General features: G+C 54.5%; 49 protein-coding genes and 1 other annotated feature. Of the genes, 39 read left to right on the top strand and 10 right to left on the bottom strand.

Features of this window, described 5'->3' with window-relative positions:
- Positions 1 to 36 precede the first annotated feature (36 nt).
- Positions 37 to 1530: an anthranilate synthase component I gene (trpE, locus tag JW953_19125; GenBank protein MBN1994818.1), complete on the bottom strand. Its 1494-nt coding sequence runs from the start codon at positions 1528 to 1530 to the stop codon at positions 37 to 39.
- A 71-nt stretch (positions 1531 to 1601) separates the two neighbouring features.
- Positions 1602 to 1937 (bottom strand) — a binding site (T-box leader).
- Between the two features lie 222 nt (positions 1938 to 2159).
- Between trpE and JW953_19120 the strand changes: the two genes are divergently transcribed.
- The 9 genes from JW953_19120 to add all read left to right on the top strand — a co-directional run bounded on the left by JW953_19120 (position 2160) and on the right by add (position 13211).
- Complete coding sequence (locus tag JW953_19120; protein ID MBN1994817.1) at positions 2160 to 3272, top strand: glycosyltransferase family 4 protein; 1113 nt, start codon at positions 2160 to 2162, stop codon at positions 3270 to 3272.
- Positions 3273 to 3358: 86 nt separating this feature from the next.
- A complete protein-coding gene (locus JW953_19115) occupies positions 3359 to 4588 on the top strand; it encodes a glycosyltransferase (GenBank protein ID MBN1994816.1) in 1230 nt (409 codons plus the stop codon).
- 125 nt (positions 4589 to 4713) lie between these two features.
- The gene (locus tag JW953_19110) at positions 4714 to 7821 is read left to right on the top strand and encodes an SEC-C domain-containing protein (GenBank protein MBN1994815.1); all 3108 of its coding nucleotides are present in this window, start codon (positions 4714 to 4716) and stop codon (positions 7819 to 7821) included.
- Between the two features lie 249 nt (positions 7822 to 8070).
- Complete coding sequence (locus tag JW953_19105; GenBank protein MBN1994814.1) at positions 8071 to 8448, top strand: hypothetical protein; 378 nt, start codon at positions 8071 to 8073, stop codon at positions 8446 to 8448.
- A gap of 53 nt (positions 8449 to 8501) precedes the next feature.
- The gene (locus tag JW953_19100) at positions 8502 to 9260 is read left to right on the top strand and encodes an ATPase (protein MBN1994813.1); all 759 of its coding nucleotides are present in this window, start codon (positions 8502 to 8504) and stop codon (positions 9258 to 9260) included.
- Positions 9261 to 9279: 19 nt separating this feature from the next.
- Positions 9280 to 9594: a hypothetical protein gene (locus JW953_19095; GenBank protein ID MBN1994812.1), complete on the top strand. Its 315-nt coding sequence runs from the start codon at positions 9280 to 9282 to the stop codon at positions 9592 to 9594.
- Between the two features lie 6 nt (positions 9595 to 9600).
- Complete coding sequence (locus JW953_19090) at positions 9601 to 9924, top strand: hypothetical protein (protein MBN1994811.1); 324 nt, start codon at positions 9601 to 9603, stop codon at positions 9922 to 9924.
- 3 nt (positions 9925 to 9927) lie between these two features.
- Positions 9928 to 12093: a GAF domain-containing sensor histidine kinase gene (locus tag JW953_19085; protein ID MBN1994810.1), complete on the top strand. Its 2166-nt coding sequence runs from the start codon at positions 9928 to 9930 to the stop codon at positions 12091 to 12093.
- Positions 12094 to 12119: 26 nt separating this feature from the next.
- A complete protein-coding gene (gene add / locus JW953_19080) occupies positions 12120 to 13211 on the top strand; it encodes an adenosine deaminase (protein MBN1994809.1) in 1092 nt (363 codons plus the stop codon).
- 2 nt (positions 13212 to 13213) lie between these two features.
- Here the strand turns inward: add and JW953_19075 are convergent, their stop codons facing one another.
- The gene (locus JW953_19075) at positions 13214 to 14836 is read right to left on the bottom strand and encodes a hypothetical protein (GenBank protein ID MBN1994808.1); all 1623 of its coding nucleotides are present in this window, start codon (positions 14834 to 14836) and stop codon (positions 13214 to 13216) included.
- A gap of 130 nt (positions 14837 to 14966) precedes the next feature.
- Between JW953_19075 and rsfS the strand changes: the two genes are divergently transcribed.
- From rsfS to JW953_19000, 15 genes are all read left to right on the top strand, one after another.
- The gene (gene rsfS, locus JW953_19070) at positions 14967 to 15350 is read left to right on the top strand and encodes a ribosome silencing factor (protein MBN1994807.1); all 384 of its coding nucleotides are present in this window, start codon (positions 14967 to 14969) and stop codon (positions 15348 to 15350) included.
- A gap of 13 nt (positions 15351 to 15363) precedes the next feature.
- Positions 15364 to 15933, top strand: a complete 570-nt coding sequence (locus JW953_19065; protein MBN1994806.1) for a hypothetical protein — start codon at positions 15364 to 15366, stop codon at positions 15931 to 15933.
- The gene (locus JW953_19060) at positions 15930 to 16439 is read left to right on the top strand and encodes a hypothetical protein (GenBank protein MBN1994805.1); all 510 of its coding nucleotides are present in this window, start codon (positions 15930 to 15932) and stop codon (positions 16437 to 16439) included. Before JW953_19065 ends, JW953_19060 begins: the two co-directional genes overlap by 4 nt.
- Positions 16440 to 16684: 245 nt before the next feature.
- A complete protein-coding gene (locus JW953_19055; protein MBN1994804.1) occupies positions 16685 to 17962 on the top strand; it encodes a DUF362 domain-containing protein in 1278 nt (425 codons plus the stop codon).
- Between the two features lie 315 nt (positions 17963 to 18277).
- Positions 18278 to 19855, top strand: coding sequence for a LysM peptidoglycan-binding domain-containing protein (locus JW953_19050; GenBank protein ID MBN1994803.1), 1578 nt, complete (start codon positions 18278 to 18280; stop codon positions 19853 to 19855).
- Between the two features lie 10 nt (positions 19856 to 19865).
- Positions 19866 to 21035 (top strand): endolytic transglycosylase MltG, encoded by a 1170-nt coding sequence (gene mltG, locus JW953_19045; protein MBN1994802.1) that lies wholly within the window; start codon positions 19866 to 19868, stop codon positions 21033 to 21035.
- 93 nt (positions 21036 to 21128) lie between these two features.
- Entirely contained in the window at positions 21129 to 21911 is a 783-nt protein-coding gene (locus JW953_19040; protein MBN1994801.1) for an MBL fold metallo-hydrolase, read from the top strand.
- A gap of 32 nt (positions 21912 to 21943) precedes the next feature.
- Complete coding sequence (locus JW953_19035; protein MBN1994800.1) at positions 21944 to 23032, top strand: zinc ribbon domain-containing protein; 1089 nt, start codon at positions 21944 to 21946, stop codon at positions 23030 to 23032.
- 12 nt (positions 23033 to 23044) lie between these two features.
- Positions 23045 to 23815, top strand: a complete 771-nt coding sequence (locus tag JW953_19030; protein MBN1994799.1) for a Mut7-C ubiquitin/RNAse domain-containing protein — start codon at positions 23045 to 23047, stop codon at positions 23813 to 23815.
- Positions 23816 to 23892: 77 nt separating this feature from the next.
- The gene (locus JW953_19025) at positions 23893 to 24888 is read left to right on the top strand and encodes a hypothetical protein (protein ID MBN1994798.1); all 996 of its coding nucleotides are present in this window, start codon (positions 23893 to 23895) and stop codon (positions 24886 to 24888) included.
- A 178-nt stretch (positions 24889 to 25066) separates the two neighbouring features.
- Complete coding sequence (locus tag JW953_19020; GenBank protein MBN1994797.1) at positions 25067 to 25729, top strand: deoxynucleoside kinase; 663 nt, start codon at positions 25067 to 25069, stop codon at positions 25727 to 25729.
- Positions 25726 to 26562: a D-amino-acid transaminase gene (gene dat / locus JW953_19015; GenBank protein MBN1994796.1), complete on the top strand. Its 837-nt coding sequence runs from the start codon at positions 25726 to 25728 to the stop codon at positions 26560 to 26562. The genes JW953_19020 and dat overlap by 4 nt, the downstream gene beginning before the upstream one ends.
- Positions 26563 to 26663: 101 nt before the next feature.
- On the top strand, positions 26664 to 28430 hold the full coding sequence (locus JW953_19010) for an extracellular solute-binding protein (GenBank protein ID MBN1994795.1): 1767 nt from the start codon (positions 26664 to 26666) through the stop codon (positions 28428 to 28430).
- A gap of 294 nt (positions 28431 to 28724) precedes the next feature.
- Positions 28725 to 29540 (top strand): undecaprenyl-diphosphatase UppP, encoded by an 816-nt coding sequence (uppP, locus tag JW953_19005; protein ID MBN1994794.1) that lies wholly within the window; start codon positions 28725 to 28727, stop codon positions 29538 to 29540.
- Positions 29541 to 29727: 187 nt separating this feature from the next.
- Positions 29728 to 30414 carry a phosphate ABC transporter substrate-binding protein gene (locus tag JW953_19000; GenBank protein MBN1994793.1) on the top strand — a complete coding sequence of 229 codons (687 nt, stop codon included), beginning with the start codon at positions 29728 to 29730 and terminating at the stop codon, positions 30412 to 30414.
- Between the two features lie 20 nt (positions 30415 to 30434).
- Here the strand turns inward: JW953_19000 and JW953_18995 are convergent, their stop codons facing one another.
- Positions 30435 to 31055, bottom strand: a complete 621-nt coding sequence (locus JW953_18995; protein ID MBN1994792.1) for an MBL fold metallo-hydrolase — start codon at positions 31053 to 31055, stop codon at positions 30435 to 30437.
- A gap of 595 nt (positions 31056 to 31650) precedes the next feature.
- Here JW953_18995 and JW953_18990 point away from each other — a divergent pair.
- Complete coding sequence (locus JW953_18990; GenBank protein MBN1994791.1) at positions 31651 to 32319, top strand: pyrimidine 5'-nucleotidase; 669 nt, start codon at positions 31651 to 31653, stop codon at positions 32317 to 32319.
- A gap of 6 nt (positions 32320 to 32325) precedes the next feature.
- Complete coding sequence (locus JW953_18985; protein MBN1994790.1) at positions 32326 to 32757, top strand: acyl-CoA thioesterase; 432 nt, start codon at positions 32326 to 32328, stop codon at positions 32755 to 32757.
- Positions 32758 to 32810: 53 nt separating this feature from the next.
- Here JW953_18985 and ftsH read toward each other — a convergent pair whose 3' ends face one another.
- The 4 genes from ftsH to JW953_18965 all read right to left on the bottom strand — a co-directional run bounded on the left by ftsH (position 32811) and on the right by JW953_18965 (position 38196).
- Positions 32811 to 34748 (bottom strand): ATP-dependent zinc metalloprotease FtsH, encoded by a 1938-nt coding sequence (gene ftsH, locus JW953_18980; protein MBN1994789.1) that lies wholly within the window; start codon positions 34746 to 34748, stop codon positions 32811 to 32813.
- 104 nt (positions 34749 to 34852) lie between these two features.
- A complete protein-coding gene (locus JW953_18975) occupies positions 34853 to 36811 on the bottom strand; it encodes a protein kinase (protein MBN1994788.1) in 1959 nt (652 codons plus the stop codon).
- Between the two features lie 233 nt (positions 36812 to 37044).
- Entirely contained in the window at positions 37045 to 37752 is a 708-nt protein-coding gene (locus JW953_18970; protein ID MBN1994787.1) for a PIG-L family deacetylase, read from the bottom strand.
- A gap of 129 nt (positions 37753 to 37881) precedes the next feature.
- Entirely contained in the window at positions 37882 to 38196 is a 315-nt protein-coding gene (locus JW953_18965) for a ferredoxin family protein (GenBank protein MBN1994786.1), read from the bottom strand.
- 222 nt (positions 38197 to 38418) lie between these two features.
- Between JW953_18965 and JW953_18960 the strand changes: the two genes are divergently transcribed.
- From JW953_18960 to JW953_18950, 3 genes are all read left to right on the top strand, one after another.
- Positions 38419 to 38838, top strand: a complete 420-nt coding sequence (locus JW953_18960; GenBank protein ID MBN1994785.1) for a YccF domain-containing protein — start codon at positions 38419 to 38421, stop codon at positions 38836 to 38838.
- A gap of 33 nt (positions 38839 to 38871) precedes the next feature.
- Positions 38872 to 39396 carry a hypothetical protein gene (locus tag JW953_18955; protein MBN1994784.1) on the top strand — a complete coding sequence of 175 codons (525 nt, stop codon included), beginning with the start codon at positions 38872 to 38874 and terminating at the stop codon, positions 39394 to 39396.
- Positions 39397 to 39460: 64 nt separating this feature from the next.
- Complete coding sequence (locus JW953_18950) at positions 39461 to 40522, top strand: SPFH domain-containing protein (GenBank protein ID MBN1994783.1); 1062 nt, start codon at positions 39461 to 39463, stop codon at positions 40520 to 40522.
- 250 nt (positions 40523 to 40772) lie between these two features.
- On the opposite strand, the gene JW953_18945 is transcribed toward JW953_18950, so the two are convergent.
- Complete coding sequence (locus tag JW953_18945; protein MBN1994782.1) at positions 40773 to 41162, bottom strand: STAS domain-containing protein; 390 nt, start codon at positions 41160 to 41162, stop codon at positions 40773 to 40775.
- Between the two features lie 113 nt (positions 41163 to 41275).
- Here JW953_18945 and rph point away from each other — a divergent pair, with 113 nt between their 5' ends.
- Together rph and hpt are read left to right on the top strand one after the other, a co-directional pair.
- Positions 41276 to 41992: a ribonuclease PH gene (gene rph, locus JW953_18940; GenBank protein ID MBN1994781.1), complete on the top strand. Its 717-nt coding sequence runs from the start codon at positions 41276 to 41278 to the stop codon at positions 41990 to 41992.
- A 235-nt stretch (positions 41993 to 42227) separates the two neighbouring features.
- Positions 42228 to 42782: a hypoxanthine phosphoribosyltransferase gene (gene hpt / locus JW953_18935; GenBank protein MBN1994780.1), complete on the top strand. Its 555-nt coding sequence runs from the start codon at positions 42228 to 42230 to the stop codon at positions 42780 to 42782.
- A 34-nt stretch (positions 42783 to 42816) separates the two neighbouring features.
- Here hpt and JW953_18930 read toward each other — a convergent pair whose 3' ends face one another.
- Complete coding sequence (locus JW953_18930; protein ID MBN1994779.1) at positions 42817 to 44790, bottom strand: TIGR03960 family B12-binding radical SAM protein; 1974 nt, start codon at positions 44788 to 44790, stop codon at positions 42817 to 42819.
- A gap of 137 nt (positions 44791 to 44927) precedes the next feature.
- Here JW953_18930 and JW953_18925 point away from each other — a divergent pair, with 137 nt between their 5' ends.
- The 8 genes from JW953_18925 (at position 44928) to JW953_18890 (ending at position 55126) form a co-directional block, all read left to right on the top strand.
- Positions 44928 to 46115, top strand: coding sequence for a HAMP domain-containing protein (locus JW953_18925; GenBank protein ID MBN1994778.1), 1188 nt, complete (start codon positions 44928 to 44930; stop codon positions 46113 to 46115).
- A 349-nt stretch (positions 46116 to 46464) separates the two neighbouring features.
- Positions 46465 to 46740: a 30S ribosomal protein S20 gene (locus tag JW953_18920; protein MBN1994777.1), complete on the top strand. Its 276-nt coding sequence runs from the start codon at positions 46465 to 46467 to the stop codon at positions 46738 to 46740.
- A gap of 230 nt (positions 46741 to 46970) precedes the next feature.
- Complete coding sequence (locus tag JW953_18915) at positions 46971 to 48161, top strand: DNA translocase FtsK (protein ID MBN1994776.1); 1191 nt, start codon at positions 46971 to 46973, stop codon at positions 48159 to 48161.
- Between the two features lie 45 nt (positions 48162 to 48206).
- On the top strand, positions 48207 to 48545 hold the full coding sequence (locus JW953_18910) for a hypothetical protein (GenBank protein MBN1994775.1): 339 nt from the start codon (positions 48207 to 48209) through the stop codon (positions 48543 to 48545).
- A gap of 125 nt (positions 48546 to 48670) precedes the next feature.
- Positions 48671 to 50323 (top strand): 5'-nucleotidase C-terminal domain-containing protein, encoded by a 1653-nt coding sequence (locus JW953_18905; protein ID MBN1994774.1) that lies wholly within the window; start codon positions 48671 to 48673, stop codon positions 50321 to 50323.
- A 181-nt stretch (positions 50324 to 50504) separates the two neighbouring features.
- Positions 50505 to 52523 (top strand): beta-galactosidase, encoded by a 2019-nt coding sequence (locus JW953_18900; protein MBN1994773.1) that lies wholly within the window; start codon positions 50505 to 50507, stop codon positions 52521 to 52523.
- Between the two features lie 71 nt (positions 52524 to 52594).
- Positions 52595 to 53812 carry an MFS transporter gene (locus tag JW953_18895; protein MBN1994772.1) on the top strand — a complete coding sequence of 406 codons (1218 nt, stop codon included), beginning with the start codon at positions 52595 to 52597 and terminating at the stop codon, positions 53810 to 53812.
- Positions 53813 to 53821: 9 nt separating this feature from the next.
- Positions 53822 to 55126 carry a M20/M25/M40 family metallo-hydrolase gene (locus JW953_18890; protein MBN1994771.1) on the top strand — a complete coding sequence of 435 codons (1305 nt, stop codon included), beginning with the start codon at positions 53822 to 53824 and terminating at the stop codon, positions 55124 to 55126.
- A gap of 367 nt (positions 55127 to 55493) precedes the next feature.
- Here the strand turns inward: JW953_18890 and JW953_18885 are convergent, their stop codons facing one another.
- Positions 55494 to 57389 (bottom strand): hypothetical protein, encoded by a 1896-nt coding sequence (locus JW953_18885; GenBank protein MBN1994770.1) that lies wholly within the window; start codon positions 57387 to 57389, stop codon positions 55494 to 55496.
- Positions 57390 to 57671: the final 282 nt, after the last annotated feature.

Genomic DNA, 57671 nt, shown 5'->3' with positions numbered 1-57671 from the left:
TTAGAGAGTTTCCTCTTCTCTCCCTTCTCTCCTCTGTTACCCGTTTTCCGCGTAATCAACCGCCTCGGCCAGAGCTTTGGCCTTGTTCCAACTTTCCTCATATTCCCGCTGCGGATCGCTATCGGCCACTATGCCGCCGCCGGCCTGGATGTGCACGGTATCGCCCTGCATCACCACAGTGCGGATGGCAATGCAGGAATCCATCCGGCCGTCGTAGCCAATATAGCCAATCACCCCGGCGTAAAGTCCCCGGCGGGTATTTTCCAGTTCGTCAATTATTTCCATGGCCCGCACTTTGGGCGCGCCGCTAACCGTACCGGCCGGGAACGTGGCCCGCAACAAATCAAACGCATCCCGACCGGGTTTGATCTGGCCCCGCACGTCGGAAACAATGTGCATCACGTGGGAGTAACGCTCAATCACCATCATCTCTTCCATCCGCACCGAACCATAAGCGCACACCCGGCCCAAATCGTTGCGGCCCAAATCAACCAGCATTACGTGCTCGGCCCGTTCCTTTTCATCCTGCAACAATTCTTCGGCCAGGGCCGCGTCTTCTTCCACACTCTGGCCGCGCCAGCGGGTGCCGGCGATAGGGCGCAATTCGGCCAAACCTTCCTCCAGCCGCACGTGCATCTCCGGGCTGGCCGAAATGATGTGCAGCGGCGGGCTGCCAATACCGCCGGGGAAACGCATAAAGACCATGTAGGGTGAGGGATTGTGCATCCGCAAAGCGCGGTAGATGCCAAACGGATGCGCCGAGGTACGGCGCGACAAACGCTGCGATAGCACTACCTGAAAAATATCACCGGCGGCAATGTATGCTTTGGCCTTTTTCACAATGGCCTTGTATTCGTCCAGAGTAAAATTGGCTTCCAGGCCATTGTGAGGCACGTGGCCGGGAGGCGGCACTTCCGGCAACGGCGCGTTGAGCCGGGCCACCACCTCGTCAATCCGGGAAATCGCGCGCCGGTAGGCGGCGCGCACGTCGCCGCGGGTCAGATCGGCGTTGGAGACCACCTGCAATCGCTGGCGGGCGTGGTCAAAAACCACAATGGTGTGCGCAATCAAAAAGGCCATGTCGGGGATGTGCAAAGCGTCGGGGTTGTCGTCGGGCAATCGCTCAAAGTAACGGACCGCATCATAACTGACAAAACCCACCGCGCCGCCAATGAAACGCGGCAAATCGGGCAGGCGCACGGGTTTGTACCGGGCCATCTCGGCTTTCAGCACGTCCAGGGGGTCAGACCCGTTTTCCAGGCGCACCATCCGGCCGTGCCCGCCGCCGGCCATGTAGACTTCATTACCAAATGCCGTCATCACCCCCCGCGGCCGCACCCCAATAAAAGAGTACCGGGCCACCTGTTCGCCGCCCGAAACCGACTCCAACAGGAAACAAGGTCCCTCATCTTGCAATTTAAGATAGATACTGACCGGCGTTTCCATATCCGCTGGTAAATCGCGATAAACCGGGACCAGGTTTCCCTGCTGCGCCATTGTTTCTACCTGCTCTAAAGTTGGTTTGTACATATTTGGCTCCTTTGTTTATTCAACAAAACAAAAAACCTCTCGCCCTCTGGAAATTCTTTGTTTAAAGATTCCCCAGGGACGAGAGGTTTATTTCTCGCGGTGCCACCCTGTTTAGACCGCCGCGCCAAGATAAACAAAAAACCTCGCGTGAAACACACGAGGTTTGCTCGGTGGGCCAGTCTCACTCAACAGATACGCCATTTTTGTTTGCCAACAAAAACGTGAATATCCGGCTCCCGGCTAACGGTGGAGTCTCCGTCGCCGCCTACTTGCCAGGCCGGTTCAGCCCGGTTTTTGGGGCGCAACTCGCGGGGCCATTCACCGCTCACGCGCGTGCCGCGTTCACACCAACCGGCGGCTCTCTGAACGTCGTTTGAGCGGTTACTTTTCCCGGTCACAGTCTTTATTATTAAATGAGAACACAATGTAACACATGAGTTTGGATTTGTCAAGAAGTTTTTGACATAAACCGGTTTCCCAGGCAAAATAAACCAAGCAAGACAAATTATCTATTTTGACCCCAATCTGAATTGGTGGTATAGTAATTTTGGGTCAACGGTGCCCCCTAGGCCGGGTAAGGCAGGATAGGGGGTTTTATTTTTTGTTGAACAAAGAAGGGAAGCTGGTGTATGCGCATTGGCATTGATGCACGACTGGTATTTTACAACCGAGCAGGAATTGGTCAATATATTATCCGATTAATAGAGGCGCTGGCCAGCCTTGAACCCAAAGACGATAGATTCATCCTTTTGCAAAGCAGAAAAGACAAATCCTCTATTATCCACAGCAATGGCTTTGAACGAAAATCAGTGTGGACGCCCAGCCACAATCGTTTTGAACAGACCGGGCTAAGATTTGAGATTTCCAGATTGGGCCTGGACTTGCTCCACAGCCCCGACTTTATTCCCCCTTTCAAGCGCAAGTGCAAATCGGTCATCACCATCCACGATCTGGCCTTTTTACTTTACCCGCATTTTTTGACCAAAGAAAGCGCCCGCTACTACGGCCAAATTGACCATGCCTGGCGCAATACCGATCACATCATTGCCGTGTCCGAAGCCACCAAACAAGACAGCATCAACATGCTGGGCGTGCCCGAAAAGAAAATCACCGTTATCCACGAAGCGGCCAATCCCATTTACCGCCCCATGTCCAAGGCCGAAGCGCAGCAGGTGGCCGAAGAAAAATACAAACTCAACCGGAATTTTATCCTGTTTGTCAGCACCATTGAGCCGCGCAAAAATCTACCCGGCCTGCTGCAAGCTTTTCGCCGCCTGCGTGATGAGTACAAACGAGACGAGATTTTGGCCCTGGCCGGCGTTAAAGGTTGGCTGTGGGAAGAAGTTTATGAAACGGTGGACAAACTAAACCTGAAAAAACACGTGGCCTTTTTGGGGCGCGTTCCCTCTAATGACCTGGTTTACCTGTATAGCGCCGCCAATCTGTTTGTGCATCCCTCGTTTTACGAAGGTTTTGGCCTGACCCCGCTTGAAGCAATGAAGTGCGGCACGCCAGTGATCGTCTCCAATACCTCGGCCCTGCCCGAAGTAGTCGGCGACGCCGCCCTGATGGTAGACCCTCACGACATTGACGGCCTGACCGTGACCATGTGGCGCGCCCTCACCGAAGAAGAATTGCGGCAAGATTTGATCCAAAAAGGCTTCAAACGCGCTCAAAAATTCTCCTGGCAAGAAACGGCCAAAAAGACGCTTGAAGTTTATCACAAGATAGGAAGGGAGTAAATGAGCAGCGAGCCGGCGCATCAGCGAGTCAGCGAAAAAGCGATTCATGGTCTTGCTGATTCCCTAACTTGCTGATTTGTGGCAGCATGCGGATCTTACTTTTAACGCCCCAACGGCCCTATCCTCCCCACCAGGGCACCACCCTGAGAAACTTCAACCTGGTCAAAGAATTGGCCAAGCGCCACACCGTCTGTGTGCTCACTTTTTTGGAGCCTGACCAAGACCCGCACGATCCCGGCCCTCTGCCCAACCTGTGCGAATGGCTAGAAACCATTCCCGCCACCCAACGCAGTACGAGCCTCCGCTTGCGCCAGATGTTGACCACCTCCCGCCCCGATATGGGCTGGCGCCTCTGGTCGCCTGATTTGAACGAGCGCCTGGCCCAACGCCTGCGCCAACAGCCGTTTGACGTGGTGGAGATTGAAGGCATTGAAATGGCCCCCTACCTGCCAACCATCGCCGCCGCCCGGCCTCGCCCCCTGGTTATCTACGACGCCCACAACGCTGAGTGGATTCTGCAAAAGCGGGCTTTTCTGGCCGATCTCAAAAGTCCGGCGCGCTGGCCCGCCGCCGCTTATAGCTGGGTGCAGTGGCATCGCCTGCGGCGCTACGAGGCGGATATGCTGCGCCGGGTTGACCACACCGTGGCCATGTCTGCGCCGGATAAAGTGGTGCTGCGCGACGTGGCCCCCACCGCGCCCATCACCGTTGTCCCCAACGGCGTTGACTTTAACGTGTTCGGCCGCTTCCGGGGCGCGCCTATTCAGCACGACCTGATTTTTACGGCCAAAATGGACTTTCGGCCCAACGTTGACGCCGTGCTCTGGTTTAGCCGGCACGTGCTACCCCTCATCCAGGCCCAACGCCCCCATACCACCTTTGCCGTTGTCGGCCAACGGCCTCACCCCCGCCTGGATACGCTACGCTGTAATCCCAACATCGTTATTACCGGCTACGTTGACGCCATGCCGCCTTACATTGCCGGAGCAACGGTATATGTAGTGCCCTTGCGGGTTGGCGGCGGCACGCGCCTGAAAATACTAGAGGCGATGGCTATGCGTAAACCCATTGTCTCAACCACCGTTGGGGCCGAAGGATTCCCCGTAGTGAACGGGCAAGAATTAATCCTGGCCGATGAGCCGGAGGATTTTGCCCGGGCTGTTCTTGATCTTCTGGACAATCCCTCTCGCCGCATCAGATTGGGCGCAGCCGGAGAAGCTTTTGCCAGAGCCAACTATGGCTGGGACACCCTGGTGCCGCAACTGGAAAAAGTGTACCAACAAAATCACCAGCGGCGACAAACCACGCATCGCTGAATTAACCCCTTTTTAAGAAATCAGCAAATATACAATTTGTATTCTTGGGCTGCGCCGCCGATTGTGGTACAATTTACCCTGCATTATGTCTTGAAAGGAAAGGACGGATAGGAGCTGAAGCGGTTATGTTTAAAAGTGTAGTAAAAACTATTTTTGGCGACCCTCATCAAAAAGAGATCAAAAAACTCACCCCCCTGGTTGAAGAAGTTAATGCGCTTGGCCAGGAAATGAAGCGCAAGAGCGATGCCGAACTGCGCCAGATGATGGCCGACTTTCGCCGGCAATTGGCCGAAGCCACCGCCGAGCAGAGGGCTGAAGTAAAAAATCTACACCAGCAAGTCACCGAGGCCGTTCGCGGCGAACGCCAGCGGCTGCAAGTGCAATTAGAGCAGGCCGAAAAACGTCTCCTCAAGTGGGAAGACCAATTGATGCAAGAGATTCAGGCCCAGGTGTTTGCCGCCGTGCGCGAAGCCAGTTGGCGCGCCATCGCTCACCGCCATTTTGACGTGCAGGTGGTTGGCGGCGCGCTGCTGCACCAGGGCCGGGTGGTGGAAATGCGCACCGGCGAAGGCAAAACCCTGGTGGCCACCATGCCGCTGGTGCTCAATGCCCTGCTTGGCCATGGGGCGCACTTGATTACGGTAAACGATTACCTGGCCAAGTTCGGCTGTCAATGGATGGGGCCGGTTTATCACCTGCTGGGTTTGAGCGTGGCTGTGATTGAAAGCGCCGGGCACGGCGGCGTTGACAAAGCCTCGTTTAAATATAATCCCGCCTACCACAACGAGGACGACCGTTACCAACATTTGGAACCCATCACCCGCCGCGAGGCTTACGCCTGCGACATCACCTACGGCACTAACAACGAATTTGGCTTTGACTACCTGCGCGACAACATGGTGCCTGATTTAAGCATGGTCACCCAAAAAGAGCTGCACTACGCCATCATTGACGAGGTGGACAACATCCTGATTGACGAAGCCCGGACGCCGCTGATCATCTCCGGCCAGGCCGAAGAAAGCAGCGAGTTGTACCAGAAATTCGCCCAACTCGTGCGCCCCTTAAAAGCCAGCAGTAAAGAAAGCGTGGAAGCTGAAGACCGGGAGCCGGACGGCGACTACGTGGTTGACGAAAAATCGCGTGTGGTTTACCTCACCGAACGGGGCATCGAAAAGATTGAAAGAGTGCTGGGCGTGGAAAACTTGTACGAAGGCGAAAGCGCGGCCATGACGCCCTACCTAGACAACGCGCTCCGGGCCAACGTGCTCTTCAAACTTGATGTTGACTACGTGGTGCAAAACGGCGAAGTGATCATTGTAGACGAATTTACCGGGCGACTGATGCACGGGCGGCGCTACAGCGAGGGTCTGCACCAGGCCATTGAGGCCAAAGAAGGCGTTAGCGTGCGGCACGAAAGTTTTACCTGGGCCACCATCACCTTCCAAAATTTCTTCAGAATGTACAACAAACTGGCCGGGATGACCGGTACCGCCGAAACCGAAGCCGAAGAATTTGGCAACATCTACAACCTGGAAGTGAGCGTGCTGCCGACCAACGTGGAATACCGGGCCATGCAGGGCGATCTCATTGAAGAAACCCATAAAGAGAACGGCGTGGCCGTTACCACCTACCACAGCCCGGACAACGGCCAGCTTTATTACAAACGGGTGGACTATCCCGACGTGATTTACAAAAGCCCCCAGGCCAAATTCAAAGCCATTGTGGAAGAAATCAAAACCCTGCAAGAAGCCGGCCAGCCGGTGCTGGTAGGCACCATTGCCATTGAAACCTCGGAATACCTGTCCAATTTATTGCAAAGGCAGGGGGCTAAACACGAAGTGCTCAACGCCAAACAGCACGAGCGCGAAGCCAACATCATTGCCCAGGCCGGGCGGCCTGGCTCGGTGACCATTGCCACCAACATGGCCGGGCGCGGCGTGGACATTTTGCTTGGCGGAAACGCAGAGGGCCTGGCCCGCGACGAACTGCGTAAACGCGGCGTGGATTTGACCGAGGTTGATGCGGAGCTATGGGAAAAAACCCTGGCCAAATGGACGGACATTGTGGCCGAAGACAAACAAAAAGTGAAATCATTGGGCGGCCTGCACGTGGTGGGCACGGAGCGTCACGAAGCCCGCCGCATTGACAACCAGTTACGCGGGCGGGCCGGCCGGCAGGGCGACCCCGGTTCCAGTCGCTTTTTTGTTTCCCTGCAAGACGATTTAATGCGGCGTTTTGGCGGCCAAAACGTGGCCAATTTGATGGAACGGTTTGGCGTAGACGACAACATCCCCATCGAGGCCGGCATTGTCAGCAAATCCATTGAAAATGCCCAAACCAAAGTTGAAGGTCATAACTTTGATATCCGCAAACACCTGCTCAAATACGACGATGTTATCAACCAACAACGCGAAGTAATCTATGCCGAGCGGCGCCGCATTCTCAGCAGCGCCAGCCTCAAAGAGAACATTCAAACCATGGTTGAGGCGCATCTGAGCGGGCTGGTGCAAAACTTCACCGCTGGCGAAGACCCGGAGGAGTGGGATCTGACCGCTTTATATAACGCGGTGCGCACCATTATGCCTTTGCCGCCCACCCTCACTACCAACGCCTGGGCCAACCTGTCGCCGGAGGAAATTGAAACCCAAATCCTGGAACTGGCCGACAAAAATTACGAGCAAATGGAGAAGGTGCTAGGGCCGGAAGAACTGCGGCGGGCCGAAAAGGGATTAATGCTCCAGATTGTCAGCACCTTGTGGGTGCGGCACCTGACCGCGCTCGATGAGTTGCGCCAGGGCATTGGTCTGCGTGCTTTTGGCCAACAAGACCCGTTGGTGGCGTTTCAACGAGACGCCTACGAAATGTTTGGCCAGTTACGGGCCGCCATTCAAGAAGAAGTGGTGCGCCGCATTTATCACCCGGCCGTTCAAGTGGAAGCCCCCCGGCCGCAGCAGTTGCAGGCCCAACACCCGGACGCAATGGCCGCCAGCCGCATGCAGGCCGAAACGCCGGGCGCGGTTCGGCAAACGCCCGCGCCCGTGCGCGTGCAAAAAACACCGGGCCGAAACGAGCCGTGCTGGTGTGGCAGCGGCAAAAAGTACAAACACTGTCACATGAAATCGGATCTGGCCGGCGGTAACGGTCAAAGCGGCGCAAAAGAACCGGCCCGGGCCGGTTCAGCCGTTGCCGGCGCCAACAGAAAAAAGAGACAGGCCAGAGCGCGCCGGCATTAAGCCCCCTTGCCCTGAGCCGATACCCGCTCACAATTCATAAATACTGTTGCATTTTCTGAGTGATGATGCTAAGATAGAGAACGGTAATGCTTTTGCCATTTATTAACGGTGAGGTATGACCGGCCAGCAGTAAGTAGTACAAAATAACTCCAACATTTAAAATTCTTATTCTATCCGACTACCCTGTAGTAGTTTGCCGGGTGGGGAGGACTTATCCCGTAAATTTTCTAGTCAAAGGAGGGCATAACTTTGACTGCGAACAACGATGACTTCACAACTCGATTGATGGATGATATGGATCCCACTTTACTTGACTTTGTCAAGAAAAAGGTAAATTCATTTATCAAGTGGGACCTGGTAAGATTCTTCTACGAAAACCCTCACACTGCCGACACGGTAGAAAACATTGCCAAATACGCCGGCAGAAATACAGAGGCGGTCAGGCCAGAGTTAGAAGATTTGGTTGAAAGTGGGATTATGCAAAAGAAAGTGTTGCATGATACCCCCATTTATTCGCTTTCAACCGATGAAACCATGCGCGCCCTGGTTGATAAGTTTATCTTGGCTTGTGAGGACAGACATTTTCGGGTCAAAGCGGTTTACCACATCATTCGGGGCATGCGGTAGGGTTAAAAAGAAGTCTTCAGGAGCACCTTTACTTCACAATGTTAGGAGCACCAATGGATAGGGTAAAAACAGGTATCAAGGGCCTGGACGAAATGTTAGGCGGTGGTTTTATCAGAGAAACCGCCAATCTTGTCGAAGGCGCGCCCGGCACCGGCAAAACTTGCCTGGGCATGCAATTTATTTACAACGGCATTGTCAAAGCCAACGAGCCTGGTTTGATCATTACGTTTGAAGAATTTCCCCAGCAATATTATCACGACGCGGCCGCCTTTGGCTGGGATTTTATGGACCTGGAAAAAAAGGGGCTGCTTAAGATCATTATGACCAGCCCCGAAGTGAGCCGCCTGGACATTGAGAGCGTAGGCGGCATGATTGAAAACTCCGTTAATGAAATGGGCGCGCGCCGGGTAGTGGTAGATAGCATGACCCATTTTGCCCGCCTGTCACGCGAGTCGGTTGAATTACGCAGCCTTGAATTTGCCTTTATCAACGCCCTCAAACGACAGGACCTGACCAGCGTGCTGACCCGAGAAAGCCCGGTGCTTTTAGGCGAATCCAAAGAAGAGACCCACCTCAGCTTTGTGGTTGACTCTTATACTATTCTGCGGTATGTGGAAATAGAATCGGCTATCCACAAGGCTCTGCTAGTTTTAAAGATGCGCGGCAGCGACCATGCCAAAGATATCCGGCAGTACGACATTACTTCTACCGGCATCGAAGTACAATCCAAGTTTGAAGGACGGGAGGGCATTTTAAGCGGCAGCCCTCGCCGCATGGCCGATTCTTTTGTTGAAGCTTTTGTAAAACGCTAAACCGTTTTCTCAAACACTCATGCCCGAATTGGAGAGTTCTATCAACCTCATCAGCTTTTGGATAACTATTTACACCTGGGGGGCGGCGGGCGCGCTCTTGCTTTTTTTGTTCTTTATTGCCCAATTTTATGAGAAAAAGTCAGGACAGCGGGCTTACTATCCTGCTTTTCTGGTTTCCATTGTGCTGTTTGCCGTTGCTGCCTATTTTTACGCACCTTTAGCCCCGGCCATTACCGGTAATTTTTGGGGAGATCTAGCCCGTTTTGCGGGAGGAGTGATGGTGATAATATTTGGACTGCTGCTATTTAAGTTAATGATGGGGGGACGCGCTTAACCGGAGATGACATCATCATTAGGCACTTTGGGAACTTTGTCGCTAATTGTTGTTTTTTATATTTTAGCCAAACTTTCGGAAAGATTCGGCTCTGTGGTAAAAATGCTCCCCCTGTATCGTTATTATTACCTGGCCATTGGCCTGGCCCTCATTAGCGCAGCCGTCCATCTTATTTTGGGCACAAACCTGATCTCAAATATACCCCCCTGGTTTTCTAACTCGTGGTTCCTGTTAGGGGCTTATCATCTTCCATTAGCCATTAGTGTGACTATAAGCCTTTATGTTACCTGGCGTTATTGGAGTTGGCTGATTACAGAACTCAACGAATAGGCGATGATGACCCCAGCCGTTTTTACTAAAGAGGTTATTGAATTTCTTATTCACTCAGGCTGGCGGCAATTTTTTCTGGATGAGCAATTCAAATTTTCTCCACCCTTTCCTGCCCTGGCCGAATTGTCCACTATTGCCCCCGATATCCTGGAAAATACTCCTTTCCTGAACATTTTTGGCGATACAGACCAAAAAAATTTGGATTCGCTATTACGGCAATTGGCTGCGGGTTCCATACAAACCATTTTGGCAACTGCCTTCTTGCGCCAATCCGGGCCAAAGGATCACGAGGGGGGAGGGGTTGAATTGATTCTGTACCTCACAACGGCAGAAAATACCCAAAGCCATTATATTGGCTTCATCCGCCCCTTGCCCGCAGCGCCCGCTCAAAAAAATATTGTTCAACCAGAAAGTTCCTCCAAAATTGAAGCCCTGGAAGGTTTGCTGGAGGCCAGCCGCGCCCTCAATACCCTTGATTTACAAAATATCCTCAATACCATTGTGCAAAGGGTGAGCGTGTTGCTAAAATCCAACCATACGGTAGTTTACCTGGCCGACTATCAGACCCAAAAACTCAACCCCACCGCCACCCACAGCAGCCCCGATATGGCCCATGTGCCCACCCCGGCCTTTAACTTTGAAAAAGGCACGGTGGGGTGGGTTTTGAAACACCGGCAACCGCTCTGCATTAATGACGTAACCAAAGATGATCGGTTTTTATATGTCAGCCCCGACTCGCACCTGATTGCCAACCTGATCTCCACCCCGCTCATTGTTAAGGGCGAAGCCATTGGCGTTTTAGAAGCTACCCACAAATCGGACGGCGTAGCGTTTACCGAAGATGATGTCGCTTTACTCTCGGCTTTTGCCAGCCAGGCGGCCGTGGCTATCCACCATGCCCGCTTATTCCAGGAAACAAACCAACGCCTGGCCGAGGTCTCCACCCTCTATACCCTGGCCGATCAACTGACCAAGGTATTAGAATTGGACCGGGTGATCGAGTCAAGCGTAACGATTTTAAAGCACGCTTTGGATTGCAGCAGTTGTTGCCTTTTTTTAAAGCAAAAAACAGAGCAGGCCGAAACATTGGCGCTTAAATTATGTAGCGGCTGGCTAAAGACAAAACAAAATGACGCTAAAATAAATTATATTACGCAATTGGCCAATAAACTCATCGCCAAACCTAGCCCCATCTATCTGCAAAATGTCAATCTGGCTGAACCAAAACAAACTTTTAATAACCAGGAGGTCTCAAAACAGCCGCCCTTAGGTTCAGTAATGATCATGCCCCTGCTGGTCAAAGAAGAATTATTGGGCGCATTAGTCATTAACGACCAAAAAATCAATGCCTTTGGCCAGGCTGAAGGACGTTTATTGACCATTGCCGCGGCCCAAATATCAACCGCCATTGAAAATGCCCGGCTTTACGATAATCTGGAACAGCGGGCCACGGAACTTGAGGCTGCTTTGAATGAAGTGGCCGCCACTAATCATTTAAGGTCAGAGTTTGTAGAAAACGTTTCGCACGAGTTGCGCACCCCCCTGACTTTTATTAAAGCCTACATCGCCTTGATTTTGGAGAATAGCCTGGGCCAAATTCCGCCGGCAGTCAGGGAAAAATTAGAAATCATTTCTCACAAAACAAACGCCGTTATCCGCCTGGTGGAAGACCTGGTCTCTTTACAAAGGTTAGAATCAGGCAATCTAAGGTTTGAGTCTATAGCCACCCATACCTTAATTGTCCGCGCCACCGCCGGCGCTATTGCCGGCGCAGCCGAGTATAACATAAAAATTGTACTCGATAGCGCGCCGGATTTACCCCCGGTACGGGTAGATGTTGATAGAATTGGGCAGGTATTTGATAATTTAGTAGGCAATGCGCTAAAATTTAGCCCGGGTGGAGAAAAAATCAACATTACGGCCAGGCAAGATGGAGACAGAATCAAGTTTTCGGTGCAAGATTACGGCAAAGGCATACCGGCCAATCAATTGGACAAGATTTTTGAGCGATTTTACCAGGTGGCGGATTCGTCCTCGGCCTATGGTGGAGCCGGGTTAGGTTTAACCATTGTCAAACAAATTGTGGAAGCGCATGGGGGGGAAATAACTGTGCAAAGCAAGGTTAATCAGGGCAGCACTTTTTCGTTTTGGCTCCCCATTGATCAATAGAAATTTTCTATCGGCTGATTTTAAGCATGACCCAAACAAGTTCCTTTCAAGAAAAAAACAATCTCAAACTCCGCGATCTCCGCAGCATTTTTTTTAACCTGCCCAAGATTGATTTACATCGCCATCTTGAAGGCAGCTTACGTTTATCTACCCTGTCTGAGATTGCTCATCAGCACGGGGTAGACTTACCTAGCTGGAGTTTGGAGGAGTTACGCCCTTACGTGCAGGTGATTGACGATCCGCCTGATTTTGTTGGTTTTCTGGCCAAATTTAAACTCTTGCGTAGATTCTATTCCAGCCGGGAGGCCGTTATCCGGGTAGCCTATGAAGCCATTGCCGATGCCGCCGAAGACAACATTCGTTACCTTGAACTGCGTTTTAATCCGGCGGCCCTGGCCCTTAACCAGGGGTTCAGTTTTGAAGAAGTAACCGATTGGGTCATCCTGGCCGCCAATCAGGCTCAAGCCGAGTACCCTATTCAAGTGCGTTTGATTGTGCAGATGGGCCGGCACGAGCCACAATACGCCCGTCAACTGGCCGAAATAGCCGCCGACAAGCAGGATAGGGGCATTGTGGCGGTAGACATTGCCGGAGACGAAACAAATTACCCCCTCACCGACTTTATTGAAGTGTTTGATTGGGCCAAAAAGCAGGGGCTACACATCACGGCCCACGCCGCCGAAGCCGGTCCGCCGCATCACGTCAGAGAAGCCATTGAAAAACTGGATGCCGAAAGAATTGGCCACGGCGTGCGCTCCAGGGAAGATGTGACCATTGTGGATTTGCTGAAACAACGCAAAATGGTCCTGGAAATGTGCCCCACCAGTAATCTGCAAACCGGCATCATTCCCAAATTGAGCATGCATCCTTTGTACGCTTTTTATCAACTGGGCATTCCGGTAACCATCAATACCGATGATCCCTCCATTTCAAATACCACCCTCACCGATGAGTTCCTGGTGGCCAATCGCGGTATTGGCGTGCCTTTTCGCTGTTTGGCCGAGATGATTATGAACGCGGCCAGAGCCGCCTTTTTACCCGAACCGGAAAAAACAAGGCTGGTAGAGTGGTTTGAAAGAGCTTTGAAAAAAAGCTTGGCCGGCCTGCCCCACACATAATGTCACCCCTCTTCCCTGCTTTGAAACGCCGTTTCACCCTCTTCTGGAAAGGAGGGGGAGGAGACAGATTTTTTGCTTCGCCCGGCAAAAGGCAAAGACGGCCTGATTAATTCCAAACCGCTGCGCGCCCAAGATTTCTGCCCCACTTTGATGGTTTGGAGTAATAAAAAACTCAGCCCCGCCGCTAAAAGCGCAATCGCCCCCGCGCCCAATAATTGCGCCTGCAACTGCCCTGGCCAATCAGAAACATAACCGGGCGCAACCACCAACCCAGATACGCCCTGTCCGGCCACGCCCTTATACTCCGCCAGCCCAACCCCATTCCAGCCCCAACCGGCCCGGCCATCGGCAAATAGAGCCACCAACAGCAAACTGATTATCGCGCTAACGCCATAAGTGGCCAAAATGCCCGGTTCATCGGCCAAACGCAAACCCTGGTTAAAGAGGTAGGTCAGTAAGGGTAAAAGTAGACCCATCACCAAGCCGGCTGCGACCAATATCCAGGGGGGCATAAACGGCGCGCCGGCCACGGCCACCACCAATCCCGCTACCAACCCCCGAGAAATCATCAAAACATTAATCCGGCCGGTGGTAAACCGGCAATAACCGGCTGTAGCTAAGGCGGCGCTCAGGGCCGCCAAAAGGCCATTGACCGCAGCCTGGGCCGGGCTAAAATTAACGGCAGCGGGAGTGTGGTCCCCGGCGGCCAGACCAAACCAACCCAGCAGCATCAACCCGGCCCCCAACATTCCCAAAATAGGCAGATAGGCCGAGGGCATTGGCGTAACCGGGCCTAACCCTTCTTCAGTCGGCTCACCGGCTTCAGGATGGTAAACCGTCAGGCGCGTATCCGTAGGCACCAAAACCACCACCTCTTCCGGCTCGTTTTGCCTATCCTCAGCAATAGGCGCTTTAAAAAGAAGCAACGCTATCAAGGCTGCTAAACTGCCGGCCCCAAAAATAACACTCGCCCCACCAAAATCCACCAATCCATGCCCCCACCCCAAACTGACCCCCAGGTGAAAAAGCCAGCCGCCGCCCCACAGCCAATTACCGCCCACCGGATAAAGCAAGGCCCCGGTAAATAAACCCATCAGCATAGCCATCCCCCCCCGGCCTCGCCGGAGTAATATCCCTGCCGGCAACAGGGCCGCCAGCCCCACCAACGATAAATGGCCGGCAAAAAGTTGAAACACCCTATCCGTCATTGCCCCCCCGGTTAAGGCCCAACCTTGCCAGGCAATCACACCCCAAAGCCGGGTTATTTCCCATTCAACCGATTGGCCCAACAAATACCATTCCCAATACAGGCCGCTCAACTCCGGTTCAGAGCTAACCTGGGCAATCCCGCCAAAATGAAAAGCAAAACCCACCCCAAAATAAGCCAGGGCCGCCGCCGCCCACGTCAACAACAAATTAATAGCCATCGCCGGAGCCTGCTCTTCAGGCAGAACGCTGCTCATCAACAAAATCAGGCCAATAGGCAACAGCAACATCAACGCCACCGGAAATAGGTTAACAAAGTTGTTCCCTGCCTCGGGTGCAGCCGACCGGGCAAAGACCGGCCTAGCTGCGGCCAGAAACAGTGCCAACAAGATCAATATAACTCCAATACGTTTAGACACACGCCCTCCGATATCTAAATTTACAGGATGAGCCTCCAGGATTTGTATTATTCCCAATAATACCAGAAGGGATTTTTTCTTCAAAAAAAGCCCGCTCCTACTTTTGGCGACAACGCCGACCTATGATAACATGGAGTATCCATCATTACTTTTAACAGCGGAGGTAGTTCTGGAAGCAAACGAATTAGTCCATGCCGTGGTAGACATTATTGCCGGCAAAAAAGCCACCAACGTTTTAACGTTGGATATGCGGAATATCACCTTGCTGGCGGACTATTACATTTTGTGCGATGCCACGTCGTCCCGGCAAATCAGGGCCATTAGTGATGAATTAATGGAGAAGCTCAAATGGGCCGGGGCCAGGCTGGCCGTAATGGAAGGCACGCCTGAATCTGGCTGGATGTTGATTGACTTTGGCTCGGTGATTGTCCACATCTTCTCGCCGGAACAGCGGGCTTATTATCAATTGGAAGAATTATGGCAAGATGCGCCAATAATGATGCGGATGTTATAGTTTTTGCAGCCTAATGGACAAGCAACAAACCTCCCTAGAAACTTCGCTTGGTTGCGGTTTACTGGGCTGCGCCGGAGACGCTATTTTGGGTTTCCTGGCCGGGGGACTCCTGCTGTCGCTGCTGGCCCTGGTGGTGGCGGTGGCTGCGCCGGCGCCCGCTCCGATGCAAACCGCTTCTCCCGACCTACGACTAACTATACGGGAAGACTTTTTGAACAGGTTTATCCAGCACAACGCTGAAGACAACGTGCGAGTAGAGCTTCTCCCCGGCCGCCAATTCAACCTCTCCGTTGACACCTCCCTGTCCGTATTGGGCGCGTCGGTGCCGGTGCAAATAGTAGGCTTATTTGAGCTTCAGTTAAACGGCCAGGCTATCGAAATCCGGCTGCTCGATACCAGGGTCTCGGACCTCACCCTCCCCGCCGAATTGACTCATTTTTTCGACGAGGCCCTGGCCGAGATCAATACCGAGTTGAACATCGCCGTGGATAACGTGTCAGCCGCCCTGGAAATACCTTTGGTTTTTACCGGCCTGGGTAGCGACGAGACCACTTTTTGGCTGGAAGCCAGGGAGGCCCAATGAATCGCTGGGGCTGCTTTGGTTTAACCCTGGGCGGGCTGCTGGGCCTGTTGCTGGCCATGCTGTTTTTTGTCTGGGCGCGGCAAGTGGCCTCATCGCCAATTACCCCACCGGTTTCGGTGGCCACTGCCGATGTGACCCTGTTCCTTTCGGAACGCCTATTGAGCCACATCGCCACCGATGCGCTGCAAACGCCCAGCCTGGTTGACCTGAACGCGGGCGGGCAAATGGAGGTCACCACGCGGGCCACCCTGGGCCGGCTGAAGCCGGTGGTTCACCTGGGTTTGTCGCTTGAGGCGCAAGATGCGCAGGTGACCAGCCAACTGCACTGGGCGCAAATGGGGTTTCTCAAAATCCCCGCCAATTGGCTGCCCCCAACCATTATCGCCCTGGGCGCCCGGCCCGGCGAAACCATTACCCAACAAATTCCCCCTGGCTTTGAGGTGGTGGGCCTGGCCACCACGGCGGACGGCCTTGAGTTCCGGTTGAATTGGGTGGGGCCGCCATAAATCAAACCCTATCCGCCAACCTTTTTGCCTGATATTGGGTGCATCCCAAAATTTTGGCGGCAGGGACGGAACATAGTCCTGTCCCTATCCGATGGCCTAAAAATTAAAACTGCCCCCTTGATGTTGCCTCCATCCAATTCGGAGCTATAATTACGTTTTGTCTCTTTAGTTGGGGGCGGCTTGGGCCGCCTCTTTGCCCAAATTTAGCTTTATTGAACCTGAAACTTACAACGAAAGGAAACACAATGGGCACAAGCAAAGTAGCCGTTCTAAAAACGTCGCCGCAAACCGTGCTGGCCGACTACCACCGGTTGATGAACCTGGCCGGTTACCAAAACGTGATAGCCAAAGACGCCGACACCGCCCTGAAGGTCAACATCTCCTGGCACTTCTTCTTCCCCGGCAGTTCAACCACACCCTGGCAAATGGAAGGCGTTATCCGGGCCATGCAGCAGGATGGCTACGACCCCAACCTGATCCACGCCTGCCACAACCGGACGGTGGTAATTGACGCTCACCTGGGCGAAAGAGAGAACAAACAACTCAATGTGGTTGAAGCCCACCACCTGCGCAACATCCACCTTTACGAAGGCGAAGAATGGATCCACATCCAGGATGCGGTGGGCGATCTGACCAAAGAGTTTTTATGCCTGAACAACGTTTACCGCAACGGTTTTTTCATCCCCAAACGTTTCATCGGCGAAAACATTATCCATTTGCCTACGGTCAAGACCCACATTTTCACCACCACCACCGGCGCCATGAAAAACGCCTTTGGCGGCCTGCTCAACGAACGCCGGCACTGGACCCACCCCGTTATTCACGAAACCCTGGTGGACCTGCTGATGATCCAGAAAAAGATCCATCGCGGCGTATTTGCCGTGATGGACGGCGCCTTTGCCGGCGACGGCCCCGGCCCCCGCTGTATGACGCCTTACGTTAAAAACGTCATCCTGGCCAGCGACGACCAGGTGGCCATTGACGCCATTGCCGCCAAAATGATGGGCCTTGACCCCTTATCAATTAAGTTCATTCGTTTGGCCCACGAGATGGGGCTGGGTTGCGGCGATCCCCGCGACATTGAGATTGTGGGCGACCCGCAGGCGGCCGGGGAGAACTGGCGCTTTGTTGGCCCGTTCAAAAAAATGACCTTTGCCTCGCGCATGCAGCATAAAATTTACTGGGGGCCGCTCAAAAAACCCCTCGAGTGGTCGCTCAAAACCGTGCTGGCCCCCTGGTCTTACATTGCCAGCGTGGTTTATCACGATAGCTTCTGGTATCCCCTGCTGGCCCGGAAGCACATGGATAAAGTTCTCCAAAGCGAATGGGGCCGCCTGTTCCGCAATTGGGAGCAACTCACGCCCACCGAGTCGGGCTTTCCGACGGTAGGCGAGGCAGGCGCGGAATTGAAGCGCACGGGCTGGAACGCCTTTTTCCGCTCTTTGGGGATATTAGGCACCGCCGTTAAAGAAGCGCCGGAGTTTGCCGCCCACCAGCGCCGAACCGCCGCTAAAGAAACATAACCAATTAAGCCCTTCGGTCCCAGGATGACCGGCTGCAAACTCAATGAGCAAAGCCGCGGCGTAACTATTCAGGTGATGTCATTCTGAGCGAGGAACGAGCGAAGAATCTCCATGCAGTCTACCAAAAACGAAGCAAAGCAGTGTCGCATGGGGATTCTTCGGCCTATGGCCTCAGAGCAACATGGCAAGGTGAGCAGCAGGCCAGCCTGCGTCTCGGCCCCATTTTGCCCTCTCCAAACAGCGGTGCTATACTTGTTTTTGGCTATCAAACGGTGGTAAAACCTGTACTGAATCCCAATTATCTACAAACCAGTTATGAATCCCATATCCTTTAAGCTAACGGCCTGCATGGCGGGCGGATTGCTTTTTTTTAGCGCGGGCTGTGGCCCTATTTTCCAGGGGGAGGGGGGAGCGATCCCCATCCAGGAAAAGGAAACCCCTGTTCCGGATTCCACTCCCCAAGTGGTTGCGGCTGCCGCTACAATCAGCCCGAAAGATACCGCGGCGCAGGCCCCGGTTTTGGCTAAACCTGCGCCCCCGCCCACGCCAACCCTTGAACCAATGCCCATTCCCGTGCCAGACGGCCCACCTTATGCTTACCACACCATTGCCGAGGGTCAAACCTTAAGCTACATCGCCCTGCTGTATAATACCACCGTTGAAGAACTGGTGGCGATGAATCACCTGGCCGCGCCAACGGCGCTCATCCAAACGGGCCAATTGTTGCGCATCCCGTTGCAGATCAAAACCATTGCCCCGGCCACGCCGCTACTGCCCGATAGTGAGGTGGTGTACGGCCCCGGTTACGTTGGTTTTAATATAACCGAATTTGCCAACAGCCAGGGCGGTTATCTGGCCACTTACTATGAAAATGTAGACGGCCAGGAGTTGACCGGCCCCCAGGTGGTTGAGCGCGTGGCCCAGCAATTCAGCGTTGGCCCCCGCCTGCTGCTGGCTCTGCTGGAGCATTACGGCAGTTGGGTTACTAACCTGCAACCTTCAGCAGAACAGTTGCGCCTGCCGTTGGGGCCGCGCAATCCCAAGGGGGGCAGTCTTTACCAGGCTTTGAGCTTTACGGCCAATCGCGTTAACGCCGGTTATTACGGCTACAAACGCGACGGCTTTTGGGTGTTCCAATTGGCCGACCGCAACCGGGCCATTACCCCCCAGGGGGTCAATGCCGGCACCGTGGGCGTGCAAAACATCCTGGCCATTCACTCGGATGGGGAAACTTGGCCGCAGGAACTGGGGCCAGATGGTTTTGCGGCCACTTATCGGGCGCTCTTTGGCGACCCATTTGCCTATGCCGTGGAGCCGGTAGTGCCCATTACGCTCACCCAGCCGCCCCTCAGCCTGCCCTGGTCTCCCGGCGAAGGGTTCTACTTTAGCGGCGCGCCTCACCCCGCCTACGCCGACGGCAGCGCCTGGGCCGCCATTGACTTTGGCCCGCCCGATGTGTTGGGCAATTGTTTTTACTCTCGCGCGCCCAATACGGCAGCAGCGGATGGCGTAATTGTGATTGCGCGTCAGGGCGAAGTTCAACTTGACCTGGACGGCGACGGCTATCTGCAAACCGGCTGGGTGCTGTTGTATCTACACCTGGCCCTGGATGTTGACACGCCGGTGCAAGTAGGGCAACATGTAAGCGAGGGAGACGTGATTGGCTACGCCTCTTGCGAAGGGGGGCCGTCCAATTCCAGCCACGTCCACTTTGCCCGCCGCTACAACGGCGAGTGGATGGACGCGGGCAGCCCCGTGCCCCTCGTCCTGTCGGGCTGGCAGGTACAGCCCAACCTCATTCCTTACGAGGGTTTCATTACTAATGGGGTTGACGTCCGCGAGGCGTGCCAGTGTTGGGATGCCGACCGGAACTTAATTGTACGCACGGAGTGAAAGAACAAGTATGGTTGTCATCAGAGCCATTGTTCGGTTTATTGTTTTTGTGATTGCCATTGGCGCCATTGTGGTTATTTTGGGTGCCGGTTACTGGGCCTTTACCCAGCAGGCCGAGGAAACGGCGGCGTCCATTTCGGTGGGCGATGCCTCGATGGCCCACTCGCCGCAAAATATTGAAGAATTTTTCCTGGGCCTGTACCTGCAAACCCAGGCGGAAACCATCAATACGCCCGTCTCCAACGATCCCTCTCCTGTGCCCTTTACCGTTGACCTGGGCGAAACCGCCTTCTCCATCTCTAACAAATTGATAGAGCAAGACCTTATTACCGACGCCGACCTGTTCCGTCTCTTCTTACGCTACAACGGCCTGGACGCCAGGCTGGAAGCTGGCGACTATATCTTGCGGCGGAACATGAACTTCCGCGAGATTGCGGAAACGCTACAAAAAGCCAACTTTGAAGAAGTGACCGTCTCTGTTCTGCCCGGCTGGCGCGCCGAGCAAATTGCCGACATGCTGACCCAGGAAGGGATCATGGATGGCCCAGTTTTCCTGGCCTTTGTGCGCCAGGGCACCGGCCTTGATCACCCCCTGCTGGCCGACCTGCCGCCCGGGGCCTCCTACGAAGGGTATCTTTTCCCCGATACTTACCGCATCCCGGCCAACGGCACGCCCGAAGATTTGATCATCCGCATGCTCGACAACATGGCCGGCAAACTTCCGGCCAACGTCCTGGACCTGGCTGCGGCGCAGGGTTATTCCTTCCGCGATATTTTGATCATTGCCTCCATTGTTGAACGTGAAGCCGTGGTCCCGGAAGAACGGCCAACCATTGCCAGCGTTTACCTCAATCGCCTGGCCCAGGGCATGTATTTGCAAGCCGACCCCACGGTGCAGTACGCCATGGGGTATCAAACCGACACAGGCCAGTGGTGGAAAACGCCCGTTACCCTGGAAGAGTATTCCCAGGTCAATTCGCCCTACAACACCTACCTGAATCCCGGCCTGCCGCCCGGCCCCATTGCCAACCCTGCCGCCTCTTCCATTATGGCCACGCTCCAGCCCGAACAAACAGATTACCTTTTCTTTATGGGCTGCGGCGGTGAAGGAGCGCACCTGTTTGCCGTGACCTATGAAGAACACCAAATTAACGTTGCCGCCTGTGGCGGGGGGCAGTGAACCAAAAGCCTTATTTTGTCCCCAAACCGAGTTTGGGAACAAGGTCAATCGTTGTTGTACCAAACAATTTAGTTGTCAATGGAGACAATCGCTATGTCTGATGAATTTTTGGTAATCGGTTCTTCATCGGGGCAGCCCACCCGGCGGCGTTTTGCCCCGGCCTACGCTTTGACTGCGGCGGGCAAGCTCTTTTTACTTGACTGCGGCGCGCCGGTGAGCACTCTGTTATATCGTTACAACCTGGACCCGGCCGACGTGCAGGCCGTGTTCCTGAGCCACTGGCACATGGACCACATTGCCGGCCTGGGTCTTTTTTTAACCCAAAATCATCTGCTTAAACGGCCCGGCCCGCTCAATATCTACGGGCCGCGCGGCACGCGCGGCAAAATCAGGCGGTTGTTGGCCGACTCCTTTCAATCATTCGAAGGGCTGGCCTACGAACTCAATATCACCAACGTTAAATCCGGCAAACGCATCAAAGAAGCCCTCCTTCGAGTTACCTTCTTCAAAACCCAACACCTGGAAAGCACCGCCTACAAAACCAACTTTGGGCGTAAGGCGGTTGCCCTGGGTATGGTGATCAACGGCCCGGGCTGGCGCATTGTTTACAGCGGCGATCTAGGCTCGCCGGAAGAACTCAGCCCCTTTATGAACGGTTGCGACCTGCTGATCCACGAACTGGCCCATCACCAACCCGAAACCGTGGCCGACTTTGCGGCTACGGCCAAAGTGCCTCACGTGCTCATTAGCCATATTGGGCCAGAATTTGACGAAACACCGGCCCGAATTATCCAAGCCTTTAAAGATCGTTACCCCGGCAAACTCACCGTGGCCGAAGACGGCACCAAAGTTCAACTGAATGAAGCTGATCAATGAGAGAAATACTCTAATCAGAAAGGGAAGACCCCATGGTCAAAAAAACAGTAGGCTATGTCCGCACCGAATGGACCTGCCCCAATTGCCAAACCAGGAATCCCGGGCCGCAGAAAACTTGTACCAGTTGTGGCATGCCCCAGCCCGACGACGTGCAATTTGAGCAGGCCGCGCAGGAAGAGATTATCAAAAACGAAGCTGAAATTGCCAAAGCCAAAGCCGGCCCCGATATTCATTGCTACTACTGCGGGTCGCGCAACCCGGCCGGGGCCGCCACTTGCAGCCAGTGTGGGGCCGACCTGCGCGAGGGTAAGGCCAGAGATAAAGGCCGCATTTTAGGCGCGCGCCGCACCGGCCCGGCGCCAAAAATCACCTGTTCGGCCTGCGGCGCGGAGAACGAGGCCAACGCGCCCAAGTGCGCCCAATGTGGCGCCCCGTTGACCAGACCCGAACCTGAAGCCAGGGCAGTGCCGGCCAAACCCCTGCGCCGCCCGCAAAACAGGTTATGGGCCGTTATCGCCGGGGGAGTGGCCTTACTTTGCTGTCTCGCCGCCATTGTGTTTTTTATTCTGTCCGCCCGCACCAGCGACATCAACGGCACGGTGCAAGATGTCTCGTGGACTCGCACCATTGCCATTGAAGCCTTACAGCCGGTTGAACATGCAGATTGGCGTGACAGCATCCCGGCAGAGGCCATTGTGGGCGTTTGCACCCAAAAAGTGCATCACACCCAGGATAATCCCGCGCCCAACGCCAAAGAAGTCTGCGGCACACCCTACAGCGTAGACAAAGGCAGCGGCTATGCCGAGGTAGTGCAGGATTGTGAGTACGAGGTGTATGAGGAGTGGTGCAAATACACCGTAGATGAATGGCAAAAGGTTGACGAGGTCTCGCTTGGCGGCAATAACCGCAATCCCCAATGGCCCGCCGAGCCGGTTTTGAGCAGAAATCAACGGCCGGGAGAGCGGGTGGAACAATACAAAATCATTTTCAATACCGAACAGGGACAATACACCTACACCACCAGCAGCGAAACCGAGTTCCAACGGTACGATCTCGGCAGCCGGTGGATATTGAAAGTGAATACCTTTAACGCCGTCATGGATACCGAACCGGCGCGTTAGGCCCAAAACAAATTGACAAAACAGGCTTATTTCCGTTTTTACGCCGAATTAAATGACTTCCTGCCCCCGGCCAAAAAACAACGGTTCTTCAGCCATTCCTTTGTGCTCAGGGCCTCGGTTAAAGACATGATCGAGGCGCTGGGCGTGCCGCATACCGAGATTGACCTCATCCTGGTCAACGGCCGCTCTGTTGACTTTTCCTACCCGGTGCAGGATGGCGACCGGATCAGCGTTTATCCCGTTTTCGAGTCGCTGGACATCACCCCCCTGGTACGGCTCCGGCCCGAACCCCTGCGCGAGACCCGCTTTGTGCTTGACGTTCACCTGGGGCGGCTGGCCGCCTACCTGCGTATGTTCGGTTTTGATACGCTGTACCGCAATGATTACAACGACGACGAACTGGCCCGCATTTCCAGCAGCAACGGCCGCATTCTCTTAACCCGCGACCGGGGCCTGCTCAAACGCAGCATTGTTACCCACGGCTACTGCCTGCGGGCCACCAACCCCCGCCAACAATTAATAGAGGTGCTGCGCCGTTTTGACCTGTACCGGTCGGTCAAACCGTTTCAACGCTGCTTGCACTGCAACGGCCTGCTACAGCCGGTGGCCAAAGCAAACATCAGCCACCGCTTACTCCCCAAAACCAGGCAGCGTTATCATGAGTTCTGCCACTGTCCCACCTGCAACCGGGTCTACTGGAAAGGGGTCCACTACCAACGGATGCGGCAGTTTATTGACAGCGTGCTTCAGCGCAACCCTGCCGAAACTTACTACACGTATTGAAAAATCCCCATAGTTATGTTATCATAAAACTATAACTTCTTGTTATGTCTAATTACCGCCTGCCAGGAGGCTGTTTGATGATGACACCGGCGCTCAAAACAAACAAATCCATTGCGGCCGTTGTTTTAGCCAGTTTTGTTTTGGCCGCCTTTATTATTTCAGGCTTTACCGCCGCCAACTTCAACAACCAAACCGACCCTGCCCCATTGCCCCAGGGAGGGCCTGAAACCTATCGCCTCACCAACGCCATCAAAAACGGCGATTTTGAGGATCGTTACACCGGCAACAATGTGCAGGGCAACGCAGTGGCGGCCTACTGGTATCCTTACAACAACGGCGGCGCCCACTTTGGCTGGTACGATGAGGAATGGGCCGAAGCGGTTCATAGCGGCAAACACGCCCAATTAATGGAAATCGCCCAGGTAGACACCTATCTGCCGGAGCGCATCATTGCCATTTACCAAACGGTAGAAGTGGTGCCCAACATGAACTACGTGTTGACCATCCACGCCCTGATGCGTTCCGACGCGCCGGAAGCGGACCGCAATCAGGACGAATATACCATGAGTTGGGGTCTTGATTACCAGGGGCGGGGTAAATATTATTTTGTACAAAATTGGACGGCAATGGCCGTGGATGAACAACTCCGCGTTGGCTCCGGCGGCCCCGCCAGCGACGCCAACCATTTATATTACCAACGTTTTGTCTACACCATTTTTACCGGCAATGCCACCAAACTGACCCTCTTCATCCGGGGCATGAAACTGGAACCCACCGGCACTGAACTGAACTTTAACCTTGACGATATTTCCATGGTTGGCCCCTATGTTCCGCCTACGGCCACGCCCACCCCCAGCTTAACCCCCACCCGCCGGAAATTGCCCACCCTCACCCCCACGCCTACCGGCACGCCTCCCTCAGATATGCCGATCACGGGCCAGAGCCAATTGCCGGATGCCGGGGCCACCCTGCCTCAGAACATTTCGGGGGGGGCGGTGGCCTTTGGCACCCTGGTTTTGCTGGTGCTTGGCTTCGCCGCCGCCAACCACTTATTGCAACATCGCCAAAAGTGAGTGCCCCTAATTTTGGGCATCAGACGACCGGCAGCGAATCTCCAAGCGGCCGGGCAACCCTCGCCACTACTCTTCATTCCGCTGCACCCGCTGAATGACCAAATCCATCATTCTTGTGATTAAGCCGGTTGTTGTGTTACAATGAGAAAATCATTTACCTTGACCACAGGAAAAAATAATGACTAAACGCCTCATTCTGGTGGCCGGCAATATTGGCAGCGGCAAAACTTCCCTCACCGAACGGTTGGGCGCCCGATTGGATTGGCAAACCAGTTTTGAATCCGTGGCCGACAACCCCTACCTGGCCGACTTTTACGCCGATATGCGCCAGTGGTCCTTCCACTTGCAAGTTTTCTTTTTGGGCCACCGGGCGCAGCAGCATCTTGACCTGGCCCACAGCCCCAAATCCGCCATCGCCGACCGCAGCATCTACGAAGACGCCTACATCTTTGCCCGCGCGCTCCATCATCTGGGCAACTTGAATGAGCGGGACTACCAGGCTTATCGGAATGTTTTTAACCTGATCATAACCGGCCTGCCCCGGCCCGACCTGCTGCTTTATCTTACCGCGCCCGTGCCGGTGCTGCTCAACCGCATCCACCAGCGGGGTCGGGTCATTGAAAGCGGCATCACCTTTGAGTATCTATCGCTGCTGGAAACATTTTACAAGGAGTGGATAGATATCTTTGACCTCTGCCCGGTGCTCACCATCCACACCGACGACCTGGATTTTGTCAACCAAACCAAACACCTGGACATTGTTATGCAACGGATTCAGGATAAATTGGCGGGGAAAGAGGATGTTGTTTTTCCGTCAAACAACAATGATGAGGCAAAATGATAGTTTATTTCAACGGCCAATATCTCCCCAAACAAGAAGCAAAGATCTCTCCCGATGACCGCGGCTTTCTATTTGCCGACGGCGTTTACGAGGTGATCCGCGCCTACCAGGGCCGCCTGTTCCAAACAGACCCGCACCTGCAACGCCTGGCCCGCAGCCTGCGCGAGTTACAAATAGGTGGACCGGACCCGGAGATTTTCAGAGAAGTCGCCCAGCAGTTACTTCATCACAACCAACTTGGAGATAGCGACGCCCTGGTCTACATCCAGGTAACGCGCGGCGCAGCTCCCCGCCGGCACACCTTCCCCGGCAGCCATGTTTCGCCAACGGTTTATGCCACGGCTACTCCTTTCAACCCACCCCGCGAAAAAATGGAGCAGGGCATCAAAATTATCCTTACGCCCGACCTGCGCTGGACGCGCTGCGATATTAAATCGGTTTCCCTGCTGCCCAACGTGCTGGCCAGCCAACAGGCCCAGGAGAGCGACGCAGCAGAAGCCGTTTTTGTGCGCGACGGCGCGCTGACCGAAGGCACCCACACCAACTTTGCCGCCGTGCGCAACGGGCAATTGGTCACTTATCCCAAAAGTCATTACATCCTGGGCGGCATCACCAGAGAAGTTGTTTTAAGCCTGTGCGCCAACCTGAACATTCCGGTTAAAGAATTTCCTCTTCTGGAAAAGGATTTGCCTTCCGCCGAAGAAATGATGCTCCTGGGCACCACGTCTGAAATAATGCCGGTAGTTCGGGTGAACGATTGGCCCGTAGGTGATGGCCAACCCGGCCCCATCACCCAAAAATTGCAGCAGGCTTTCCGCCGGAGAGTGGGTTAGCTTCACTTGCCAACCGGCCCACTTTCAGGCACAATGGTATTGTGCCAAATTTGGCCGACTTAGAAAACCTGCAATAAAAATTAGCATCTGGAGGATGAAACATGTCTAAAAAGTTATTAATTATGCTGTTCCCACTATTGCTGGCCCTGGCCTGCGGCGGGGGAGGCGACAGCGGCGGCATTTTGGGCGGTGAGAGCGAACAACAGCCGCCGGAAAACGCCGTTGAAATCTCTATCATTTACGCCCCGGAAGAAGAGCTTTACATGGTTGACGCCATTAAGCAGTTCAACCAGGCTTACATTGACGGCAAAAATCCCCTCACCGGCCAGGCCCTGGCCGACGGCGAGCGGCCTATTTTTGTTACGGGCGGCCCCGGCTCGTCGGGCCAAATTGCCCAGGGCATTATCAACGCCATTATTGCGCCCAACAATGAAAACGTGGCCCGGCCCACCATTTTTTCGCCCTCGGTGAGCCACTGGCTGGCCCTGGTCAACTTTCAAACGGGCCGCCAAATTTTTGACCTGGCCGACAGCCCGCCCACGGCGCTGGCCCCGGTGGTAATGGCTATTTGGGAGAGCCGGCTCAAAGCCATTCAAGAAAAAAGCGGCAGCGACGAAGTGGGCTGGGAAGAACTGCTGGCGGTGCTCAATTCGCCCAACGGCTGGGCCGATTACAACATTCCTGGAGACCGCACCACCGTTTACTACGGCCACACCGACCCCTTTATCAGTTCCACTGCCCTCTCTACCCTGATTGCCGAATTTTACGCCAGCGCCCGCGCCAACAGCGACGACCCCGACTTTCGCCGCCTTACCCTGGAACAGGTGCGCGACCCCGCCGTGCAACAAGGTGTCCGCGATATTGAAGAGTTAATCCGTCATTATTCCTCGCGCACCACCGAGTTTAAAGAGTACATTGCCCAGGGGCCAAGTTATCTGGACTTTGTGGCCCTGGAAGAAAACGACCTCATCTACATCAACCAGGGTAAAACCGCTTACAAACCGCCGGAGAAACTGGTGGCCCTTTACCCCAAAGAAGGCACGTTTTGGCACGAGCATCCCTTTGCCGTTCCCCAGGCCGATTGGGTAACGGATGAGCAGCGAGAGGCGGCCAAAGTATTTACCGAATTCATTCGCAGCGAGCCGATCCAGCAGAAAGTGATGGAAAACGGTTTTCGGCCGGTCAACCCCAGCGTGACCGTGGGCTATCCCATTGCCCCGGAATTGGGCGTTGACCCCAACCAACCCACCGCCATTTTGGAAGTGCCCGACCCCGAAGTGATTGCCGAGGTGCAGGCCAGTTGGCAATTTGTCAAAAAGCAGGCCGACGTGCTGCTGGTGATGGATACCTCCGGCTCGATGAGTGGGGACAAAATTGAGCAGGCCAAACAAGCCGCCCTGGCTTTTGTTAACAAAATGCCGCCCCAAAACCAGGTGGGCTTGGTCAGGTTTGACAGCAGTGTCAACCCGGTTGTGCCGCTGGCTTCAGCCGAGGGCAACCAGGCTGAAATGACCAACCAGATCAATAGCCTGTATGCCGAGGGCGACACTTCTCTTTACGACGCCATTCTCCAATCCATCGAATTCCTGAGAAGTTCCCGCAGCGGCGAGGATGACCGGATTCAGGCCGTCATTATATTGAGCGACGGCCAGGACACCAGCAGCCAGATGTCGCTGCAAGAAGTGGTGGCCCTCATCGAATCCAGCCGGGAAGACCGTAACCCGGTCATCGTTATTCCCGTGGCCTATGGCGGCGATGCCGACATCAACGCCCTCAACTCCATTGCCCGGGCCAGCGCCACGCGGGTTCAATCCGGCAACCCGGAGGATATTCAACAACTGTTGGAGTTGATTAGCAGTTACTTCTAAACTATACCGTAACCATTCAGGTCATGTCATTCTGAGCGAGGAACGAGCGAAGAATCTCCATGCAATATACCAAAAACGAAGCAAAGTAGGGCCGCATGGAGATTCTTCGGCCTATGGCCTCAGAATTACGGTCATAAATGACATGGCCAGGTGAATAGTCGCGCTACACCAAACAACCTCATAAATTATCATTAAACCTGTTGCAAAATAACAGGGATAACACCTTCTGTGGAAAGATTAGTCCGAGTTTTATTTTGCAACAGGTCTATTATCAAACAAGGAACATCTCAAATTATGGATCTATTTCACGCCCTCATTCTGGGTCTTATCCAGGGCGCAACCGAATACATCCCGGTTTCAAGCTCGGCTCACCTGGTGCTGGTGCCCTGGTTTTTGGGCTGGCCCGACGCCTCCTTTGCCTTTGAAGTATTGGTGCAGTGGGGCACGCTGGTGGGCGTATTTATTTTTTTCTGGCCGGATTTGATGGTTATTATCAAAAGCGTCAGCCAGGGTCTTTGGCAAGGCCGGCCGCTGGCTACATTTGAAGCCAAATTGGGCTGGCTGGTGGTGGCAGCCACCATCCCGGCGGTGATATTGGGTTGGCTTTTTAAGGATTATTTTGAGGCCACTTACGACTCACCGGCTTTGGCGGGCGTATTTCTTATCTGTACGGCTCTTTTGCTGGTTATCGCCGAACGCTTTGGCGCGCGGTTGCGCGATTTAGAACAATTTGGCTGGCTCGACGCCTTCATTGTTGGCGTCTGGCAAGCCGCAGCCATGTTTCCCGGCGTTAGCCGCTCCGGCGCAACCATCAGCGGGGCGGTGCTGCGTGGCTTCAACCGGACCGCCGCCGCTCGCTTCAGCTTTCTCATGTCCATTCCGGCCTTGTTGGGCGCCGGCGTAATGGCCTTAAAAGACCTGCTGGATACGGGCACGCTGGCCGCCGAACTGCCGGCCATTACCGTTGGCTTTATCGCCGCGGCAGTGTCCGGCTATCTTTGTATTCGCTGGCTGCTTTATTATCTGCAACGCCATTCGCTGTATGTTTTTGCCGCCTATTGCGCCATCGTCAGCATTGCCAGCATTATCCTATATATCAGCAGAGGATAACGTGTGTTTGCCCTCAAATAAATATCTTCTCTGCTCATGTAGGCAAAAACGTTTCAACTTTACTCAAAGCGGCGCTCCCCTATCCCTCTGTTTTTTTGTTGCTCTACTACTGCTATTTCTGACTGCATGCGGGGCGACCGTTACGCCTCCGCCGCCCGTTTTTCTCAAGGTAGCCGGATCAACCAGCATGAAACCGTTATTGGTCAACCTGACCACGCGCTTTAGCGCCGAACATCCCCAGGTTACTTTTGATATTCAAGGCGGCGGTTCGCAATTGGGCCAATGGGCGGTTGAAACCGGCCAGGCCGACATAGGCATGGTTTCCTGGACGCCCTCAGACCTGAACAATGAGGTTCGCTTGATACCCATCGCCCAAGATGCGGTGGCCATTATTCTCAACGCTCAGAATAAAGTAGAGGGACTCTCGCTGCGGGAACTGCGCGACATTTTTAGCGGACGGCTGCTCAACTGGCAAGAGGTGGCGGGACTGCCGATGACGATCCAGGTAGTGAGCCGCGAGGACGGCTCCGGCACGCGGGCAGTTTTTGAAACGGCCGTTATGGCCGACCGGGCCGTTACGCCCACCGCCATAGTAATGCCCAGCAGCCAGGCTGTGTTTGATTTTGTGGCCCAAAATCCAAACGCCATCGGCTATGTTTCTTTGGCCTTTGTAGGGCAAGGGGTTTACGCGGCGCCCATTGAGGGAGTTGCGCCCAGCCTGGAAAATCTTGATTCAGGAAGCTATTTTTTAACCCGGGAGCTATCGCTGATTACGCCGGAGCAGAGCCGGCCAGAAATCACGCAATTTGTTGAGTTTGTCTTAAGCCCCGCCGGTCAGGCCATTGTGAGAGAAGAATGGGGGAGCGCAAAGTGAATGGGCCGTGAACAAACCCGTTATAGCCACGGATTAGTCGCCCGCTCCTGCCCAATGGTGGTCACCGGGCCGTGGCCGGAGCAGACAATGGTTTCATCGGGTAAAACCATCAGTTTTTCATTGATGCTGGCCATCAGGGTTTCGTAACTGCCGCCGGGCAGGTCGGCGCGGCCAATGCCGCCGGCAAAAAGCACGTCGCCGTCAAAAAGAACGCCCTCTTTGGCTTCATAAAAACTGACGTGACCGGGGGAATGCCCCGGCGTGAACAGCACCTCAAGCATATGCCGGCCAAAAACAAGCGTGTCCCCTTCGGCCAGGGCCAGGTCAGGTTCCGGGCCGGGCGGAACTTGAAGGCCAAAAAAACCGGCGCCCCCATTTTCTCTGAGTAAAGGCAAATCCAATGGATGTAACGCCAACGGCGCGCCGGTCGCTTCAACCAGAGGGCCGTTGGCCACAATATGGTCAAAATGGGCGTGGGTATTTAAAATGTATTTTATGGTCAGGTCCGATTCTTTAATTTCGGCTAAAATAAGGTCCGCCTCGTCGCCGGGGTCAATAACCACGCCTTCTCCGGTTTCTTCACACCCCACAATGTAGCAGTTGGCTTGAACGGGGCCAACGGGTAACTGTTTGATAATCAAGGCAACCCCTCCTTAACAGCATTAAAATTGGGCAAAACAGGCCAAAATACCTACCATTTAGACTGGACAATTCAAATAGGTTATGTTACTATGATTTCTGTTACAAACGATATAAACGTTCATTAAAAAGAGGAGTGTTGTATCTGAGGCCAAAGATGCCGGGCGCATCTTGGGCCGGTTTAGATAACACTCCTTTTTTGTTGGCTCCGAAAACGATCAGGCTATGGCCTCCCGGAGAAGGTTGAAAAAACCTGGCCAGGGTGGCTAAACAAGAATTCTGACCAGTAGTTTTATTTGAACCGCATTGCACCTTCAAAAAATTAGCCTCGCTTTACCGCCGTTAGCGGTTGTCGGTTCACCCCAAATCCAAGCCAATTTGTCCCCAGCATCACGCCACTACCCTTTGTAAATTACGCCTAACCTTCCTTTGAGACAGAAGTATACCACATTGCCGCGCTTATGGCGAGTAAGGAATGAGGATGATTTGTTAATGTTGATTTAATATTTTTTAATCTGCCCTTTATCCTAAATTAAAAACGAGAGGCGGTTTTTGCGTGAGATGGCCCGGTAACCGTCCATCTCGACGGTGGTCAAGGTGAAAAGGCAAGATAATTCTCAATTTGAATATATTTTATTTGACCTGGACGACACCCTTTATCCCAAAGAAGCCGGGCTGATGAAGGCCATCAGCGAACGCATTTTGTATTTTATGACGCAAAGAGTTGGTATTCCGGCTGATGACGCCACCAGCAAAAAACTCGATTACTATCAGAAATATGGCACGGCGCTCCGGGGTTTAATGGAAGAATACCACATCAATCCGCAGGAGTACCTGGATTTTGTACACGAGGTGAATCCGAAAGACTTTCTGGGCATTAGCCCTCCGCTGGACCGAATGCTCCAGGAAATTCCGTTACGCAAGGTTATCTTTACCAACGCCGATGTGGAGCACTGCGAACGGGTGCTAAACACCCTGCGGGTACGCCCTCATTTCAACCTGATTATTGACATCAAGGTTTTGGGCTATGAAAACAAACCTCGCCCGATGGCCTATCGGAAAGCGCTGGATTTATTGGAAGTGCCGGGGGAGAATTGTATTATGGTTGACGATACGCCTCGCAACTTGATGCCGGCTAAAGATTTGCGCATGACAACCATCTTAATTAATGGGGGCAAAAGGTCTATTGCCATTGATTATGTTGTGCCCACTATCTTTCACGTGGAGGGCGTGGTCAAAAGTCTACTCCCCATGGAGAGACTCTAACGCTCCATGCCTAACTTGGTTGAAACCACCTTCCACGTTCGTTACGCCGAAACCGACCAGATGGGCATTGTGCACCACGCCGCCTACGTGGTATGGCTAGAGGAGGGGCGCAGCCAGTGGCTGCGGGCGCATGGCAGTTCTTATGCTCTATTTGAAAAAGCGGGCTTGCGGCTGGCTGTTTCAGAAGTGCATATCCGCTACCGGCAGCCGGCTTATTACGACCAACAAGTCACCATCCGGTGTTGGCTGAAAGCAATGCGCAGCCGGCAGGTGAAATTTGGATACCAGGTAGTTGATCCCAAAACCGCGACTATCCTGGCCGAAGCCTACACCACGCTCATCAGTCTTGACCGGCAAGGCAATGTCACCAAAATGCCCACCGAGTGGCAAATTTTTTTCAAAGAAAGCATGTCGTCGTCGCCAACGGACAAAGATTAAAAAATGGCCTCACCGCCGGGTTGAGGCCATTTTAGTATTCAGAGCAACCATTATTACGCCGGAAGCGGGGCTGTAGAGGGAGGGACTACATTTGGCGGCGCATCAGACGACGAGCTTTTTTCTGGGGAAGCATTTCCTGGGGGCGCCGGATCGGTTTCTGGATTATCACCGCTGCCATCTACCAGCGCGGCAAATTCTTTTGCTTCAAGCGTTTCTACTTCCAATAAACGGGTGGCTACCAATTTTAACTTATCAATATTATCGGTCAAAAGCTGGCAGGCTCGCTTGTAAGCTTCATCAACCAACTGCCGTACTTCAAAATCAATCTGTTCGGCAGTTTCTTCACTGTAGTTGCGCTGCTCGCTGATTTGCCTTCCCAAAAAAATCAATTCTTCTCTATCGCCAAAGGTAAGAGGGCCTAATTTTTCACTCATACCGTATTGGGTGACCATAGCCCGAGCCATGCGCGTCACGGTTTGCAGGTCGTGACTGGCGCCCGTCGTGACATCCCCAAATACAATTTCTTCTGCGGCGCGTCCCCCCAAGGCGCCGGCCAGGCGGGCCTTAAATTCCGACACGCTCATCAGTCGCTGGTCATCCTCCGGCAAAAATAAGGTAACGCCCAGAGTGCTGCCCCGGGCAATAATTGTTACCTTATGCACCGGGTCTGCTTCAGGAATCAGATGCGACACCAGGGCATGCCCGGCTTCGTGATAAGCGGTAACTTCTAACTCCTCTTCATTGCGGATACGGCTCCGGCGTTCCGGCCCCATGCGCACTTTTTCAATAGCCTCTTGTAAATCGGCCATTTTGATTTGCTTTTGGCCGCGCCGGGCCGCCAGGATGGCCCCTTCATTAATCACATTCTCCAAATCCGCCCCGGAAAAGCCGATGGTTATTTTGGATAAGGCCTCTAAATTAACATTGGTGGCCAACGGCTTACCCCTGGCGTGAACTTCTAAAATTTTCTTTCGTCCCTGCCAGTCGGGCCGGTCCAGCACCACCCGGCGGTCAAACCGACCCGGACGCAACAGGGCCGGGTCCAAAATATCCGGGCGGTTGGTGGCGGCCACTACTATCACGTTGGTGTCGGTTTCAAAACCATCCATTTCCACCAGTATCTGGTTCAAGGTTTGCTCGCGCTCGTCGTGGCTGCCGCCCAGGCCGGCCCCCCGATGGCGGCCTACGGCGTCAATCTCATCCACAAAAACAATGCAAGGGCAGTTGCGTTTGGCCTGGTCAAACAGGTCTCGCACCCGGCTGGCCCCCACGCCCACAAACATCTCCACAAACTCGGAGCCGGAGATGCTAAAAAAGGGTACGCCGGCTTCGCCGGAAACGGCTTTGGCCAGCAGGGTTTTGCCACAGCCGGGAGGGCCAACCATCAACACGCCCTTGGGGATACGCGCGCCCAGGGAGATGAATTTTTCCGGCTCGCGCAAAAACTCAACCACCTCGGCCAGTTCTTCCTTGGCCTCTTCGGCGCCGGCTACATCTTCAAACGTCACGGTGGGTTTGTCGCCGGCAAACATCCTGGCCCGGCTTTTGCCAAAACTGAGGGCCTGATTGTTGGAGCCCTGCGCCTGGCGGACCATAAAAAAAAGCAATCCGCCCAAAATCACCAGGGGCAGGACGGTCAGGGCCAAAGTGCCCCAATCACTCCAGGCGCTGCGAGGAATAACGGTTATCTCGATGTTGTTCAGATTTTCGGCTGAAACACTTAGGTCCTCAAATGTTTTAAAAATACTAACGTCGGTTTCTTTACGAGATTTGACCGGAGAGTTATCAGCGCCGGTATACGTTACCGTTAACTCATCTTCCTGAATCTCTATTTTCTCTACCTTACCCGCTTTTATATCTTCGGCCACGGTGCTAAGGTCTATTTCATTGGTATTTCTGGGGCCGGAAAAAATGCTAAAAACAATAGCAGCTACGGCTAACAGAACCAGCAGATAAACAATGCCGCTATTTTTGAAAAAGCCTGAATTCACACTTTCCTCCAAAACTACTGCCAACAGGCGTTGGCCGTCAACTAAAGTTGACCATAATTATACCAAAACAAAGGGGATATTTAAAAGGAAGCTATCCAGATTTTTTACTGGACTACCTCTACTGAACGCAAAATCAAGGCGCCCAGATTATCCTGTTCGCCCCGGCCCGGTTCCAAAATAGGTAACCGCACTTTTGTAGCCGGATTGTAAAAACCGATACGAATCTGATAATTACCCGGAGCCGCCGTAATGGGGATAGCCACCTGGTAATGATTGAAGTTGACTTCACCCACAGGCCATTGGCTGGTAGGGGCGATGCCCTGGGGCGCTGCGTCAATTTGAGAGACAATTCCTCCCTGGGGCGTGGTTAAATAGACAAAAAAATTGTTATCAGCTACAGGCGGCTTAATGGCCTGCCAGAAGAAGGTCAGATTGACTATTTCACCGGGTTTAAACTGCACCCGGGGCATTTCATACGCTTTTAATAGAATTTGTCCATCAAAATTGGCGTCCATGGGCACGCGGGAGCCGCTGCTCACCACCAGGGTCATCAAGGTCCGGTTAGCTACCAGCGAACCCGGCGGGGGGTCTTGCCCAAGCACTCTGCCCGGTGTTTCCACACTCCAATCCTCAAATTTCTGCACCACCAAGTCTAGCGCAGTTAAAGCCTGCTGGGCCTCTTCAAAATTCATGCCCCTCACGTCGGGCACTTCAATCAAGGGTGGTCCCTGGCTGAGAATTACATTAACCGGACTGCCCAGGTCCACGCCCGCGCCAGCCGGAATAGATTGTTGGATAATGGTAAAGGCCGGCCAGGTAGGATGCGGCTCTTCGCCCGCTATCACCAATTCCAGGCCCATATCCGTTAAGGCCGACCGGGCCGCTGTTTCATCCAGCCCCACAATGTCGGGCATCCGCACCTGGTCGGGCAGCAGGGTGGGCAGAGGGGTGGGGAAAATACCGCTTGGTTCGGGCGCGTAAGCCTGGTAAATAGCCACAAATAAGGGGATCAGGCCGGCAATGGCAATAATGGCAATCAGACCCAACAGCAATAAAATTCCGTCAAACCCGCCGCGCTTTTTAGAGCGCGTGGCCGCCTGAGCAGCCGGCACGTAACGCTGGCGAGCCGCAGCCGGGGAGGGGGGGGGCGGCGGGGGTGGCACAGCGCCGGAATAGCCCACGTTCTGCAGAGGAGAGCCGACCACGGCCGAAATCGGCGACTGGCTGCCGCTGGCGCTCAAGCGGCCCTGTTTATACATCATCAGGGCCTCGCGCAAATGGTCGGCGGTTAAAAAGCGTTCGTTTGGATTTTTGGCCATGGCCGCGTCAACAATACGGGCCAAGGGTTCGGGAATGATGGGGTCAAGCCGGTCAACCGGAATATGCGCTTCGTAAATCTGTTTGCGGGCCACGTCCTGGTCGTCTACGCCCACAAAAGGAACCCGGCCCGTGAGCATCTCGTACAAAATAATGCCAATGGCGTAAACGTCGGTGGCGGGTAAGGCCCGGTCGCCGGAGGCTTGCTCCGGGGCAAAGTAGGCCGGGGTGCCCCAAACCACTTCGCCCTCCTCCATGGTGCTTTCGCCCAGGGCGCGGGCCAGGCCAAAATCGGTCACTTTGGCCTGATTGGTGGGGGTCAGCAAAATATTGCCCGGTTTTAAATCGCCATGCACAATTCCGGCCCGGTGGGCGGCCCCCACCGCCGAGCAAATCTGAATGGCGTAGGTAACGGCCTGGTTTACGGGGATGGCCCCCTGCTCAGCGATAGCCGTGCGCAGGTCAGACCCGGCCACCCATTCCATTACAATGTAGGGGCGGCTTTTAGCCTGGCCAAAGTCGTACACCGCCACAATATAAGAATCGCTCAACCGGGCCGCATTTTGGGCCTCGCGATGGAAGTTGACCAAAAAGCCGGGGTCGCGGGTATATTGGGGCCGCAACACCTTAACCGCCACCATCCGGCCCAGAGACATATCCTGGGCCTGGTAAACTTCGGCCAGGCCGCCCTCACCAATTTTTTTGACCAGTTGATAACGGTCATTAAAAACTACGGGAAGTTCCATACAGCAGACGGTAAACGGTAGGCCAGAAATTGTTATTTGGCCGGTGTTCAGCCGGCAGGGGTCTAACGTTCACCATGCTCCCAATTGAGTTTTTTGGCGCGCGCCGGGAAGCGCAAATTTTTACCAGGCATTATTTTACCCTATGAAAGCGACTCTCACAAGCAAGAGGGAGTGTCTCAAAAATAAAAAAGTCAGGGCGCGCCCGGGTATGGTGATTTTTTATCCGATAAAGATTAACCAATCTGCATCACCCTAAATTCTTCGCGCAGCACCTCCCGGCCGTACTGGTCAAGGGTGGTGTTGCGTTCTTTAATCCGTTCATACAGGTTGTCCGGGTCGCGCACCTGGCTAACGTGGCAACGAATAGCCTTGATCTTGAGGTCGAACACTTCGGAAATATCCACCCACAGGTTGGCGCGTTCGGTGCCGGTTAAATAAACTTCTTTTACGGTGTGTGGTTCTAACCCCAAATCAAGAAGTTCGGGGTGATACATCCGGTTGCGGGCCGCCGGGAACACGGCATCAATGGTCACTTCTCCGGCGGCGCGGTGGTCGGCGTGGTTAATGTAACGGTTCTCAAAAAAATAGCGACTGGGGTCCTGGGTAATAACCACATCTGGCTGATGACGCCGTATCTCAGCGACAACGCGCTGGCGCAGCCCCAGGGTATGTTGCAGTTCCCCGTCCCGTTCGTCAAAATAAATTACCTGCTTAACCCCCAACACGTCGGCTGCCGCCTGTTGTTCTTTTTTACGGATAGCGGTCAGTTTTTCCGGGGTCATTTCAGGGTCGTCGCTGCCCTTGTTGCCGTTGGTCAAGATGAGATAGCTCATCTCAGTGCCATGCTTGCACCACAAAGCAATTATACCGCCACAGAAAAATTCGGGGTCGTCGGGATGGGCTACAATGACCATGGCTTTAGCGGGAACTTGAAGGGTCAACCTGAATACCTCACCAAGAAAATAAAAAGCGGCTCATTGCAAAATCAACGCGAACCGCTTTTGCTCTTTATCATTATAAAAAATCAACGTAGTTCAATTGTGGTATTTTTGAAAAGCCATCACCGGGTTTTATTTCGGCTGACCTTTATAGGTGGCCCGCTCTTCTTCCAGGTCGTAATCCCAATAACCGGGGCCGTCGGTGAAAAAGGCCGCATTGCGGGCGGTATCGGCCTCGTACTCGCTGGGTAAATCTTCTTCGGGGAAGATGGCTTCCGGGGGGCATACCGGCACGCAGGCACCACAGTCAATGCAGGTATCCGGGTCAATAAAGAAAAGATCATTCCAGTCTGCGTCATCGGTTGGACCGGGGATAATGCAGTCTACCGGACAGACTTCTACACAATCGCCTTCACGGGTACACAACGATGTGATTACGTGGGTCATGAAAAAATCCTCCTTGAGATTTTATTATTTGCTGGTAAAAATCATTTTCATTGTAATCTTATCCCTGAAATTGGTCAAGAATCACCTTCACTTTTCCGGCAAAATAAGTTATAATGGGAACATCCTCTCGTTGAGAGCATCCTCTCGTTGAGAGCATCCTCTCGTTGAGAGCATCCTCTCAACGAGAGCATCCTCTCAACTCATGGCAGGGAGACAAGCCAAATGAAGCTCAAACAGGAAGTGGTCAGGCCAGAGCCATCGTGCCTACTGCGGGCGCTTTATTTTATATTCGTTGGGTCGTGGTTGAGTTTGATCTGGATCAATGTGGCCTGGGCCTTGAATGCCAGTATCATTGGTTTACCTTTTGGCCTGTGGATGATCAATCGCACGCCTCAAATTTTAACGCTCAAGGCAGTGCCGGTGATGGTCATCTACGATGAAAACGGACAGTTGATTCGGACCTCTCAGGTGCCACAGACCGGTTGTTTGTGGCGAACGGTTTATTTTCTCCTGATTGGCTGGTGGTTCAGTTTAATCTGGGCCAATGTGGGCTGGTTTTTATGCGCCATCATCGTGGGCCTGCCGGTTGGGTTGTGGATGCTCAACCGGCTGCCGGCTGTCACCACCTTATATCAACAATAAAAAACTATTTTGTTTTGAAAGGAGACTTTTTTAATGGATTTAAGACAAACGATTTCTGACCACCAGGGGTGGTTTGAGTCAATTACGGGTAAAATTCCTCTTTACAAAGGCTACAAGGAAAAAGAAATGCGGCGCGAAGCCGACGCGCTTTTGCGCGAGCATCTGGCCAAACAATTTGGCGAGCAGTTGGGGCGGGCCGAAGAGGTGGCCAGCCAGATGCTCACCGGCCCCGGCATGATGCAACTCGACGAGATGGGCAAGGGCAATACCCGCCTGCAAACGTTAATTGATAAAATCAAAACAGCGGCGCAGGGTTACGCCGGTCTATTTGACGCCATCAAGGTTAAAGAGAATGAATTGGACATTCTCTACGAGTTTGATTACAACATGTTGGTGAAGGTGGACGAGGTGGCCGAGGCTATTGATGCGCTTCAGGCCGCCCTGGATGAGGGCGACGACGGCAAGGTTGCCCCGGCCGTGCGCCGTTACGTAAAAACCGTTGGCGATGCGACGACGCTGTTTGACACCAGAAAAGATAAGTTATTGGGCTTGGCTTGAGCAAGCCTGCTTTTGACGAACAGCACGATAGAGTAAAATATAAACACAATTTAAGGAGAACAACATGGCAGTTTCTGAGTTGATTGAACTAACCCAGGAAATGAAGGATAGAATTGTGCAGCGCTGGCCCGAACAGGGCGAGGGCCGGATTAAAATGGGCGCGCAGCTCATTGTTCATCAGGCCCAGGCCGCGGTCTTCTATCGGGATGGGAAATCGTTGGATACTTTTGGGCCGGGCCGGCATACGTTAACCACGGCCAATATCCCGCTGATCACCAAATTATTCAGCAAACTCCTCACCGGCCAAGACAGCATTTTTGCGGCCAATGTTTTTTACGTGGCGGTGCGTGAGTTTCCCCAGGAGGGTTGGGGCACGCGTCAGCCAATTGCCATGCAAACGCCCGGCCAGGGCTTGGGCTGGCTGCTGTTGGGCGCGCACGGCACGTTTGGCTTTGAGGTCAACGACCCCAAGCGGGTGGTGGACACCTTTGTGGGCGGCGGCCAGTCTACTTTAGACATTAACGCGGTTAAAATGCGGCTCACCAACTCAATTACCCAGGCAGCCACAGACTGGTTTGCCGAGGTTAATCCTGGCAACTTGATGAAGGCCCAGTCTATGATGGACGAGATGGCGACGGCCATCAAGATCAAGGCCCAGGATCAATTTGAGGCCATGGGGCTGCTGCTCAAAAGCATTACCATTGGCGGCCTTAGCCCACTGGAAACCTCCGCCGACAAACTGAAGCAGATGGGGTTGCTGGATGCGCAGATGTATATGCAGCTTCAGGCTTTGGAGACCATTCAAAAGTCATCGCAGGGCGGCGGTGGAGCCGGAACAGGCGTTGGCTTGGGCACGGGTATGGGCGCCGGCATGGGGATGGGCCAGATGATGGCCGGGATGTTCAGCGGTATGCAGCAACCGGCCGGGGGTCAGGCCCAAGCTGCGCCGGCCGGCGGCGCTAAAGAAATTCCCGACATCATGGGCGTATCTGAAGCCGCCGAGTATATGGGCGTTGAAATAGAGGATGTGGTTGGTTTGTGTGATTCTGGCGAGTTGAAAGCCAAAAAAATCGGCAGCAAATACCGCATCAGCAAAACCGCTATTGACGAATTTATGAAGAGCTAAGGTATTGAGAAATAATTTCTCTCGTCCCCAAACTGAATTTGGGCCCAAACAAGTCTGAACTCAAACAAGTTTGGGGGTCAAAAAACCCAGAAGAAAAAATGACACCGCAATTACCACAACTTTTTGTTTCAAACCCTGGCCAGTTGAATTTTCAAGTTAGCTGTGGCTGCGGTGTCATTTTCTATTGGAATTCCGGCTTGGCGTGCCCGGCGCTGGCCGGGCGCTGTTGCCTCAAAGCAGGTGGATCAACTTAAACGGTTGGCTGTACGGCAAAATTGGACACGGTTGGTTGTAAGGGCCGCACCGGCTTGGAACCTGTTGCCTCAAACACGGTGTCAAAAACCTGGAAGATGCGGTCGAACATGGTCAACTCAAGCAGCAGCTTGGGTTGATCTTGCAGCCCAACCAGGCGAAAGTTTTGTTGGCGACTGCCAAAGAGTCTGTAGCCGGCCACCAAGGCGGCCAGGCCCGTACAATCAACAAAAGTCACCTCTTCCAAATCAAGCACCATCTGCCTGGCCCCTCGCGCAAACGCATCTTGAAACTTGGCCTCCAATTCTTTGGCCCAACAGCCATACAAAGGGCAGTTTAATTTTAGCAGATGAATGTCTTTATCTAATACGCGATGGATAATACTCATTGTTTTTCCTCCATATAGATAGATGAGCTGTTATCTCTGTTATTTCTGGTCAAATCTATAACCCTATACGGCCTGAGATTCAAAAAGTTGCATAAGATTAACCGTGCCTAAAAATGCCCAGATTAGACAACCGCGCCAACAACCAACTCCGCCCCGTTAAGTTTACGCCCAATTTTACCCGTTACGCCGAGGGCAGCGTGCTGGTGGAAATTGGCCAGACCTGCGTTTTGTGCAACGTGTCCGTTGAAGAGCAAGTGCCGGCCTGGCGAGAAGCATCCGGCGGCGGCTGGCTGACCGCCGAATACGCTATGTTGCCCCGCGCTACCCACCAGCGGATTTCTCGGCGGCGGGGCGGCGAGAGCGCCCGCGCCCAGGAAATCCGGCGCTTGATTGGCCGGGCGCTCCGGGCCGGGGTGGACCTGGACCGGTTGGGATCGCGCACCCTCATTGTTGATTGCGACGTGATTCAGGCTGATGGCGGCACGCGCACGGCCAGCATTACCGGGGGATACGTAGCCGTGGCCCTGGCCCTGCAAAAATTGATCGAGATGGGCCAAGTTCCGGCAAACGTGCTACGCCCGCCGGTTGCGGCTGTCAGCGCCGGGGTGGTTAACCATGAGCTTTTGCTGGACCTGTGTTACGAGGAAGACGCCGCCGCCGAGGTAGATTTGAATGTGGTGATGACCGGCGGGGGCAAATTTGTGGAGATTCAGGGCACGGCTGAAGGAAAGCCGCTTGGCCGGGAGACTTTGACGGCTTTGCTTGACCTGGCGCATCACGGAATTGAGCAGTTGTTGGCGCAACAGGCGGCGCTGCTGGCATTGAAATAACGCTGCTGTTGCTTGGGGGACAGAAACGCCACAAGGCGCCCCGGCCCAAGGCATACTGAAAACGAATTGAGATGTCTGACGAAATACCCGATACCCTGATTGGCTGCAAGAACTTGAAGGTGAGCCTGAATGGTTGGCGATGCCCGCTGAGGCAGGATCAGGCACGGAAGCCACCCTGGATGGGGTGCGAAGCCGCTTTGGCGGATTTTAAAAAGAAAATGATGAGGCAATGTTTATGACCGAACCATGGGCAAAATACCTGGGGGAAGAATTGATTCCGGCAGAGCAATTGCAAACCCGGATCAGGGAATTGGGCGAGCAAATTTCGGCGGATTACACCGGCCAAGATTTACTGTTGCTGTGTATTTTAAAAGGAGGCGTGTTATTTTTAACCGACCTGATGCGCTGCCTGACCATTCCCCACGAGATTGACTTTATGGCCGTTTCCAGTTACGGCAAGGAAATTAGAGAATCATTGGGCGTGGTACGCATTTTAAAAGACCTGGACCAGCCCATTGATGGGCGGCACGTTTTGATTGTGGAAGACATTATTGATTCCGGCCACACCCTGGATTATATCACCCGCAACCTCATTGCCCGCCAACCGGCCAGCCTCAAAATCTGCACGCTGTTAGACAAAGCCGAACGCCGCGAGGTAGACATTGCCATTGATTACACCGGCTTTGTGATCCCCAATAAATTTGTGTTTGGCTACGGCCTGGATTTGGATGAGAAATTCAGAAATTTGCCCTTTATTGGGGTGGTTAAACCGGAGATGGTGGTAGAGTAAAAATTTGGAGGAAAGACGACCAACGACGTTGGACTTATCCTTCGGGCGCTCTGCTTTTAGCCATCGCGGCTTTGACCACCGGAGTTAGACCAATAACTTCACCTTGAGTCGCCAATTTCTGCCAGCGAGGATTACGGACAGGCGGACAGGCCCAAGCCGCCGGCGGGGTGTTGGCCCGCAAGCCCTTGAAGGCGGTTAAAATGCCGCAATGGTAACAGTGCTGGCGGCAATCTATTTTGGTTTCGCCCGCTGCGGCGGCCTGCCAGTCCAGTAGCAGCCAGCGTTTTTCCACCCCCACGCTAAGATGGTCCCAGGGAAAAATCTCATCGGCCAGACGAATCCGGTGGGCGTACCAGGCCGGATCGAGTTTGTGTTTGGCAAAGGCTTGCTGCCACGCCTCCAACCGGAACCATTCGTTCCAGGCGTCAAATTTAGCGCCCCGCTCCCAGGCCGACTTGATGACGACCCCCAAACGGCGGTCGCCGCGCGCCAGAACCGCTTCCAGCAAACTTTCTTCCGGCTCATTCCAATCAAAAATAAGGCCCCGGCCAGATTCTCCAGCCCCAAACTCCTGCCGCAGCAGGGCCTGTTTGCTGCGAATCTCGGCCAGAGGGGCCAGGCCGGCCCACTGGAAGGGGGTGTGGGGTTGGGGCACAAAGGTGCTGACCCCCACCCGCACTTTGGCCCGCCCGCCGTGATATTTGCGGCCAATTGCCAGCACTTGTTTGGCCAGGTGAGCAATGGCCCTGACGTCGGCCTCGGTTTCGGTGGGCTGGCCAATCATAAAATAGAGTTTGATCAGCCGCCAGCCCCGGCGGTAAACTTCTTCGGCGGTTTGCAGCAGGTCGGCGGTGCTGATGTATTTGTTGATAACCCGGCGCATGCGGTCGGTGGCGGCTTCCGGGGCAAAGGTAAAACTGCTTTTGCGCCCGCCCTGGAGCATTTCCAGCAAGTCGGCCGAAAAGGACTCGATTCGCAGGCTGGGCAGGGAAATATTGAGAACCTGGTCGCCATATTTTTCTGAAATGGCCTGGACCAACGGCCCAATCCGGCTGTAGTCGCTGCTGCTCAACGAGAGCAAGCCGATTTCTTCGTGGCCGGTATCGGTCATGATGCGCTCCACCGTTTCCAGCAACTCGGCCAGCGAACGCTCCCGCACGGGGCGAAAGACCATCCCGGCCTGGCAAAAACGGCAGCCCCGGGTGCAGCCCCGCTGGATTTCTATGGAGGCCCGGTTAAAAACCACGTCTACAAAAGGCACCACAAAACGAGTGACCGGCGGGGGCAATAAGGGCGCGATTCGTTTGACGATGTGGCCGGCGGCCTCGGCAACCTGCGGCTCAACTTTGGCAATTGTGCCGTCGGCATAGGTGGTAATGGCATAAAAACGGGGCACGTATACGCCGGGAATACGGGCCAGGCGGCGCAGTTGGGTTCCTCGGTCCTGGCCCGTTACCTGGCGCATGGTCTGGATGATTTCAATGATCACGTCTTCACCTTCCCCCAGCACAAAAAAATCTATAAAATCGGCCATGGGTTCGGGGTTGAGCGCGGCGTTGCCGCCGGCGCATACCAAAGGGTAAGTTTCATCCCGCCGGCGGCTCAAGAGCGGCAGGCGGCCCAGGTTGAGGATATTGAGCACGTTGGTGTAAAGCTGGGGGTAGGGCAGGCTGAAGCCGATGAGGTCAAAGTCGCGCAATTCGCGCCGGCTTTCCAGGGCATACAAAGGCACCTCGCCGTCCCGCAATTTGGCTTCCAGGTCAGGCCAGGGCGCGTAAACCCGCTCGGCCAAAACATCGTCGCGCCCATTGAGCAGGTCGTACAAAATAGCCAGGCCCAGGTTGCTCATGCCCAAATCGTACAGGTCGGGAAAAACCAGGGCCACTTTGGTTAAAATTTGGGGATTGGCCCAATCTTTGACCACGCTATTGAATTCTCCGCCCACGTAGCGGGCGGGTTTTTGCACCGTTGCCAGAATACGGTCTAATTGGCGATCATCAATCCGCATGTTTTTATCCCCCCAGGGTGACTTGGTTCTGCCTGAACCGGATACATTGGGCAGCTGTGATATGATAGCATAAAAGGTCGGCGGGCCAAAACTATTTTTTAGATAATTTGTCTTTGGCCTCATCAGGTGTTATTATTTTGAAAAAGGCGAATTATGAATTGGCTATTTTCCGGCAGGGAGTGACCCAAAAATCTCTCATGACCCGGCAAAAATCGTTTCCCCCAAAAAGACTTGCCCACATCCTGGACAAGACCAGCCTGAAATTTGGGATTATCGCGCCCCTGCTGGTTTTGATTGGCCTGCTGGTGTTGGTTTGGGCCATTGCTACCCTCAGAACATTTCATCCATTGATAGAACTGCTCCTGATTGCCACTATCTCATTTCTGGCCGCCATTGGAGTGGGGTTGTTCATTGCCCGGCAGATTGGGCAACGGATCAACCGTTTCATCGAGGCGGCGGAACAGGTGGCCCAGGGGGATTTAAGCATTCGCATTGAGGATAAGAGTGCGGACGAGATTGGCCGCCTGGCCAGAGTCTTCAACCAGATGGTCAAAAACCTGGCCAATTTACACCGCAGCCTGGATTTATTGAGCCGCACCATGTCGCCGCCGGTGCGGCAGTCGTTGATAGAGCGGGGTTTGGATTTTAGAGGGATCACGCAAACGGTGTGCATCCTGTTTATTGACATCTGGGATTTTACCCGCATCACCGAGGGGCACAATACCGAGCAGCTTGTTTTTTTTCTCAACGATTATTACTCAACCATTGCCAACCAGGTGCATGTGGGAGGCGGCATTATTGGCAAGTATGGCGGCGACTCTATTTTGGCCTATTTTGGCGCGCCGGACCCCGCGCCGGCTGCGGAGTCGGCTACGGCGGCGCTGTTGACATCGTTGGCCCTGCAAGAGGCCATTGAGCAACTCAGCGACCGGTGGGTGATCTTGGGGTTGCCGCCTATTCGGGTGGGGATGGGCTTGAGCTTGGGGCCGGTGGTGGCCGGGCCAATTGGCTCAAACGAGCAGTTTGAATACACCGTTATCGGCAATGCCGTTAACCTGGCCGCGCGGCTGCAAGACCTGACCCGCAGCATCGAGGGGTATGGGACTATTTTAACAACCGAGGTTTACGAGGCGCTCCAGGAAATGGTCAAAGACCAGATCAGGGTGGTGAGTGCAGATACATACAGTACGTTGGGGGATAGAGAAAAAGCCCGGCAGCCGGTGCAATTTGTTGACCTGGGCCTGGTTTCGGTGAAGGGCAAACAAGGGCCGGTACACGTGTACGGCATCCCTGATGTGGAAAATCAACAACGGCGAACCGCCTGAACAGGGATAGTTTGATTTTTAGGCTACTATCCAAACAAAACCCCAAAAAGTAAGGGTGCGTCCAAAATTTTTGGAAAGCACCGGGGGGAATTGGGGGGACGCCCCCCACACCCCCCGGTCCTCCTAAAATGTCGGACAGACCCAAAAAGTAATCCCAAATTGGACAAAAACAGCACTTTGCGCTAATATTTTCTTTTTGTGGAATTAACTATACCAAGCCGATTAGTCTTATTCCTAAACCAAGTTTGGGCCAAACCGAGTTTGGGGCCAAACTCAGTTTGGGAACGAGAAAAACAGCTATTTTCAGGCAATTATTATCAGCCTACCCAGAGTTTTCAGGAGGAACATTTTGGCTAATTTAAAATCATCTGCCAAACGCGCCCGGCAGAATATCATGCGGCGTGATCACAACCGTTATTACCGCACTACGGCGCGGACCTACATCAAAAGAGCGCAGGCCCAGATTGAGGCCAACGAATTAGAAGAGGCGCAAGCCACCATCCAAAAAGCGCTTCAGGCCCTGGACAAGGCGGCCCAAAAAGGTACGATTCATCGCAATAATGCCGCCCGGCGCAAATCAAACTTGATGAAAACCTTAAATAAAGCTCAAGCTGCAACCAGTTAGACGCGAACGACCAACGACGAAGGACCAACGCCCAAAAAACTTGGGCGTTGGTCAAGAATGGTCAAACCATAACCTGGCCTGAGCAGTAATCTTTTCATATTTTCCGGTGACCCGGCAACCTTAAAAACCGGGTCATTTTTTGTGTTCCCCCTTGACACTAGAACGTATGTTCTAGTATAATAAGCTTATCTTTGCCAAAAGTGGCAAGATAGTTGTCAAGGGGATTTTTTATGCCGCCGCAGTTTACCGTGGAACACATCCTGGAATACCAGGCCAATCAAATTGAAATGGTGCTGGCCAATCATCGCGCCCCCAGCCGCGTTATCGGCGGCACGGTCACGCCGCGGTGGGTCTGCTACCGCGTGCTGCCCGCGGCCACCACCAAAATCGCCCACATTATTGCCCTTTCTGAAGAAGTGGCCCTGCACCTGAGCGCGCCGGACGTGCGGGTTTCGCGGCAAGGGGCTGCCGTGCAAATAGAGGTCCCGCGCCCCGACGCCCAAACCGTACGCTTGCTCCAGCTCTGCCGTCAATTAGACGACATCCCGCGCCAGGCCGCTATTCTGGGCCTGGATGAAGCCGGGTTGCCTTTGTTGCTCCGGCTGGCCTCGCCGGAAGTGGCCCATGTGCTGATTGCCGGGACCACCGGCTCCGGTAAAACTGTGCTGGCCCGCAGCATCGCTCTTTCTCTGGCTATGCACAACCGGCTGGGCGAAGTGCAACTGGTTTTTATTGACCCCAAGGGCACCGGCTTTGGCCCTTTTGCTTCGACCGGCGGGCCTGCTCTTCCCCATCTGCTCCGGCCCGTAGTGCGCGACGTGCACCAAGCCATCTTTTTACTTGGCGAAATGGTGGGCGAAATGGTGCGGCGCGACCACGAACACATTGCCGAGCCGCGCTTGATCATTTTTATTGACGAGCTGGCCGACTTGATGGAGCAGGGCGGCAAAGCCATGGATCGGCTGATGACCCGGCTCACCCAGCGAGGGCGCAGCGCCGGGCTGCACCTGATCGCCTGCACCCAAAAGCCCCTGGCCGCCACCATCGGCTCGCTGACCCGCAGCAACTTCCCGGTGCGCTTGGTCGGCAGCGTGGTCAGCGCCGACGACGCCCGCCTGGCCGCCGGCATTCCCGGCACCGGCGCTGAAAAGTTATTGGGCCGGGGCGACTTTTTGCTGGTAGCCAAAGGCCAGGTAACTCGTTTTCAGGCGGCGCACGTTTCCGAAACAGAAATCAAACAGGTGGTGCAGCAATTACAAACCGGCCATCGCACCAGCCGTCACTGGCCTGAACCGGAGGAATACCAGCCCCTGGCGGCCACTGGCACTGAGGGACGTTTGGCCCGTTTGGCCCCGCCCGGCTCCAAACGCCGGCGCGGTTTGGAATTGATGTTTGGCCAACAACTACGGTTGATAAAATAGCCTGGCTATGGCGTAATCCGGCCTCTCATCAGAACGGTGGTGATCATGAAACGCGGTCTGCTCATTATTGGTATCGTCTTTATTGTTACCCTGACCATTGTCTTTGGCATGCGGGTTAGCCCGGATGCAATGGCCGTGGTGATTGGCGTTATCCTGGGTGTGGCCGCCGGCGTGCCCACCACCTTGCTGCTGGTATTTGTGCTGACCCGCCAGCAAAACCGGCTGGAAAAATTGCCTTCCCAAATGCCTGCCCAGCCGCCCGTTTTTGTGATCAACGCCGGCGACAAACCGCCCGCATACTCCCCCCCTCCGGCCTTGCCCGCGCCCCACGCCACGGAAAACGGGCGCAAATGGACCATCATCGGCGATACCGCCGAAAATTGAACCGCGCCATTCCGCCTCAAAGTTGCCATTCTTCCCCCAGTGGTTGTACAATCAATTCAACTTTGTTCAATCCAGGACTGGTTGGCGCGCCGACTGCCAGGTCCTCATGTATGGAGATAAAAAAAATGAAAAAAGTAATGCTCACTCTAACCATCCTTTTGTTCCTGTTTACCGTCTCGCCGGCCCTGGCCCAAGATGGGAACACGGTTACGTTGCTGCACTTTTCCGACTACCACTCCCACGCCGCGCCCTTTTACGCCGAAGGCCAGGCCAACGCCGCCGGGATTGCCCGGGCTATGGCCTATCTTCAACCCTACGCCGGCGATCCCAATACCTTGATTTTCAACGGGGGCGACATGCTGAATGTTGGCGCAATGGGCTGGTCCGACAAGTACCAGTGCGTTGAGTGGAGCTGGTTGAACGGCATTGTTGACGCGATGGCCTACGGCAACCACGACGCCGATTACGGCCCTGACGCTTTTGCCGCCTGCCAGGCCCAAATTGACTACCCCATTTTGAGCGCCAACATTTTAGACGCCAACGGCCGGCCCCTGTTCCAATACAACGGCAAAACCTACCAGGTGTTCGCCGTTAACGGGGTTAAAATTGGCGTGTTTGCCGTGGCCGGGCCCGATTTTGACCGGCTGGTCAAGCCGGAAGTGCGGCCCGTGGCCGGGGCCAGCTTTGGCGACTCTGTTCAGGCAGCCCAAGAAGTGGTCAACTCACTACGCGAAGAGGAAAAAGTGGCGGCGGTGGTAATGGTTGGGCACGGTTTGTATGAAGACAACATCGCCCTGGCCCAGGCCGTGCCCGGCATAGACCTGATCTTTGGCACGCACAGCCATCGCCGGGAGGCTTTGACCCAACTACCGGAAACCAACACCTACTTCATCTCGCCCTTCCAATATCTCACCTACATTAGCCAGGTTGAATTGACCTTTGACCGGAACGGCCAATTGGCCAGGGTCAGTGGCCGGTTAGTGCCGATGAGCAACGATTTGCCGCAAGACCCGGCCATCGCCCAACAGGTCAACCAGATGCAGGCCGACCTGGAAGCCGACCCCGACTATGCCGCGCTTTTTGAACCCATCGGCGAGGCGGCCATTGAACTTTCTACCGAGGGTCAATTTACCGGCGAAGGGCTGCTGGGCAATTTTGTAATGGACATTTTCCGCGAACGAAGCCAGGCGCACATGGCCCTGTCAACGTCGAGCGCGTTCCGCCAGCCGCTGCCTCCGGGTCCCATTACGCCGGAGATATTACGCTCGGCCATGCCTTATCCCAATCCCATTTTTGTGTTTGACCTGACCGGGGCGCAGGTGGAAGCGTTGCTCAACTACGGCCTCTCGCGTAAAGGCAGCGATTTCTTTCCCCAGGTATCCGGCGTGCGTTTCAACACTACGGCCGACCGGGCCAGCAACATCCAAATTTTAAACCATCCGGCCACCCCGGCCGAGTATGGCCCGCTTGACCCTGCCGCCACCTACAAAGTGGCCACCTCCAATTTTGTGGGTTTATTTGCCGGGGGGTACAAAGATATTTTTGCCGGCGCCCCCTACACCGATACCGGCCTGGAAATCCGCGAAGAAGTGACCAAATATTTGCAGGCCAACAGCCCGGTATCGGCGCAGTTGGATGGCCGCATGACCATTGGCGAAGCCCCGCTTACCTTGCCCGAAAGCGGCGGGCGCGGGCCGGAGGGATGGATTGCGCCCGCCTTGGGGATCGGGCTGCTGGTATTGGGCCTGGCCGCGGCGCGGCGCAGTGTATCGCGATAACGTTTTGCAGTTGTATAACCGGGCGGGCAGTCGCTAAAAAGCTGCTCGCCCGGCCTAGCCTTGGACACCCCCCATCGGGCCGGATCAACCCCGCCGGGAAATGGGTTCAATTCGCTGATTTTAGTCATCTATGCTAAGATAGCGTCCCATAATTACGTTAAATATTTAAGCTCAGAGCAAGATGACCGATAACCAAGCCCAAGAAACAACAGAAATAAATCCTACCCGCCTTCACCTGGGCGCGGCCTACTACCCGGAACAATGGCCGGAGGAACGCTGGCCCAAAGACATCCGCCTGATGCAGGAAGCCGGGTTTACCGTGGTGCGGCTGGCCGAATTTGCCTGGTCCACCCTGGAACCGTGCGCCGGAGAATTCCATTTCGACTGGCTGGAGCGGGCCATTGCTATGCTGGCCGAAGCCAACGTCAAAAGCGTGCTGGGTACGCCCACGGCGGCCCCACCGGCCTGGCTTATCCAGCAGCACCCCAATATTTTGCCCGCCGACGAAACCGGCCGGCGCGGACAATTGGCTAACAACCGGCCCTACTGCGTCAACTCGCCGGAATTTCACGCCGCCGCGCAACGGATAGCGACGGCTATGGGCAAACACTTTGGCCCAAACCAAAACGTCGTCGGCTGGCAGCTTGATAACCATTATCATGGCGTATGTTTTTGTGACCGTTGCCGCAAGCTTTTTCAGGAATATTTGCAAGAAAGATTTGGCTCTCTGAGCGCGCTCAACGAACAATGGTCTACGCGCTATAGGAGTCAAACTTATTCTGATTGGGGCCAAATCCCCCTGCCGCTTGGCCCGGCCAATCCCGGCCTGAAGCTGGCCTTCAAACAATTTGTCACCGAAAATTATCGCCGCTACCAGCAACTTCAACTGAACGCCCTCCGCCCCCACTTATCGCCGGGCGTATGGGTAACGCATAACTTTCTCCCCTGGGCCGATACCTTTGATCACTATACCCTCAATGAAGACCTTGACCTGGCCTCCGCGATGTGGTACGTGGGCAGCGGGCATTACGATTTTCCGGCAAGCGGCGCAGGTCTTGACCTGGTGCGCGGTTTTAAGCAGAAAAACTTCTGGCTGATGGAAACCCAGGCCGGCAATGTGAACTGGTCAAGCGTAAACAACAGCCTGAACAAAGGCGAGGGGCGGGCCATGGCCTGGCATGCCGTGGCGCACGGGGCAGAGGCCGTGCTGTACTGGCAGTGGCGTTCGGCGCCGGGGGGTCAAGAGCAGTACCACGGCACGTTGCTTGACCCATCGGGCCGGCCGCGACTGTTTTATCAAGAGGTCGAGCGTTTGGGGCGGGAATTTGCCAAAGTTTCCGGTTTACTGGCCGGAGCCACCAGCAAAGACCCTGTGGCTTTGCTCAACCATTACCCCAGCCGCTGGTCTATCCAGGAGCAGCCCCATCACCAAAATTTTGATTACGTGGCGCACCTGGCGCATTATTACAAACCCTTGGCCCGGTTGAACATCCCGGTTGACCTCATTTCGGCAGATGTTGATGACCTGAGCCGCTATAAGGTGGTGATTGCACCGGCCCTGATCGTGCTCCATCAGAGCCAGATTGAAACATTAAGCAATTACGTTAAAAAAGGAGGGCGTCTGGTGCTGACGGCCCGCACCGGCATGAAGGATGACAATAACGCGCTGCTGCCGCTGCGCCAGCCCGGCCTGCTGGCCGAACTGGCCGGGGTGGAAGTGGCAGAATACTTTGCTTTAGACGAGCCGCTGCCGGTGAAAGGCAACTGGTTTGCCGGTCACGCCCACTACTGGGCCGAATTGCTCCTACCGACAGCTTCGAGCGCCATCCACATTGCCCGCTATGGCCCGGGTAACGGCTGGTTGGATGATCAGCCGGCCATTACCGTTCGTTCGCAGGGCACAGGGCTGGTATATTACGTGGGGGCCTATTTGGATGAGGCGGCCCAATACGCGCTGCTGGCTCAATTTGTCAAGACCGCCGGCATTAACGGGCCACCGCTAAAAGCCTCTGAAGGCGTTGAAATTCGCGCTTTGCTGAATTCTGAGCAAAAAGAGGTCTGGCTGGTCATCAACCATCACCGGGCCGGCAAAATCGTTGAACCTCCCTGGCCCGTGCTGGAACATCTGAGTGGCAAAACTTTTGAGGGGAAATTCAAACTGGTGCCGTACGGGGTGGCTATTCTTACCCGAATCGATTAATGTTAAGTAAAATTTGAAGCAAGCTGTGTGGCTTTCTAATTTCTAACCTCTAATTTCTCAAGGACACCATTATGCCCTCTCGTTCATTTCGCCTCTCTATGTTTGGGCTGCTTTATTTTGTGCAGGGAGCGGCCCTGGCCTACTTTCGTAATTTCCAAAAACCCTACCTCAACAGCCTGGGCATTGACCCGGACGTGATCGGCTTGCTGACCAGCATCCTGCTGCTGCCCTTCATCCTAAAAATTTTCATTGGGATGGCCAGCGACCGGGTCAACCTGTTTGGCCGGGGACATCGCCGGCCATACATTATCCTGGGCCTGCTCCTGGCAACGGTGGCCTTTGGCGGGGCAGGCTTGATGCTGCCGGACGTCAACCTGACACTGTTTGCCGTGTTCATTGTGGCCGGCTCCTTCAGCGTAACCCTGTTCGACTCCACCACCGATGGGCTGGCCATTGACATTACTCCGCGCCGCGAACAGGGCACAGTCCAGGGCGTCATGGTCGGCGGGCGGGCCATTGGCTTTATCCTTCTCTCCTTGGTTTTTGGGGTGCTGGTCCAGGCCCAAGGCTACCGGGTGATTTTTTTGATTATTGCCGCAGGGATGATGCTGCCCCTGCTGTGGGTGTTCCAGGTTCACGAACCCCGGCAGCGGGCCGTAGCGCAGACTTTCCAATGGTCTGCCTTTAAAACCCTGCTCAAACCCTACTTTTTGCTCTTTGGCGCTTACGCCATTGTTTATTCCATAGCCTCATTTGGCGTTGACGGCCTGGTAACGTTTTTTATGAGCAGCCGTTTTAACGCGCCCGAAACAGTGATTGGGCAGTACGGCGCGTGGCGCGGCCTGGGCGCGGTGATGGGCGCTGTTGGCGGCGGTCTGCTCATTGACCGGCTGGGGCGGCGAACCAGCGCCTACAGCGCCGCCGTTATCATCAGCCTGGGCGCAGTTTTGATTGGCGCGTCAACCAATCTCAACTTTTTACTGGTGATGGGCCTGGTGTGGGGTCTGGCCTGGGGCTTTCAGGAGACCGTGTTTGTGGCCCTGGCCATGGGGCTGACGGATACGCGCATTGCCGCCTCAATGTTTGCCATTATGATGGCCCTGTCCAATTTTGGCACAGCCCTTGGGGAGGGGCTGGCTACGGGCTTAACCGACAACGTCGGTTTTGCGGCCGTGTTCTGGCTCTTGGCCGGCGTCAGTCTGGTCACGCTGCCCATTTTGGGGGGATTATTTAAAATGTCGCCCGCAAAACCTATTTCTGGAAATGACAACCCCGGGCTTTATGAGTAAAATAATCCAATGAATAATCAACCAAATCCCCTCGCTTTATTGCAAACCCTCATTCGCTTCGATACCACCAATCCACCGGGCAACGAAGCGGAGTGCATCAATTACCTTCATAACCTGCTGAACGCAGCAGGAATTGACACTACCCTTATTGCCCGCACCGCCCAGCGGCCCAATTTGCTGGCCCGCCTGCCGGGGCAAGGCGACGCTCCACCCCTGTTGCTATACGGTCACGTTGACGTGGTGACGACGGCCGGCCAAACGTGGACCCATCCTCCTTTCTCCGGAGCCATTGTGGATGGCCTGGTGTGGGGCCGTGGCGCGTTGGATATGAAAAGCGGGGTGGCTATGATGGTTTGCGCCGTGCTGCGAGCCAAAGCGGAGCAGCTTGACCTACCCGGCGACGTTATCCTGGCCATTGTGAGCGACGAGGAAGTGGACGGCGAATATGGAGCCAAGTATCTGGTTGAAAATCACGCCGAACATTTTGCCGGCGTTCGTTACGCCATTGGCGAAGGAGGCGGCTTTTCAATTGAAATTGCCGGACGTAAATTTTACCCCATTATGGTCAGCGAGAAACAGGTTTGCTCCCTGCGAGCCACCCTGCGCGGGCGGGCCGGGCATGGCTCCATGCCGCTGCGGGGCGGGGCTATGGCCCAACTGGCTAATCTGTTGGGCAAACTGGACCGCTATCGCCTGCCGGTGCACGTTACACCCGTGGTGCAACAAATGATCCAGGCCATCAGCAACGCCTTGCCTTTCCCCCAAAAATTGGCGATGGGGCAGTTGCTCAACCCGGCTTTGACCAATTGGCTGCTGGACCGGCTGGGCGAGCAGGGCCGTTTACTTGACGCGCTGCTGCACAATACCGCCAGCCCAACTATGGTGCAGGGGAGCAACAAAATCAACGTTATTCCCGGCGAAGTGACCCTGGACCTTGACGGCCGGCTGTTACCCGGTTTTACGCCTGATGACATGTTACGCGAGTTGCGGCAGTTGGGAGGGGATAACGTTTCTTTTGAGGTGACCCGTTACGATCCCGGCCCCGGCGAACCGGACATGAAGCATTTTGCCCTGCTGGCCGACATTCTGCGCCAGGCCGATCCGAGCGGCACGCCCATCCCCCTGGTGCTGGCCGGAGTGACCGATGGGCGGTACTTTGCCCGGTTGGGTATCCAAACGTATGGCTTCCATCCCATGGATTTGCCAGACAGCCTCATCACCACCATTCACGCCGCCGATGAACGGATCCCGGTAGAGGCCATGCAGTTTGGCACAGATGCGCTTTTTACATTTTTACAGCGTTTTCGGGATTAAAAATAGACCCTGTCCCACAGGCAATTCAGCATCCAGCCTCAGTAGATCCAAAATTTTGTTTGGAAGGGGCATTTTAATGCCTAAAAAAACGCACTGAAGTGCGGACTCCCAGCCCAAATTTGGATCTACTGAGCCTATAAATTTTGGTAACTGCTCACCTGCATGTCATTTCGAGGCCATAGGCCGAGAAATCCCTATGGCATGACAATTAAAGAAGCGTTCTTTGGTTAAAGTTCACCGTTTAATGGAGATTCTTCGCTCGTTCCTCGCTCAGAATGACATTCCCTGAATAGTTACAAAGTTCCTTTGCCTGGCGGTCGAAATGACATGGGTGAACAGCTACGTCCGGGCTACGCGTGTTTTTTAACTATCGGCGGCGAGACACAATAGCTACGGCCAAAATCAAGGGCAGCATAACGGTTGACAGGGGACAAAGACCGCTCCCCGATTCTTCCCCGGTCACAGGCGCAGGCTCAACCGGCGCAGCGGCAGGCGCTTCGGTTGGTTCGGCAGGTTCAACGACCTCAACTTCTTCTGCAGCCGGTTCGGTAGGGGCAACTAATTCTTCCTCGGCTGGTTCGGGAGGAGCAGGTTCTTCGGGCGGTTCGGCTACGGCGAGCGGCTGTATCTGGCCGGTGGCCAGGCTGAGTTCGTCTATCCAAACAGCGCCCTCATTAGGATTGCTCTCCGCCCAGAAATTGAAACCCAGGCCGGTCACGCGAGTTGGATCGAACTCGGTTAGCCCACTTTCTGGGGCCCAGTGCGCTCGTTCAAGCGCAGTCCAGGGGACAATAATTTCGGCCCAGTTATCCACACTTTCCGGGGGAATCTCCAGGATCATTTCAAACGGGGTTGGCTCACTTTGCTCGCCAGAAAAGAGCATAAAAGTGGAGGCTCCCGCTTTGGTGGCGCGAACCCACATGGAAAGCCCAGTCCCGTTACTCCAATCCTGCACTACCTCAAAGTGATGGCCGCAATCGCCCCAGCCGTCGGGGGTAATGTTGAATTGAATCCGCAGGGAACCCGCGCCGCTATAAAAAACGTTATTATCAATGCTACAGTCAAGAATAGTGCCCTCACTTTCAGTATAACTTTCCCAAGCTTCACCCCCGGCATCAAGGCTATCTATCACCCCCTCAATCCTGAGCGGCGACTCTTCAGCCGGGGCAGTGTCCGCTTCCGAAACCTCCGCTGCCTCTTCCTCGGCAGGCTCAACCTCTTCTTCAGCAGCCTGTTCAGGTTCGGACGCCTGGGTTGGGGCCGGTTGGGAAGCCGCCGGGGCGGAATGGCCGGGATTCCAACGGTTGTAGTAGTAATTGAGCAGGGGAATAAATTCGGCGGTGGCTTTTTGGTTGCCCGCCGGCGTGGGATGGCTATCGCCGTCGGGGTAGGCCGACAGATCATTGCCAACGGTTTGAAGGTGCTGCACAGCACCATTCCAGATGCGGTGGTGGTTGCCGTTCTCCTGCCCGGCATCGTTGGTATAAAAATCGCCGCCGTTGCTGGTCAATACGTTGTAAAAATCAAATACAGCCACATTGCTGTGGGGATACCCGGCCAGCCAGTCATTCACCAGCCAATTGTTGAAAGCGCGAGCGTTGGCGGCATGCGCCGGGTCGGTTTCGCCATCCATCAACGGCGGCGCAGTGACGGCTATAAAGAGTTTGTCCTGACGTGTGGCAAAATATTCCAGAATGTCATTATAAATTCCCTTGGCGTTGGCCACCGTATGCATCCCCGACCAGACCTCCTGGCCGCGCAGGGGATTGTCGCCGCCTGTTGGAGCGTCGCCGGGGCCGCCTTCCAGGTAGGAGTTGGGGAAACAACTCTTGAACATGATGATTTGGTTTTCGCCGCCGGGATCGCCAAGCGAGCGAGAGTAGTAATCACCTTGACGGCTGCTTTCAGCGTAGAGCGCGTTCAGGTAAGTGTCGCGGCTCGGGCCGCGGAACCAGTCCCACCAGTAGCCAATGTCGGTGCGGTCGCCGATACCATCCGGCCCCCAACCGTAGTTGGTATCGCTAACAAAGTAGTTGTTGTTTTGCAAAGCCAGGCCCAGCCCACCGGAATAATCGGCCAGCCAATTTTCGCCACAGGAGTGATGAATAAAAATGAGTTTGACCGGCTCGGCCGGGGGGTTGGTATCTACACCTTGTTGGGCCACGTTCTGCTCCAACATCAGGCCAGCCTGACTACCCGGCGCAATGAAGCCCAGGCTGGCTAAAGCCAGACAAATTATAAACAACCAAGATAAAGCTTTCATAAGAACTCTCCTTTGCATGCGACTATAGAAATTCAGAAAAAGATTTTGATTTTTTGCCAGGGAGAGACAGGACAAAGTCCTGTTTCTCCCCAAAACATTATCTAAAAAACTACTGGTTCATCCTCGCCAGTGAAACTTAAGGGCAAGATGACGAAAGACGAAGGATAAAATTACCGGAGATTCCTCGTCGCTTTGCTCCTCGGAGCAACTGTGATTTAATTTTATCAAAAACGACGCACATCAAGCCGGCGACCAGGCTTGTCGGGTGCGAACCATTGCATT

The sequence above is a fragment of the Anaerolineae bacterium genome (assembly GCA_016931895.1).
Classification (GTDB): Bacteria; Chloroflexota; Anaerolineae; order 4572-78; family J111; genus JAFGNV01.
This window is presented reverse-complemented; position numbering and strand designations above follow the sequence as displayed.

Coding starts and splice junctions, on each gene's coding strand:
- JW953_19020 (MBN1994797.1), top strand. CDS start 25,067: ATGACTAAACGCCTCATTCTGGTGGCCGGCAATATTGGCAGCGGCAAA.
- JW953_19040 (MBN1994801.1), top strand. CDS start 21,129: ATGTCTGATGAATTTTTGGTAATCGGTTCTTCATCGGGGCAGCCCACC.
- JW953_19025 (MBN1994798.1), top strand. CDS start 23,893: ATGATGACACCGGCGCTCAAAACAAACAAATCCATTGCGGCCGTTGTT.
- JW953_18945 (MBN1994782.1), bottom strand. CDS start 41,162: ATGAGTATTATCCATCGCGTATTAGATAAAGACATTCATCTGCTAAAA.
- JW953_18900 (MBN1994773.1), top strand. CDS start 50,505: ATGACCGATAACCAAGCCCAAGAAACAACAGAAATAAATCCTACCCGC.
- uppP (MBN1994794.1), top strand. CDS start 28,725: ATGGATCTATTTCACGCCCTCATTCTGGGTCTTATCCAGGGCGCAACC.
- JW953_19035 (MBN1994800.1), top strand. CDS start 21,944: ATGGTCAAAAAAACAGTAGGCTATGTCCGCACCGAATGGACCTGCCCC.
- JW953_18960 (MBN1994785.1), top strand. CDS start 38,419: ATGAAGCTCAAACAGGAAGTGGTCAGGCCAGAGCCATCGTGCCTACTG.
- JW953_18950 (MBN1994783.1), top strand. CDS start 39,461: ATGGCAGTTTCTGAGTTGATTGAACTAACCCAGGAAATGAAGGATAGA.
- add (MBN1994809.1), top strand. CDS start 12,120: ATGACCCAAACAAGTTCCTTTCAAGAAAAAAACAATCTCAAACTCCGC.
- JW953_18955 (MBN1994784.1), top strand. CDS start 38,872: ATGGATTTAAGACAAACGATTTCTGACCACCAGGGGTGGTTTGAGTCA.
- mltG (MBN1994802.1), top strand. CDS start 19,866: ATGGTTGTCATCAGAGCCATTGTTCGGTTTATTGTTTTTGTGATTGCC.
- JW953_19095 (MBN1994812.1), top strand. CDS start 9,280: ATGCCCGAATTGGAGAGTTCTATCAACCTCATCAGCTTTTGGATAACT.
- hpt (MBN1994780.1), top strand. CDS start 42,228: ATGACCGAACCATGGGCAAAATACCTGGGGGAAGAATTGATTCCGGCA.
- JW953_18965 (MBN1994786.1), bottom strand. CDS start 38,196: ATGACCCACGTAATCACATCGTTGTGTACCCGTGAAGGCGATTGTGTA.
- JW953_18915 (MBN1994776.1), top strand. CDS start 46,971: ATGCCGCCGCAGTTTACCGTGGAACACATCCTGGAATACCAGGCCAAT.
- dat (MBN1994796.1), top strand. CDS start 25,726: ATGATAGTTTATTTCAACGGCCAATATCTCCCCAAACAAGAAGCAAAG.
- JW953_18895 (MBN1994772.1), top strand. CDS start 52,595: ATGCCCTCTCGTTCATTTCGCCTCTCTATGTTTGGGCTGCTTTATTTT.
- JW953_18910 (MBN1994775.1), top strand. CDS start 48,207: ATGAAACGCGGTCTGCTCATTATTGGTATCGTCTTTATTGTTACCCTG.
- JW953_18930 (MBN1994779.1), bottom strand. CDS start 44,790: ATGCGGATTGATGATCGCCAATTAGACCGTATTCTGGCAACGGTGCAA.
- rsfS (MBN1994807.1), top strand. CDS start 14,967: ATGGAGTATCCATCATTACTTTTAACAGCGGAGGTAGTTCTGGAAGCA.
- JW953_18975 (MBN1994788.1), bottom strand. CDS start 36,811: ATGGAACTTCCCGTAGTTTTTAATGACCGTTATCAACTGGTCAAAAAA.
- JW953_19085 (MBN1994810.1), top strand. CDS start 9,928: ATGATGACCCCAGCCGTTTTTACTAAAGAGGTTATTGAATTTCTTATT.
- rph (MBN1994781.1), top strand. CDS start 41,276: ATGCCCAGATTAGACAACCGCGCCAACAACCAACTCCGCCCCGTTAAG.
- JW953_19120 (MBN1994817.1), top strand. CDS start 2,160: ATGCGCATTGGCATTGATGCACGACTGGTATTTTACAACCGAGCAGGA.
- JW953_19060 (MBN1994805.1), top strand. CDS start 15,930: ATGAATCGCTGGGGCTGCTTTGGTTTAACCCTGGGCGGGCTGCTGGGC.
- trpE (MBN1994818.1), bottom strand. CDS start 1,530: ATGTACAAACCAACTTTAGAGCAGGTAGAAACAATGGCGCAGCAGGGA.
- JW953_19110 (MBN1994815.1), top strand. CDS start 4,714: ATGTTTAAAAGTGTAGTAAAAACTATTTTTGGCGACCCTCATCAAAAA.
- JW953_19000 (MBN1994793.1), top strand. CDS start 29,728: ATGAAACCGTTATTGGTCAACCTGACCACGCGCTTTAGCGCCGAACAT.
- JW953_18890 (MBN1994771.1), top strand. CDS start 53,822: ATGAATAATCAACCAAATCCCCTCGCTTTATTGCAAACCCTCATTCGC.
- JW953_19065 (MBN1994806.1), top strand. CDS start 15,364: ATGGACAAGCAACAAACCTCCCTAGAAACTTCGCTTGGTTGCGGTTTA.
- JW953_19115 (MBN1994816.1), top strand. CDS start 3,359: ATGCGGATCTTACTTTTAACGCCCCAACGGCCCTATCCTCCCCACCAG.
- JW953_18985 (MBN1994790.1), top strand. CDS start 32,326: ATGCCTAACTTGGTTGAAACCACCTTCCACGTTCGTTACGCCGAAACC.
- JW953_19010 (MBN1994795.1), top strand. CDS start 26,664: ATGTCTAAAAAGTTATTAATTATGCTGTTCCCACTATTGCTGGCCCTG.
- JW953_19050 (MBN1994803.1), top strand. CDS start 18,278: ATGAATCCCATATCCTTTAAGCTAACGGCCTGCATGGCGGGCGGATTG.
- JW953_19090 (MBN1994811.1), top strand. CDS start 9,601: ATGACATCATCATTAGGCACTTTGGGAACTTTGTCGCTAATTGTTGTT.
- JW953_18905 (MBN1994774.1), top strand. CDS start 48,671: ATGAAAAAAGTAATGCTCACTCTAACCATCCTTTTGTTCCTGTTTACC.
- JW953_19100 (MBN1994813.1), top strand. CDS start 8,502: ATGGATAGGGTAAAAACAGGTATCAAGGGCCTGGACGAAATGTTAGGC.
- JW953_18885 (MBN1994770.1), bottom strand. CDS start 57,389: ATGAAAGCTTTATCTTGGTTGTTTATAATTTGTCTGGCTTTAGCCAGC.
- JW953_19055 (MBN1994804.1), top strand. CDS start 16,685: ATGGGCACAAGCAAAGTAGCCGTTCTAAAAACGTCGCCGCAAACCGTG.